We start from the raw sequence: 53,860 nt of genomic DNA, 5'->3' as shown, positions 1-53,860 counted from the left end.
ATGCGCGAGGCACCATTTCGCCATGATGCTGCCGCCGCGCGACACGATGCCGGTCATGCGCTTGGCCGCGAGGGGGACGTAGGGCAGCCGGACGCCCGCATGGATGGTGAAATAGTCGACGCCCTGTTCGGCCTGCTCGATCAGCGTGTCGGCGAAGATTTCCCAGGTCAGGTCCTCGGCGACGCCGCCGACCTTTTCGAGCGCCTGATAGATGGGGACGGTGCCGATCGGGACGGGCGAATTGCGGATGATCCATTCGCGCGTGTCGTGGATGTTGCGCCCCGTCGACAGGTCCATGACGGTGTCGGCGCCCCAGCGGATCGACCAGACCATCTTGTCGACTTCGGATGCGACGTCGGACGCGACCGCGCTGTTGCCGATATTGGCGTTGATCTTGACGAGGAAGTTGCGGCCGATCGCCATCGGCTCGCTTTCGGGGTGGTTGATGTTGCTGGGGATGATCGCGCGGCCGCGGGCGACCTCGTCGCGGACGAATTCGGGGGTGACATAATCGGGGATGCTGGCGCCGAAGCTTTCGCCGTCGCGCTTGTACTCGGCGAGGCGCGTGCGGCCGAGATTTTCGCGCTCGGCGACATATTCCATCTCGGGCGTGATGATGCCGCGGCGGGCATAGTGCATCTGGCTGACGTTCGCGCCGGGCCTGGCGCGGAGGACCTGGCGGCGGACGTTGGGGAAGGCGGGGACGCCACCTGAGCGGTCGGGGCCGAGCTGGCCGTTATCCTCGGGGCGGACTTCGCGCTGGGCGACTTCTTCGACGTCGCCGCGACCCCGGATCCAGTCGCGGCGCAGTTCGGGCAGGCCGGCGTTGATGTCGATGGTGGCGTTGGCGTCCGTATAAGGCCCGCTGGTGTCATAGACGCGGACGGGGGGTTCGCCCGAATGCGGGTCGAGGTCGATCTCGCGCATCGCGACGCGGATGCCGCTGCCGGTCTGCGCCGCGACATGGATCTTGCGGCTGCCACGAATGGGTCCGGTGGTGACGCCGATGGGGGTGGCGGCGCTCTTGTCGAGGCGGGAATCGATGTCGGCCATGTGCAGTTGCTCCATAATATCGGAGCGAAAGACGGTTTTCCGGTGCGGAATGCCGGCCCTCCCTCCGCCGGTATTACCCGGATCAGGTTCAACGGGTCGCGGCTTGTTCCGCTCTCAACCTGTGTCTGCACACAGGCTCCCCGGGGATGGAGGGGTTATAGGCGGCGGGGGGTGCGCTGTCCATGGCGGTGCCGATGCCCCGGTGGTAAGGAGCGGTGAGGGAGATATTCATGCGGATCATGGCGGCGGTCTTGGCGGGGTTGCTGGTGGCGGCGAGCCCGGCGGCGCGCGTGGACGATCTCGGCTGGCTCGCGGGCGACTGGGTGCGCGAGGACGGCGAGCGCTGGACCGAGGAAAGCTGGACGGCCCCGCGCGGCGGGGTGATGCTGGGGGTAAGCCGGTCGGGACGCGGCGAGGCGCTGCGCGAGTTCGAATTCATCCGCATCGCGGCGGGCGAGGATGGCGCGATTTCCTATATCGCGATGCCGCAGGGCGGGGCGCCGGTCGCGTTCGCGCTGGTACGGCACGACACGGCCAGCGCGACCTTCGAGAATCCGGCGCATGATTATCCGCAGCGCATCGTCTATGCCCGCGACGGCGACACGCTGACCGCGACGATCTCGGCGATCGACGGGTCGAAGCCGCGGCGCTGGACCTATCGGCGGCGCTGAACGGACGAAGGGCACCATGGCGGACAAGACGGCACGGCTCTTCGCGATCATCGACACGCTGCGCCGCCGCCGCCGACCGGTGACCGCCGAGGCGCTGGCCGAGGAGCAGGGCGTGTCGGTGCGCACCCTCTATCGCGACATCCAGACGCTGATCGCGCTCGGCGCGCCGGTCGAGGGCGAGGCGGGGGTCGGCTATGTGCTGCGGCCGGGTTTCTTCCTGCCGCCCCTGATGTTCAGTGCCGAGGAGCTGGAAGCATTGGTATTGGGCGCGCGCTGGGTCGAGGGGCGGCAGGACGGGGCGCTGTCGCGCGCGGCAGGGCTGGCGCTCGCCAAGATCGCCGCCGCGAGCCCCGACGAACTCAGGCAGCGGATCGACGAGGCGGGGCTGTGGCCGGTGAACAGCCGTTGGCGCGAAACCGACGCGCCGCTGCTCGCGACGGTGCGCGAGGCGATGCGCGCCGAGAAAGTGCTGCACATCGACTATGCCGACGAGAAGGGCACGGCGACCGAGCGGTCGATCTGGCCCGCCGCGCTCGCCTATTTCGAGGAGAAGCAGATCATCGCCGCATGGTGCCTGCTGCGGCAGGATTACCGGAGTTTCCGTATCGACCGCATCGCCGCGGCGCGGATCGGCGATGAGGGGTTCGGGCGGCGCCGCGCGGTGCTGATGGCCGACTGGTGGCGGCGAAACGGGTGGGACGACGCCTCCTGACACGATCTGTCAGGGGCAGAGGCTACATCGCTTCGGGTGAAGGGCGCGACGGGTCGCGCTGCCAGCCGGAGAATAGAAGATGCTCAAGACCCACCATGGTTCGTGCCACTGCGGCGCGGTCAAGTTCGAAGCCGACCTCGATCTCGAAGCGGGGACGGGCAAGTGCAATTGCTCGATCTGCACCAAGAAACGGAACTGGAGCGCGCAGATCAAGCCCGACGCCTTCCGCCTGCTGACCGATCCCGCGGCGCTCGCCGACTATCAGTTCGGATCGAACAGCGCGCATCATGTCTTCTGCAAGACGTGCGGCGTCTCCTCCTTCGGCCATGGCTATGTCGAGGAGATCGGTGGCGCCTATTATTCGGTCGCGATCGCATGCCTCGACGACCTCACCCCCGCCGAGATGGCGGCGCTGCCGGTGAGCCATATGGATGGCGCGGGCAATAATTGGTGGAACCCGCCGGAGGTGACCGCGCATATGTGAGGCGTGCGAGGGCGGCTTTGGGGTGGGGAGCGGGCGTTTAGTCCTCCCCACGGCTTCGCGACAGGGAGGATCTTATGGCAACACCCGGCCGAAACCTGTCGTCAACCTGTCCGCCGCGCCAAATACACCCCCACGACCATCAGCGCGATCCCCGCGACGCGTTTCGCGTCGATTGCCGAGCGGATCGCGCCGAACAGGCCGAAATGGTCGATCGTCGCGGCGCTGATCAGCTGGCCGACGAGCACGAAGAAGATCGCGTTGCCGACCCCGAATTTGGGCGCGATGAACGTCACCGCGATCGCGTAAAAGGCCATGAAGGCGCCGCCGAAATAGAAATGCGCCGGAATGCCGGACGACAACCGCACCTGCCCGAGCGTACCGGTCGCGATCGCGCCGGTGACCGCGATGAGGAGGCCGAGGCTGAAAAGGATCACCGAGGCCGCCATCGGGCTTTCGAGCCGCGCGCCGAGCCCGCCGTTCAGGGCGGCGAGGATCGGGATGCCGACCCCGGTCAGGAACATGATCGTGGCAAAGGCCGGGGCGGCGTTGTTCGCGGTCATCACTGGGTCTCCTTGGCAGCCTGTGCGGCGCGATAGCCCGGCACGGGCCATCCGCCCACTCCCCAATTGGCGGTGTCGACCTCATCGATCGCGACGACGGTGGTCGCGGGATTCTTGCCGAGGATGCGCCGGAGCAGGTCGGTGACGCCGGCGATCGGTTCGGCCTTCTGCTCGGCCGTCGCCCCCCTTCGACTGCCTTGCAGGCGCTCAGGACAGGCCTCGCGGGTGATCTTGATATCAACATAGGGCATCATGCGGCGCCCTCGGCGGGCCAGCCCGGCATGGCGGGAAAGGCGGGAAGCGCGGCGATCCGGCGGGTCCAGGCGTGGATCGCGGGCCATTGTTCAAGGTCGACACCGCCGTCGGGCGCGAGCGCGAGATAGGGGCTCGCGGCAAGGTCGGCGATGGTCAGCCGGTCGCCGACCAGCCAGTCGCGTCCCGCGAGATGCGCCTCGACCACCGGCAGGATGCGGTCGGTGACCGCGGCCGCGCGGCCCCGATCGACCGACCAGCCGAACAGGCGCTCGGCGCGAAGCAGCGCGGGGCCGTTGAAAATCTCGTTCGCTGCGTGCGACAGCCAGACCATGATCGCGCCGCGTTCCTCGGGCGTGCGCCCGTCCCAGTCGCCGGGCCGGTGCCGCGCGGCGAGATAGGCGAGGATCGCCTGGCTGTCGCGCAAGATGAAATCGCCTTCGACATAGACGGGGATCTGCGCCATCGGGTTGAGCGCAAGGAAGGCATCGGTGGTGCGCGCGGCCGCGTCGGTCGCCCGCTCGTCCCAGCCGAGCCCGAGGAAGGCGAGCGCCATCCGCACCTTGTGGGCATTGCCCGACATTTCGGACGCATAGAGGTGGATCATGTTCGGTCTCCTTTCGGGGCGGCGCGCAAGGCTGCAATTTCGGCGCGCAGCTGGTTGATTTCGGCCGCCATCGGGCGAACCGCGGCGGATATTTCGGCTTCGGTGAAACGCGGGGTGATATGCTGCGAACAATTCCATTCCCAGCCGATCACGTCGACGAAGAAGGCGCGTTCGGGCGTCGCGCGATAGCCTTCCGGCATCAGCGCGGTGACCGCGGCGGGATCGTCGGCAAGTTCGACGACCGTCGCATGGCCGACAAGCTTCAGCCGGTCGCGGTTCGGGTAATCCATCAGGAAGAGCGAGACGCGGTCGTTGCCCATCAGGTTCGCGGTGCTGATATATTGTTTGTTGCCGCGATAGTCGGCGAAACCGATGCGATTGCCCGCGATATGGCGGAGGAAGCCCGCGGGCCCGCCGCGATGCTGCATATAGGGCCAGCCGTCGGCGGTGACGCTCGCGATATAGAAGCTGTCGCGGAGCGCGATATAGCCCAGTTCCTTGGCGGTCAGCGCATCGGGGGTGCCGTCGGCGCCCGCGTCCATCTTCACATAGGCGGCGCGCGAGCCATGGCGTTCCTGCAGCGCCTTCACCGCGTCGTTGAAAAGCGTGTGTCGGTAATTTCGCGCCATCGTTCGCTCCCTTCGGAGACGATCTAGGACATTGCGCGATTGGTGATAATGAGTGAATATTGGACAAATTAATTCCGTAGACTGGAATAATCATGGACCGGCTCACCACGCTCGAAATGTTCGTCGCGGTCGCGAGCGAAGGCGGTTTCGCCGCGGCGGCGCGCAAGCTCGGCAGCTCACCGCCCGCAGTGACGCGCGGGATCGCGGCGCTCGAGGCGCGGCTGGCGACGCGGCTGTTCCACCGGTCGACGCGTGCGGTCGCACTGACCGACGCGGGCGCCGCCTTTCTGGAGCAGGCGCGGCGCATCCTCGCCGAGCTGGCGGGCGCCGAGCGCGCGTTGCGCGGCGCCGAAGCCGAACCGCGTGGGCAGCTCCATCTGACCGCGCCCGTCATGTTCGGGCGGCTGCATGTGCTGCCGGTGGTCGGCGCGCTGATGGCGCAGCACCGCGAGCTTGCCGTGCGGATGATGCTGATCGACCGCAACGTCCGCATCGTCGAGGAAGGGATCGACGTCGCGGTGCGGATCGGGCCGCTCGCCGATACGACGCTGAAGGCCAAGCGCATCGGCCGGGTGCGCCAGATGCTTGTCGCGAGCCCCGCCTATCTCGCGCGCCGCAGGGCGCCCGCGACGATCGCGGACCTGGCGGGCCATGAGCTGATCGGCACGATGGGGCCGCGCTGGACGACCGAATGGCAATTCGCATCGCGGCGCTGGCGGCTCGGCGCGCCGCCGCGCCTCGCCGTCAACAGCGTCGAAGGGGTGCTGGCGGCGGCCGAGGCGGGGCTCGGGATAGCGAATTTGCTGAGCTACCAGCTCGCCGAGGCAGTCGATGCGGGGCGGCTGATATCGTTGCTGGCTGACGAAGCGCCGCCGCCGTTGCCGGTCCATCTGCTGTTCGAGCCGTCACGCGCGGGGTTGCCCTCGGTGCGCGCGTTCGTCGCCGCGATGACGGAACGGATGCGGGAGTCGGGGTTGGATTGAGGAGGGTGAAGGGCTGTTTTGGGGTGGAGAGCGGACGGTCCTCCCCCTTGGGGGAGGGGGACCATGCGAAGCATGGTGGAGGGGCACGCGAGGTGTTTCCTGCCCTATCTGCGTCGTGCGCTCCGCCTGTGCCCCTCCACCACCTTCGGTGGTCCCCCTCCCCGTGCCGGGGAGGATCGGCAGCTTCCGACCGAAACCGGTCCTTTGCGGACCTCCAACGAAAAAGGGCGGCCCCGCCGGGACCGCCCTCGATTTCGTTCGCCTTGGCTGAAAAGCGTCAGGCCGCCTTGGGCAGCGCCGCCTTCGCCTGCGCGATGATCGCGGTGAACACGCCGCCTTCGTTCATCGCAAGGTCGGCCATGACCTTGCGGTCGAGGTCGATGCCGGCGAGCTTCACGCCGTGCATGAACTGCGAATAGGTCAGGCCTTCGGCGCGGACCGCGGCGTTGATGCGCTGGATCCACAGGGCGCGGAAGCTCCGCTTCTTAACCTTGCGGTCGCGATAGGCGTATTGGCCGGCCTTTTCGACCGCCTGCTTGGCGATGCGGATCGTATTCTTGCGACGGCCATAATAGCCCTTCGCCTGATCCAAAATCCGCTTGTGCTTGGCACGCGTGGTCGTGCCGCGTTTGATGCGTGACATCGTCTAGCGCTCCTTACTTCAGGCCGTAGGGCGCCCAGAGGCGCACATGGGCCGCGTCCGAATCGCTGAGCACGCTGGTGCCGCGGTTGGTGCGGATATATTTCGAGTTATGCGAAATCAGGCGGTGGCGCTTGCCGGCGACGCCGTGCTTCACCTTGCCCGAGGCGGTGAATTTGAAGCGTTTCTTCACACCGCTCTTGGTCTTCATCTTGGGCATTTTGGTCTCCTATGTTGTTGAGATCCGGCACCGAATCTAGAGTCCGTTTGCGTATCGGCCTGGCAGCCCTTTCAGCCAGCCGACACAATCGGAAGCGGCGCGCTTAGGTGGATTCGCCCGGAATTGCAAGCGTTGTGGGATCAGAAACTTGCGCCGTCGACCTTCTGGATATTCAGCGCGTCGAGATCGGCGCCCGGAACGCAGCGCAGGTTGACCGCCGCCATCTTCGCGCCGTCGGGGCCGGTGCCCACCGAAAAGCTCTGGCACCCGCATTCGTCGCAGAATTGATGGTCGATATTATGCTTGTTGAACTTGTACGACGTCAGCCGCTCGGCGCCGCTCTGCAGCCGGAACTGGTCGATCGGCACGAAGCTGAGCAGAAAGCCCTTGCGGCGGCAGTGCGAGCAGTTGCAGCTCATCGCCGTGTCGGGAATGTCGCCCTCGACGCTATAGGTCACCGCGCCGCAGTGACAGCTTCCTTCATAAGCCATGTCGGTTCCTCTCCTTTCCGGGGCCCCGGCCTCAATGGTGGCAGGCGAGCCCCTCGATCACATCTTCGAGCCGCGCCGGGTCGCCGAGCGCGATGACATGGCCCCCATTCTCTTTGGCGCTGTCGGCGCTGAGCGGATCGCCGTTCCAGTCGCACATGGTGCCGCCGGCGCCCTCGACGATCGGCGCGAGCGCGGCGAAGTCGTGGAGCTTGAGCCCCGCTTCGACCACCAGGTCGATATGCCCGCTCGCGAGCAGGCCATAATTATAGCAATCGCCACCGAAGACCATCCGCTTGTGCGACGTCTTCGCCGCGAGCGCCATGAAATGCTCGCCGTCATGGTCGCTGAAATACTGCGGCCCGGTCGTCGCGAGCACGGCGTCGGCGAGGTTGCGGCAGGCGCGCGCGCGCGCCGGGGCGCCGTTGAACAGGGTCGGTTGCCCCAACGCGCCGACCCAGCGTTCGCCGGCGATCGGCTGGTCGATGATGCCGAGGATCGGCCAGCCGTCCTGCAGCAGCGCGATCAGCGTGCCGAAGATCGGGCGGCCGGCCATGAAGCTGACGGTGCCGTCGATCGGGTCGAGCACCCACTGGCGCGAGGCTTCGGGGCGCTCGGCGCCATATTCCTCGCCGATGATGCCGTCGCGCGGCGCCTCGGCGTCGAGCAGGCGGCGCATCGCGGCTTCGGCGGCGCGGTCGGCCTCGGTGACGGGCGAGGCGTCGGCCTTGGCTTCGTGGACCCAGTTCGAACGAAAGAGCGGACGGATCGCTTCGCCGGCGGCGTCGGCGAGGCGGTTGGCGAGCGCGAGGTCAGAGGTGATCGACATGGCTTCGCGCTAGCCCAGTGCGGTCCGCGCCGCCAGTCCATGCAAAGCTATTACATCCCGAGCGGCCCCGATTTTATAGATTTTACAAACATGATATAAATTGTAAAATCGGCCTCATGCCGGGCGATTTTCCTCTCGATCCGATCGTCGCGACCTTCGCTCGCTACGGGCTGCGCAAGGCATCGATGGAGGATGTCGCCGCGGCGCTCGGCGTGTCGCGGCAGGCGCTTTATCTGCGCTTCGGATCGAAGGGCGCGCTGATCGACTGGGCGACCAAAGGCATGGTCGATACGTCGCTCGCCGCCGCGCTCGCCAGCATCGAGCAGCCCGCCAAGACGCTCGCCGAGCGGTTGGCCGATGCGCTCGACGCGTGGGTGGGCCGGCATATGGCGGCGCTTCATTCCTCGCCGCACGGCGCCGAAATCGTGGCGATGCTCCAGCGCGATCCACCCGACGCGGCGCGTGCGGCTGAGCGGCGGCTGGTCGCGGCGATGGCCGAAGCGATCCGGCTCAGCGGCCCCGGCTCGGCGGTGCCGCGCGCGGGGAGCATGGCGCAGGCCTTATGTTGGACGGCGCGCGGGCTGGTCCATGCGGTGCCCGATCATGCGAGCTTCCGGCGCCAGCTCGATCATATCGTCGGCGCGCTGGTCGCGCGCTGACGCATCAATCAAATAGCGAGGAGACGCTGCTTTCGTCGGCGATGCGCTTGATCGCTTCGCCGAGCAAGGGCGCGACGGTGAGCGCGCGGACCTTGTTGCTGTCGTTCACCGCGTCGGTCGGCATGATCGAATCGGTGATGACGAGTTCGGTAAGCTCGCTCGCATCGACGCGCGCGACCGCGCCGCCCGACAGCACGCCGTGGGTGCAATAGGCGACGACACCCTCGGCGCCCGCGGCCTTCAATGCGGCGGCGGCGTTGCAGAGCGTGCCCGCCGAATCGACAATGTCGTCGATCAGGATGCAGAAGCGGCCCGAGACGTCGCCGATGATGTTCATCACCTCCGATTCGCCAGCGCGCTCGCGGCGCTTGTCGACGATCGCGAGCGGGGCGTTGTCGAGGCGCTTGGCGAGCGCGCGCGCGCGGACGACGCCGCCGACGTCGGGCGACACGACCATCAGATTCTTGTCACCGAAGCGTGCCTGGATGTCGGCGCTCATCACCGGTGCGGCATAGAGATTGTCGGTCGGGATGTCGAAGAAGCCCTGGATCTGCCCCGCATGGAGGTCGATCGCGAGCACGCGGTCGGCGCCCGAGGTGGTGATGAGGTTCGCGACGAGCTTGGCCGAGATCGGGGTGCGCGGGCCGGGTTTGCGGTCCTGCCGCGCATAGCCGAAATAGGGGACGACCGCGGTGATGCGCTTCGCCGACGCGCGGCGCAGCGCGTCGTTGATGATGAGCAATTCCATCAGATTGTCGTTCGCGGGGAAATTCGTCGGCTGGACGACGAAGACGTCCTGGCCGCGGACATTCTCGTGGATCTCGACGAAGACTTCCTCGTCGGCGAAGCGGCGCACGCTGGTGTCGGTGAGCGGCAGTTCGAGATAGTCCGCGATCGCGCGGGCCAGCGGCAGGTTGCTGTTGCCGGAGATGAGTTTCATAAAGGTGCAAAGCCCTTTCGCGCGGGGTGGGATTGCGCGCCCCCTTAGCCAGCGCGGGCGCGAAGGGGAAGGGGTTAAAGCCATTGCGGCGCGTCGCGCGAGATATTGGAAAGACAGCTTTCGACCGGAAGCGGCCGCTCGATCCTCCCCATCGCGAAGCGCTGGGGAGGGGGAGTGTAGGGTTGGATTGCCGGGGGCAATCCAACCCTACACTCCGCGAAGCGGTGGTGGAGGGGTCTGGCCTTGCACCGACGCCTGACGGCGTCGACCCCTCCGTCAGCCCTGCGGGCTGCCACCTCCCCATTGCTGCGCAAAGGGGAGGATCTGGACGACAGCTCTCCACCCCAATGCCGATGCGGGTATCGGTCTTCGGTTGAAATCGCCCGACTTGCGCCTAAACCGCTGACATGACCGAAACGCTCTCCATCGTCCTTTCCCAGATGACGCAGGCGGTCGGCGACCTCGCGGCCAACGCCGATGCGATGCGTAGCGTTCGCGCCCGCCACCGCGACGCCGACCTGATCCTCTACCCCGAGTTCCAGCTGATCGGCTATCCGCCCGAAGATCTGGTGCTGAAGCCCGCGCTGGCCGAACGCGCGGCGAAGCTGCTCGCCGAACTCGCCGCCGAGACTGCCGATGGCGGTCCGGCGATGCTCGTCGGATCGGTCGAGCGCGACGGCGCCGATCTCTACAATATCGTCGCGCTGCTCGACGGGGGCGAAATCGTCGCGACGCGGCGCAAGCACGAACTGCCCAATTACGGCACCTTCGACGAGAAGCGCATCTTCGCGCCCGGCCCGCTCCCCGACATCGTCGAATGGCGCGGGGTGAAGCTCGGGCTGCCGATCTGCGAGGACGGCTGGCTGCCGACCGTGTGCCGGCATCTCACGGCGCAGGGCGCCGAATTGCTGATTTCGGTCAACGGCAGCCCCTATGAGATCGACAAGGACGAGCGGCGTTTATCGCAGGTCTTTGCGAGCCGCGTCGCCGAAACCAAGCTGCCGCTGATCTTCCTCAACCGCATCGGCGGGCAGGACGAGCTGGTGTTCGACGGCTGCTCTTTCGTGCTGAACGACGACGGGACGACCGCGCACCGGCTGACCGACTGGGGGGGCGAGGAGCGCGTCACGCGCTGGACGAATGCGGGCGACGGGCGCTGGGTCTGCGAACCCGGTGCAATCGCCGAATGGGAGGCGCATCCCGCCGACATCTATAGCGCGATGATCGTGAGCTTGCGCGACTATGTGACACGCAACCGCTTTCCCGGCGTCGTGCTCGGCCTGTCGGGAGGGATCGATTCGGCGATCTGCGCCGCGATCGCCGCCGATGCGCTCGGACCCGACAAGGTCTGGTGCGTGATGATGCCGAGCCGCTTCACCAGCGAGGAGAGCCTCGACGATGCGAAGGGCTGCGCCGAGATGATTGGATGCCGGCTCGACACCATCCCGATCGTCCCCGCGGTCGATGCGTTCGACCAGATGCTCGCGGGGAGCTTCGCCGACAAAGACGTCGACATCACCGAGGAGAATGTCCAGTCGCGCATCCGCGGCGTTACGCTGATGGCGCTCAGCAACAAATTCGGCCCGATGCTGCTGACGACGGGCAACAAGAGCGAGATGAGCGTCGGCTATGCGACCATCTATGGCGACATGGCGGGCGGCTATAATCCGCTGAAGGATGCGTACAAGATGACGGTCTTTGCGATCGCGAAATGGCGCAACGAGAATGTGCCGCGCCTGTCGCGCAACCGGGTCGCGCCGGTGATGCCCGACAATATCGTCACCAAGCCGCCGAGCGCCGAGCTGCGCCCCGACCAGAAGGACGAGGACAGCCTGCCGCCTTATGCCGACCTCGACCGCATGCTCCACATGCTCGTCGAGGAGGAAGCGAGCGTCGACGACGTCGTTGCCAAATATGGCTTCGATCGCGAGGCGGTGACGCGGATCGAGCGGCTCCTGATGCTCGCCGAATATAAGCGCCGGCAGGCGCCGCCGGGGGTCAAATTGTCGACGCGCAATTTCGGGCGCGACCGGCGCTATCCGATCACGCACGGGTTCCGCACGGGATAATCAGGGGGACGTCGAATGGGATTGCGGGGACCGAAGGCGTGGCCCGAACGCGCGGAGCAATTTATCGAGCTGCTGCGGATCACCGTCGCGATCCTGATTCTGATCCACGGCATCTATCGCCTCGCGGCGGGGCTCGTGGTGCCCTTCGGCATCTGGCTCGACAGCCTCGGCTTTCCCTATGGCTATGGCTGGGCGATGGCGGTGACGCTCTACGAGCTGGTGGGCCCGGCGCTGATGCTGACGCGCCGCTGGACCAGCCTCGCCGCGCTCGGCCATGCCTTCATCCTGACGCTCGGCATGATCCTCGTCCACCTTCCCGCGGGCTGGTTCGTCGTCGGCGGCGGGCGCAACGGAATGGAATATAGCGTCATCCTGATCGTCGCGCTGCTCGGCATCGCTTGGGCCTGGTGGCCCGCGCGGCGCAGCGCATAGCTATCGCCTCGCGGGCAAATGCGGCTATAGGCGCGCCGCATGACCGTCATCACCCGCTTCGCTCCCTCGCCGACCGGCAGCTTGCACGTCGGCAATGTCCGCACCGCGCTTCACAACTGGCTGTGGGCGCGCAAGCATGGCGGGCGCTTCCTGCTGCGCATCGACGATACCGATCTCGAGCGGTCGAAAGAGGAATATGTCGAGGGTATCCGCGCCGACCTTGCGTGGCTCGGGCTCGACATCGACGGCGAGGAACGGCAGTCGGCGCGCTTCGCGCTTTATGAGGGCGAGTTCGAGAAACTGAAGGCGGCGGGGCGGGTCTATGCCTGTTACGAGACGCCCGAAGAGCTGGACATTCGCCGCAAGGTGCTGCTTTCGCGCGGATTGCCCCCGGTTTACGAGCGCAAGCCCGAGGGCGCGCCGGTGCCCGAAGGCGTCGCGCCGCACTGGCGCTTCCGGCTCGACCATGATGCGCCGATCGAGTGGACCGACATGGTCCGCGGGCCGCAGCATTTCGAGCCGAAGACGATGTCCGATCCCGTCGTGCGCCGCGCCGACGGCAGCTGGCTCTATCTGCTGCCGAGCGTGATCGACGACATCGCGATGGGGATTACGCATGTGGTGCGCGGCGAGGATCATGTGTCGAACACCGCGGCGCAGATCCAGATGTTCGAAGCGCTTGGCGCCGCGCCGGCGGCCTTTGCCCACGAGGCTCTGCTCGTCGGGACCGAGGGCAAATTGTCGAAGCGGCTCGGCTCGCTCGGCATGGCGAGCCTCCGCGACGAAGGCATCGAGCCGATCGCGCTCGTCGCATTGCTCGCGCGGCTCGGGACGAGCGATCCGGTCGAGCCGGTGACGCATGTCGCCCCGCTGATCGAAAGCATCGACTTCGCACGCTTCGGCCGCGCGCCCGCGCGCTTCGACGAGGGCGAGCTCGCGCTGCTCAACCAGAAGATTTTGCATCACACGGACCATGCCGCGGTCGCCGATCGCCTGCCCGCCGCGATCACCGAAGCGCGCTGGAACGCGATTCGCCCGAACCTGATGACGGTGGCCGAGGCGGCTGACTGGGCGCCGGTATTCGACGGCCCCTTCGCGCCGCCGCTTGCCGAGGAGACAGACCGCGCGGTGCTCGCCGCCGCCGCCGGTGCCGTATCGGGCATCGATTGGGCGAACGACCCGTGGCATGCGCTGACCGGCGCAGCGAAGGAGGCGACGGGGGCGAAGGGCCGAGCGCTGTTCCTGCCGCTGCGCCGTGCGCTGACGGGACGCGATCATGGTCCCGACATGGCCGAGCTGCTGCCGCTGATCGACAAGAGCGAGGCGACCGCGCGGCTTTTGGCGAGATAGAGCAGCGAGCGTTAAATCAGCATCAAACGGTTCATATTGAACGCTCGGCGCTCTCGCTTATCAGCCCTTCCTGTTCTTGCTTACCGATCCGCTTGACAAGTCTAGTGATGTTATAATATCACGTCACTCTGACTTGGCCAGTTCGACGGTCAGAATGCCGCGGGGCCGGGTCGACAGGCAAGGAGAGATGCCATGACCTTGATACCCTTGATTTCGGCGATTGTGACCGCGCCCGAGGCGATGACGGCTCCGGCCCCCGCCCCGGCGATGCAGCCGCGCGGCAGCTATGGCGCCGACAGAACCCATCATCCGTTCGCGGCGCTGTTCGCAGTGGGGCTACCCGCGGCGCTCGTCGTCGCGGTGGCGCTGTCGCCGATGATCGTGGAGGACAAGCCGACGACCGTCACGCCGCCGTGGACATCAATCACGCTGCCGAAGCCCAAGCCGCCCGAGACACAGCCCGATCCCAAACCCCAAACACAGCCGCCTCAAACGCAATTTACCGCGCCGCCGAGGCCCCTGCCGCCGGTGGTGAAGGACCCGCCCGAGGCGCCGCCGCTTCCGCCCTATGTCCCGCCGGCAGGGACAGGCACCGGGCCGTCGGTTCCGCTTGATCCGCCCGTCGCGCCGACCAAGCCCAACCTCGTGCTCGCCGACATCGATCCGCGCTTCGCCGGTGCCTTCCAGCCCGAATATCCGGCGCGCGAGCAGCGCGGCGGGATCGAGGGCGTGGCGAAGGTCCGCGTGCTGATCGGCACCGACGGGCGCGTCAAGGCGGTCGAACTGATCAGCGCCGACAGCCCGGCCTTTTTCGAGGCGACGAAGCGCCGCGCGCTCGCCAAATGGCGCTTCAAGCCCGCGACGCGCGGCGGGGTGCCCGAGGAAAGCTGGAAGGTGATGACCGTCCGCTTCGAGATCAAGAACGCTTGAAGACCCAACCGACCCCTCCCGGGCGGGCGGCCGATATTGCCGCCCGCCCTTCGCTTTCGCTTGACAGAAAAGCCGAATCCCGCCAAAGGCGCCCGGATATTGGGGGCGGCGCGACGTCGCGCGGCCCTCTATGTTTTTCACACCAACGTCGGGGCCCCTAGTCCCGCGGCATCCATCGGAACTCCGGCGGATGTGCAGTTATTTCGAGGAACAGGGCCATGGCCAAGCCGACGACCGTCAAGATCAAGCTGGTGAGCACCGCCGACACGGGCTTTTTCTATGTCACGAAAAAGAACCCGCGCACGATGACCGAAAAAATGTCGGTGCGGAAATACGACCCGCGTGCGCGCAAGCATGTCGAGTTCAAGGAAGCCAAGATCAAGTGATCCATTTTCCCGTGCGCTGACGGCGCGCGGTAGGAAAATGCGCTATCCCGGCCAGTGCCGGGATCCAGGAGGGCGGCCGCGTGCCGCCCTTTTTTGCGTGCCGGGAATGGACGGCAAGCTGCCGCACCCGTCTATCGTCATCCCGGATATGCTCTCGGGGAGGGGAGGGGGCACGATGTCGAAAGGCGGCCGCCGGCCGCCTTTCTGTTCTCAGTGCGCGCGATGTTCGCCCTTCACCCAGCGCACCGTACCCGACGAAGCCCGCATCACGACGGTCTCGGTGGTCATCACCCCGTCGCGGCGGCGCTTGACGCCGCGCAGCAGCGACCCGTCGGTGACCCCCGTCGCGGCGAAGATCACGTCGCCCTTGGCGAGATCCTCGAGGTCATAGACGCGGTCGAGATCCTCGATGCCCCATTTCTTCGCGCGCTTGCGCTCGTCGTCGTTGCGGAAGAGGAGGCGGCCCTTGAACTGGCCGCCGACGCAGCGCAGCGCCGCCGCGGCGAGCACGCCCTCGGGCGCGCCGCCCGACCCCATATAGATGTCGATATTGGTTTCGGGGTTGGTCGTCGCGATCACCCCCGCCACGTCGCCGTCGGGGATCAGCGCGACGCCGCAGCCGATCGCGCGCAGTTCGGCGATGATCGCCTCGTGGCGCGGGCGGTCGAGCACGCAGACGATGATCTGTTCGGGCTTGCAGCCCTTTTCGCGCGCGACCGCCTCGACATTCTCGCGCACGCTGTTGTCGAAATTGACGACATCGGGCGAATAGCCCGCGCCGACCGCGAGCTTGTCCATATAGACGTCGGGGGCGTTGAGCAGGCAGCCTTCCTCGGCGATCGCGAGCACCGCGAGCGCGTTCGGACCGGCCTTGGCGGTGATCGTCGTGCCTTCGAGCGGGTCGACCGCGATGTCGATCTTCGGACCCTTGCCGGGCGCGTTGCCGACCTTCTCGCCGATATAGAGCATCGGCGCCTCGTCGCGCTCGCCCTCGCCGATGACGATCGTGCCGTCCATATAGAGCGTGTTGAACGCGGTGCGCATCGCCTCGACCGCGGCGGCGTCGGCGGCTTTCTCGTCGCCGCGGCCGATCAGCTTCGCGGCGGCGATCGCCGCGGCTTCGGTGACGCGCACCATTTCGAGCACGAGCACCCGGTCGAGGTTGCTGCCGCTATCCGTCATCTTTCGCACTCTCCGTCTTTACTTGCTGCGCCGCGTCGGCATGGTGGGCGCCATATGGTCGCCCGCGCCACTTGTCGAGAACGCTTCGCCCGATTCGGTGCCGCTTTCGCCCTGAGCTGTGTCGTCACGATGACGTTGGCGGTGCCGGCCGCGGCGCAGGTGCAGGGGCCGCCCGCCCCGCCGCCGCCGCGCGACGCCGAAAGTGCCGCGGCCAATGCGAAGGAGTTGGTCGATCCGATCCGGCGCTGCAAACCCGCCGAAGATGGATCGATCAACGTGTGCGGCACCGACACCGAACGCCACCGCCTGACCCCCGAATTGCGCGCGATCGCGAACGAGGGGCGCGAGGCGCCGCCCAAGCTTCCGCGCGCCGAGGCGCGGGCGATGACGCTCGACAAGCTGCCCTATAACTGGATCTCGATCGGCGGCCGGATGAAGCCGGGCCCCGAATATAATGCGCTCTATGAAATGGCGAAGGAGCGCACCGACCCCGAGACGGGCGATCCGCCGCCCGCCGAAGAGGAACCTTAAAGCGCGAGGATCGGCATGTGCATCGGCGCGCCGACGACATGGTCCGAAGCGCCGAGCACGTCTAGCGCGGCGTGGATCGCGCTGGCCGGGCCTTCGTGGGTGACGAGCACGATCACGACGCCGTCGCCGTCCTCGCTGCCGCGCTGGATCAGGCTTTCGATCGAGACGCCGGCGTCGCGCATCGCCGTCGCGATCTCGGCGAGCACGCCGATGCGGTCCTCGACGATCAGGCGGACATAATGTTTGCCGACGCGTGCGCCGGCATCGGCAGCGGGCGCCGCATCGAGCGCGTCGACGGGCATCGCGAAAGCGGGGCCATATTCGTCGCGCGCGATATCGATGATGTCGGCGACGATGGCGGACGCGGTCGGCCCCGCGCCCGCGCCCGCGCCTTCGAAGAAGAGCCGGCCGACGAAATTGCCTTCGGCAACCACGGCATTGAGCGCGCCGGGGACATAGGCGAGCGGGTGGTCGGCGGGGACGAGGCACGGCTGGACATGCTGATAGAGCCCGCCACCATTCTCCCTGTCGCGCTCGGCCATACCGATCAGGCGGACGCGGTGGCCGAGCGCTTCGGCCTCGCGAATGTCGGCGGCGATCAGGCCGCGAATGCCGTCGGCGGTGACCGCGCCGATGTCGAGCTGCGTCCCGAAACAGAGCGCGGCGAGGATCGACAATTTGTGCGCGGCGTCGATCCCGTCGACGTCGAAGGTGGGATCGGCCTCGGCATAACCCTCGGCCTGTGCGGCGGCGAGCGCGTCGGCAAAGCTTGCGCCGTTCCGTTCCATTTGCGTCAGGATATAATTGCAGGTGCCGTTGAGGATGCCATAGACGCGCGCGATCTCGTTCGCCGACGCGCCCTCGCGGATCGCCTTGATGACGGGAATACCGCCCGCGACCGCGGCTTCATATTTGAGCGGCGTGTCCTTTTGTTCGGCCAGCCGGGCGAGATCGAGCCCGTGATGCGCGATCATCGCCTTGTTGGCGGTGACGAGCGCCTTGCCCGCTCCAAGCGCGTGGCGCGCGAGCGTCAGCGCCGATCCGTCGGCGCCGCCGATCATCTCGACGACGACATCGACATCGTCCGCCGCGACGATCGCGTCCATATCGTCTTCCCAGCGATAGCGGGACAGGTCGACGCCGCGATCCTTGTGCCGGTCGCGCGCCGATACCGCGACGATTTCGATCGGGCGGCCCGCGCGGCGCGCGATCAGCTCGCGGTTCGCCTCGAGCAGCCGGACGACGCCGCCGCCGACGACGCCGATCCCCGCGAGCGCGACGCGTAGCGGCGGGCGGGGGGCGGTCGGGGCGGAATAGGGCGACATGCGGGACTCCGTAGAAAGGACGGAGCCTCGCCCCGTTATCGCGAGCGCCCTATCGGCTTTTGCGCGCGAAACAAGGAAGCTTTTCTGTTTCCGCTGCGGGAAAAACATGCGGCACCGGCCCGCTCCTCCTCCCGGCCTCCCCGACGATAGTAACCTAGGGAGGCCGGGAGGGGGAGCGGGCCGGTGCCGCCTTTGCCGTCAGGCGAAAAACTCCATCAATCGACCGGCGGCTTGCGCGTGCGCGTGCAGTCGCCGAGCGCGCCGAGGATGACGCCATAGTCCGCCGCCGCCTTGCGCCGGTCCCCGGGCGGGGTCCCCGCGAGCTTGTTCAGCGGCAGCTGGCGCGGCAGGCCGCAGGCGAGACGGTACCAGGCGAGCGTATCGCGCGCGGGCACCGCCGCGGACCCATCGACGATCTCGCCGAACGCCGCCGCCCAGCGCCGCGACCCGTCGGCGGCGGTGAGCACGGTGAGCGACACCGGGTCTCCGGTTTCGGTGTTCAGGAACAATTGCGTCTCGCCCTCGCCGGGAAGCGTGCCCGGGACGTGGAAGCCGTTGGCGATGCCGGTGATCGCGGGCGGGGCGCCGGGTTTGACCAGCTCGGTCAGGATCGCGCGCAATTGCGCTTCGGTGGCGGGATCCCACGGCAGCTGGGCGTCGGGGGCGATCAGGCGGACGCTGCCGGTGCTGTTCGTGCCTGCCGCCGAACCCGCGACGGGTCCGGCGAAGAGCAGGACCGGCTGCTTCCGCTTGAGCTTCGGCGGCTTGCCGCGCGTATCGACCGGCAGGTCGACGAGATAGGAGATTCGCGACGCGAGCGGGCCGCTGCCGCGAATCAGGCTGACGACGTCGGCTTCGACGTAGAATCGGACATGACCCGCCGCGACTCCGGGCGCGCGCTCGGGTTTCAGATCGGTCGCGTCGCGGATGCGCGCGTGCAGGACGATCGGTGCCGCGGTCGCCAGATCGGCGATGTCGGCATAGGTGTAGGGACTCGCCGCCGCGGCGCCCGCTGGCGCCTGCATTGCGGAAACGCTTGGGATTCCAAAGCTCAAGGTCAATATGCCGGCGATGGCGGCCGGGTGAGGGAGGCGCATGGTCGATCTACTTTCCATCATCTGTGACACCGGTATCGGCGCCTGAATCCCCATCATGGGACATGGCACATTAACCGCTGATAAAGGGTTTGCGAATGTGCCGCCACCGCGATAGGACGGGCCGCGAAGCGTCCGGCGAAAACATAATAAGCCGGATGTAGCGCCGTCGGGTCTGTGAAAACGCATCGGAAATCATCCGGGCATTTGGCAACCGTCCCGAGGGTTGGGAATTGGTGTCAGGATGATCTAGCAAGGAGCGTCGTCCCTGAATGGCTTATGGTGATAATGTCGACCCTAAAAACAGGGTAGTGGCGATTGTCTTGGTTGGTCTGTTTACGGCAGTTCTGGGCTATGGCCTGGTCAACGGCTTGAATATCAGCATCGTCAAGAAGATCGCCGAAAAATTGGATGTGGTGGACGTCGAAGAGCCGCCGCCGCCGGAGGAGCCGCCGCCGCCGCCGCCGCCGGACAACAAGCTGCCGCCGCCGCCGCCGGTCGTGACGCCGCCGTCGCCGATTCCGCCGCCGGTGACGACCAATACGGTCCAGTCGGTGCCGAAGGCGCCGCCGACGCCGCCGCCGCCGGTCTTCACGCCGCCGGCTCCCCCCGCGCCCCCGGCGCCCGACCTCAGTCAGGCCGGTTCGCCGCGTGGCAACCCGGGCCGCTGGGCGACGAACGACGACTATCCGGCGCGCGCCATGCGTGAAGAACGCGAAGGCACGACGGGTTTCCGCGTGACCTATAATGTCGAGGGCCGCGTGACCTCGTGCGACGTCACGTCGTCGAGCGGGCACGCCGATCTCGATGCCGAAACCTGCAAGCTTATCCAGCGCCGTGGCCGGTTCAATCCGGGCAAGGACCGCGCGGGTAATCCCACGGGCGGTACCTATAGCAACCGTATCCGTTGGCAGATTCCGCGCTGATCGGCGCCGGACCACCGTTTTCGATTTTGAATATTTTGAGAGGGAATTTCCTATATGTTTAATCTGATCGCAAATGCCGCCGCTGCGGCGCCGGCTGCCGCTCACGACGCAGGCATGAGCCTGATGCCCGCATCGATGTGCGTGAAGGAAGAAGGCCAGAACCCCTACGGTCTCGTCCCCGCGCTCTGCGAAGGCGGCATCGTGTCGCAGGTCACCTTCCTCGTCCTGCTGATCATGTTCATCGGCACGCTCTACATCCTGTTCACCAAGCTGTTCGAACAGAACAAGGTGATCAACCAGGGCAAGGCGGTCGACGCCAACTTCTGGCGCGCGCCGACGCTCGCCGACGGCGCGTCGAAGCTCGAAAAGAACAGCGCCTATCGTCAGGTCGTCGAAGACGGTCTGCGCGCCAACGAAGAGCATAACAAGCTGACCGACCCCGTCGAAGCCCACGACTGGATGCACGGCACGCTCGAGCGTTCGCAGAACCACATCAACTCGAAGCTCAATTCGGGCCTCGCCTTCCTCGCGACCGTGGGTTCGACCGCGCCGTTCGTCGGCCTGTTCGGTACCGTTATCGGTATTCTTCGCGCGCTCGTGAAGATCGGTGCGTCGGGTCAGGCGTCGATCGACACCGTCGCCGGTCCGGTCGGTGAAGCGCTCATCATGACCGCCATCGGTCTGATCGTGGCGGTTCCCGCGGTGCTCGCGTTCAACTGGCTGCAGAGCCGCAACAAGGCGATCGCCCGCCGTCTGTCGACCTTCTCGAACGACGTGCTCGGCTCGATCATGTCGAACGGCCAGGTGAAGCCGGCGTCGCTTGCTCCGGCAAAGGCCGCCGCTCCGGCCGCCGCGCCGAAGAAGGCCTGATTGGTTCCTGGATCCCCGCCTTGTCGCCGCGTGGCGACGGGCGGGGTCCGCTGGACAAGGGCGCAGCGCCGGTGGCGCGACGACCCTCAGGTCCATGACAGTAATTTTGTGACAGGATGCTAATCCTATGGCGATGAGTGTAGGCGACAGTGGCGGTGAAGACGCCCCGATGTCCGAAATCAACACGACCCCGCTCGTGGACATCATGCTTGTGTTGCTCATCATCTTCCTCATCACGGTTCCCGTGGTGCTGGAGACGGTGAACCTCAAGCTGCCCGACGTGGTCTTCGAGCCGACGACGACGAAGCCTGAAAATGTGCTGCTGTCGATCCGTTCGGCCGACACCGACGGCGATGGCGAGCCCAATGCCGACAGCAGCGCGTGCGAAGTCTATTGGGGCCAGACCCCGGTCGATTCGCGGCAGTTGCTCGAACGCGGGCAGCAAAAGCTCGAAAAGCTGCTCGAAGATATCGGCGGGCCTCAGAACATCACCGAAGAGAACTTCCCCGAAGTGCATATCCGCGGCGACGTGAACACGCCGTACCAGTGCATCGGCGGCGTGATCTATACGATGCAATATGCCGGCTTCCAGAAGATCGGGTTCATTTCCGAACCGGCTCCTGGCTCGGGCACGGTGGGTCGCCTCTAAGGCGGCCTTCCGTTTAGGAATGAAGGAATAATCGCATGTCCATGGCAGTTGGAGACCGGGACGAAAATGAACCGATGATGGACATGAACACGACGCCGCTTATCGACGTCATGCTCGTGCTCCTCATCATGTTCATCATCACCATCCCGGTCCAGACCCACGCGGTGAAGATCGACCTGCCGGTCCCGACCGACAGCCAGAGCAATGTCGACCCCGAGAAGAACAAGGTGATGATCGACCCCGCGGGGACGATCACCTGGAACGGAACGCCGGTCGACCTCGCGCAGCTGGCGCAATATCTGGAACAGACCAAGGCGCTGCCGGTCGAACCCGAACTGCAGGTTCAGCCCGACCCCTATGCGCGCTATATCGTCGTCGACAATGTCATGGCGGTGATCAAGCGCAGCGGCGTCGGCAAGCTCGGCTTCGTCGGCAACGAACAATATGCACGCGTCTTCTGATTTCTGATCGGAAGCCGTCAGGCAAAAATGGATGGGGCCGCGAAGCAATTCGCGGCCCTTTTCCTTGGTTGGTACGGAGCGACTGCTTTCGGCCGGTTGCTGCCATTGAGAGAAGAAAGCCGCTCCCCTGAAGGAGAGGGGCCAAATTGCCGCAACGGCAGCTCCCCACCCCCAAAGCGGGACGAAATCCCTCCCGCACCGGGGAGGTCCATCCGGGCTCAATAACCGAGCGTCGCCTCGAGGAACCAGATGCGCTGCTGCGTTTCGTCGGCCCAGCCGTCGACCAACCCGCTGGTCGCGATGTCGCCATCGGCTTCGGCGGTTGCCTTCACCTCCTTGAGCTGGCCGAGCAGCAGCTTGTTGTCGTCGGCCAGCCTGCGGATCATCGTCTCGGCATCGGCATCCGCGCTGTCGTCGTCGCGGATCGACGCGCGGCGGCCGATATCGCCGATCGAACGCAGCGTCGGCGCGCCATTCTTGCGCACGCGCTCGGCGATCAGGTCGGTCGTCGCGAAAATCTGCGCCGCCTGTTCGTCGAACAGCAGGTGCAGCTCGCGAAAGCGCGGGCCCTGAACGTGCCAGTGATAATTTTTGGTCTTGAGATAGAGGGCGAAGCTGTCGGCGAGCAGCGCGTTGAGCGCGTCGGCGACGGCGGGAGCATTGTTGTTCTTCTCGGACATGGGAGCATCCTTTCTGTTGCCCCGCCGATATAGCGAAGCCACGGGAGGTTTTCCCATTGAAGCTTCGGATGAGCATCATCGACAAAAACGATGAAACTCACGCTAATCGATCGATCATCCGATCAGCCCGAAGGCGCCGAGCGCGGTGCGCAGGCCCCAGATCACCAGGATCGCCGCCGCCGCCCAGCGCAGGCCGCGCGCCGCGCGCCGCTCGGCTAGCGCGGGGCCGAATGCCAAAAACGGCAGCATCGACAGCGTCCAGCCGACGAGCCCGCCCGCCGCCGCCCATTGTCCTGCGCCGCTGGTCGCGGCGAGCGCCGCGATCAGGAAGTGGCTGCGGTCGCCGAACTGGTTCGCGAGCATCCGTCCCGCGAACAGCGCCGTCGGCGCGTCGCCGTCTCCTTCCTCACGAGCGGGCTTCATCGGCCACAATAGCGCCACCGCGGCCGACAGCATCGCGAGCGCGACGAGCAGGGCGGCGACGCCCTGACCGATCATCCGGTTCGCGATCGCCCCGGCGATCGCGGCGACGATCGCGTTGACGATGAAAGCGCCGAAAGCGATGCCGACGGTGGCGCGCCGGTCGCTGCGCGCGCTGACCAGCCGCGACAGCGCGATTCCGCTGCGCCCGTCGGCATTGGCGAGCAGCACCGCCACCAGCGCGAGCATGATTGCGTCCATGACGTCGGATCTGGATCGTCAGGCGTGCGGGGTCAATGCCCGAGCCGGCTCGCCACCGATGCCAGCCACGCCTCGGGCGCGGCGGCCGGCATCGGTCCGCGCGGCGCCTGCGCGGCGTCGCTCATCGCGTCGAGATAGGTCAGGATCGCGGCGCGATAGCCGCCGCCCGCCACCGCCGATTCGAGCCGGCTCGCCAGCGTTTCGACCGCGGCGAAGCCGTTGTCGCGCGCGAGGCAGCGAATATCGTCGATCCCCTGCACGATCTGCGCCAGCGCGCAATTCGGCAAGGCTTCGGCCAGCGCGCCGATCTGGCCGGTGATCCGGTTCTGTATGTCGAGATATGGGTCGGTCTGGTTTCGCATCGTCCACCCCCTGTCGTCGGGGAAAGATGCGCTTTTTTGGTTAACGCGCGGTTAGCGGTGCCCCATTAGCGGTGGCCCAAGGGTCCGCCCTGTCCCTGCTTGCAGCGATACATGTCGCGGTCGGCCGCCGCCAAAATGTCCGATTCGTTCATTCCGGTCTGGAGCATCGCGACCCCGAAACAGGCCGACAGGGCGATCTCGTGCCCGTCATAATGCGCGGGCGCCGCGGTCAGCACGTCGCACAGCCGCGTGACCTGCGCGCGCGCGCCGTCCTCGCTCGACTGATCGAGGATCAGGCCGAATTCGTCGCCACCGATGCGCGCCGCGACGTCGGTCGCGCGGATCGAGCCCGCGAGCCGCTTGGCGATTTCCATCAGCGCGAAGTCGCCCGCGGCATGGCCGAAATTGTCGTTGATATATTTGAGCTGGTTGACGTCGATGAACACGACCGCGGCGCGCTCGGCGTGTCGTTCGAAGCGCGCCATGCGGTGATGGATCGCAGTCAGGAAATAGCGGCGGTTGAACAGCGGGGTCAGCGTGTCGCGCTCGGACACGCGTTCGAGCTCGGCGACGGCGATCTTCAATACGCGGTTTTCGCGGCGCAAGGCGTCGCGTTCCCGGCGTATTTCACGCAGCTGGTCCTCGATGGAGTCAACGGGTACGGCGGCGAACTGGTCGACCGCGATCCGTGCCCCCCCTATGCTATCCATGCCTTGTCCCCGGCGCGCCCTACCCCTCCGCCTGCCCGATGCTGGCGGATGATGCGGCAACCCTAGCCGCGACTTGATACCAATCGGTAAACGCGCCCGACATCAATTGCACGACGTTGCCCGCACGAAGCGCAACCGCTAGGGGGAAGGCGGCGGCGATTCATGCCGCCGCAGGAGGGACAGGGTGATGGGCGACAACGCACCGCAAGTCGGTGTCATCATGGGCAGCCAGTCGGACTGGCCGACGATGGCGCACGCGGTCCAGATCCTCGAGGAATTCGGCATCGCGCACGAGGTGCAGATCGTCTCGGCGCACCGCACTCCCGATCGCCTCGTCGCCTATGCCAAAAGTGCGGCGGAGCGCGGCCTGAAGGCGATCATCGCGGGCGCGGGCGGCGCAGCGCACCTGCCCGGCATGGTCGCGTCGATGACGCGCGTTCCCGTGCTCGGCGTACCCGTCCAGTCGGCGGTGCTGAGCGGCGTCGACAGCCTTTATTCGATCGTCCAGATGCCCGGCGGCATTCCGGTGGCGACCTTCGCGATCGGCAAGGCGGGCGCGACCAACGCCGGGCTCTTCGCCGCGGCGTTGCTCGCGAACGAGGATGCGGGCCTAGCGGACAAGCTGGACGGCTGGCGCGAGGCGCAGACGAACAGCGTCGCCCCCGTTCCCGTTCGCGAAGGCTAGGACCCCAACTTGCTACCTCCCGGTTCGACGATCGGCATCCTCGGCGGCGGCCAGCTCGGCCGGATGCTCGGCCTCGCGGCGGCGCAGCTCGGCTACAAGGTCCATATCTACGCCCCCGACGCCGAAAGCGTCGCGGCCGAAGTGACCGCGCACCACAGCCAGGCGGCGTGGGACGACGAACCGCGCCTCGCGGCCTTTGCCGCCGCGTGCGACGCGGTGACCTATGAATTCGAAAATGTGCCGGTCGACACGGTGCGCTTCCTGTCGGGGCATGTCGCGGTGCGCCCCGGCGCGGCGGGGCTCGAAATCGCGCAGGACCGCCTCGCCGAAAAGACTTTCGTCGCCGGGCTCGGCGGCCGCCCCGCGCCCTTCGCCGCGGTTGCCGACCGTGCCGCGCTCGATACGGCGCTCGAACAAGTCGGCGCGCCCGCGATCCTCAAGACGGTGCGCATGGGCTATGATGGCAAGGGGCAGGCGCGCATCTTGACGCCCGCCGACGCCGACGCGGCATGGGACGGCATCGGCCGCCACGCGGCGGTGCTCGAAGGTTTCGTCACCTTCGCACATGAATTTTCGGTGATCCTCGTGCGCGGCATCGACGGCGAGGTGCGCTTCTGGGACTCGCCGGTCAACGTCCATGAGGGCGGCATCCTCGCCACATCGAGCCTGCCGCCGCCGCAAATCGTCCTGGATCAGCAGGACGAAGCGCGCGCGTTGATGGCGAAAATCGCCGAGGAGCTCGACTATGTCGGCGTGCTCACCGGCGAGTTTTTTGCGACGGATGATGGCCCCGTGTTCAACGAGATGGCGCCGCGCGTCCACAACAGCGGCCACTGGACGATGGAGGGCGCGGTCGCGAGCCAGTTCGAAAATCACATCCGCGCGATCGCGGGTCTGCCGCTCGGCAGCACCGCGACGCGGGCGCTGCCCGTCACGATGCGCAACCTGATCGGCGCCGGCATCGCGGATATCCCCGCGCTGCTCGCCGACGAAAATTGCCACGTCCATCATTACAGCAAGACCGAGGTGCGCGAGGGGCGCAAACTTGGCCACGCCACATGGGTTGGAGCCTCTCCCGCATGAATCGCCCCGAGATTACGCTAATCCTCGCCCGCGCGGCCAATGGCGTGATCGGCGCCGGCGGCAAGATGGCGTGGCACCTGCCCGCCGACCTTCGCCGCTTCAAGCAGCTCACCATGGGCCGCCCGATGATCATGGGGCGCAAGACCTTCGACAGCCTGCCTGCGATTCTCGAAGGCCGCCGCCACATCGTCATCACGCGCGATCCCGAATGGCAGGACGAAGGCGCCGAGCCGGTCGGCACGATCGAGGAGGCGCTGAGGCTTGCCAACGCGCCGCATGTGATGGTGATCGGCGGCGCCGAAATCTACCGGCTTTTCCTTCCGCTCGCCGACCGCATCGAGCTGACCGAGGTCGCGCTCGAACCGAAAGGCGACGCGAGCATCGATTACCCCCCCGCCGCAGACTGGCGCGAGACGGCGCGCGAGGACCATCCGGCCGACGAGGCAGGCCGTCCGGCCTACAGTTTCGTCACGCTGACAAGGAAATAGGCATGCGTCGCTGGCTGATCGGCATATTGCTCGTTGTTGCGCTCGCGGCGCTCGCCTTCTTCGCGCTTGCCCCCGGGATGATCGAGCGCAGCACGAACCAGATCGACGGCAAGCCGCTGCCGACGGTCAGCGAACGCGCCAAGGCCCTGCACCGGACGCTGACGATCGTCGACCTGCACAGCGATACGTTGCTGTGGAAGCGCAGCATCCTCGACCGCGCGACACGCGGCCATATGGACCTGCCGCGGCTCGAGGACGGCAATGTCGCGCTGCAAATCCTCGCCAGCACGACCAAGTCGCCCAAGGGGCAGAATTACGACGCGAATAGCGGGGACACCGACAATATAACCAGCCTCGTGATCGCGCAGCTCCAGCCAATCCGCACCTGGAACTCGCTGCTCGAACGCTCGCTGTGGCACGCCGAAAAGCTCCACCGCGCCGTCGCCGATTCGGCGGGCGAGCTGCGCGCGGTCGATGCGCCCGAGGATATCGACACGTTGCTCGCCGCGCGCGGCGGCAATGCGCTGCCCGTCGGCGCGATGCTCAGCATTGAGGGGCTGCACGTCCTCGAAGGCAGGCTCGCCAACTTGGACAAGCTCTACGCCGCCGGCTTCCGCATGGCAGGGCTCACCCATTTCTTCGACAACGACCTCGCGGGGTCGATGCACGGACTGAAAAAGGGCGGGCTCACGCCCCTCGGCCGGCAGGTCGTCGAAACGATGGAGGCGAAGGGCATGATCGTCGACATCGCGCATTGCTCGGCCGCCTGCGTCGCCGACATCCTCGCAATAGCGCACCGCCCGGTGGTGTCGAGCCACGGCGGGGTGCAGGCGACGTGCAAGGTCAACCGCAACCTTTCCGACGAGCAGATCAGGGGCGTCGCCGCGACCGGCGGGCTGATCGGCATCGGCTATTGGGACGCCGCGGTCTGCGACACCTCGCCCGCGAGCATCGCGAAAGCGATGAAGCATGTCCGCGATCTCGTCGGCGTCCGGCATGTCGCGCTCGGCAGCGATTATGACGGCGCCACCACGGTGCGCTTCGACACGTCGAAGCTCGTTCAGGTCACGCAGGCGCTGATCGACGCGGGCTTTTCCGACGACGAAATCCGCGCCGTCATGGGCGGCAACGCGGTCCGCGTGCTCAAGGCGGGGCTTGTTCCGCAGACTCCGCCTACGCCATGACCCCTACCTCAAAAACCGTTTGCCCTGAGCTTGTCGAAGGGCCGTTCTTTCTTTCAACCTCGAAAGAAGAAAGAACGGTGCTTCGACAAGCTCAGCACAAACGGAGAGAGGTGGGCTTGTGATCCGCCTCGACGGCCACCAGCGCATCGAGGGGGCCTTGCGCGGCGGGGTGATTGCGCTCGGCAATTTCGACGGCTTTCACGCCGGGCATCAGGCGGTCGTCGGCCGCGCGGTCCATCATGCGAAGGACGAGGGACTTCCCGCGATCGTCGCGACCTTCGACCCGCATCCGGTGCGCTTCTTCAAACCCGACGTCCCGCCCTTTCGCCTGACGACGCTCGACCAAAGGCAGGAACAGTTCGCCGCCGCGGGCGCCGATGCGATGCTCGTCCTCCCCTTCGACGCCGCGCTCGCGGGCACGACGGCAGAGGATTTCATCACCGGGCTTTTGCTCGATCGCTATGGCGCCGCGGGGGTCGTCACCGGCGCCGACTTCGTCTTCGGCAAGGGCCGCGGCGGCAATGTCGTCACGCTCGCCGACCATGCGCGCCGCCTCGGCTTCTTCACCGAAATGGTTGCGCCGGTCGACGATGCGGTGGAAGTCATTTCGTCGAGCCGCATTCGCGAGGCGCTGCAGGGGGGCGACTGCGAAACCGCGACGCGCCTGCTCACGCGTCCCTTCACGGTGCGCGGCACCGTCCAGCACGGCGACAAGAACGGCCGCCTGCTCGGTTTCCCGACCGCAAATATCGAAATGGGGCAATATCTGCGCCCGCGCTACGGCATCTACGCCGTCACCGGCCGGCTTGCCGACGGACGCATGCTGAAGGGCGCCGCGAACCTCGGCATCCGTCCGAGCTTCGACCCGCCGAAGGAGTTGCTCGAACCGCATTTCTTCGACTTCGCCGAGGATCTCTATGGGCAGGAAATCGACGTCGCCTTCCATGCCTTCATCCGGCCCGAGGCGAAGTTCGACAGCATGGACGCGTTGATGGCGCAGATCGCGGCCGATTGCGACGCGGCGAAAGCGCGGCTCGAGGACGTGTGATTTTGTTCGTCACCCCGGACTTGATCCGGGGTCCATGCAGCGAGGCTGGGATGGATTCCGGATCAAGTCCGGAATGACGAATGGGCGGGAGTCACGTCTTGCGCCCATAAGCTTTGCTCCCGCCCGAATCTGCGCTAAGCGCCGCGCACCATGACCGATACGCCCGCAACCGAGCAGCGCGACTACCGCGACACCGTCTTCCTGCCCAAGACCGACTTCCCGATGAAGGCCGGCCTGCCGCAGAAGGAACCGCTGATTCTGGCGAAATGGCTCGAGGGCGATCTCGAGGGGCAGATTCGCGCGTCGCGCAAGGGCCGCGACCAGTTCATCCTCCATGACGGCCCGCCCTATGCCAATGGCGACATGCACATCGGCCATGCACTCAACCATATCCTCAAGGACATGGTCGTCCGCACCCAGACGCTGAAGGGCAAGGATTCGCCCTATGTGCCCGGCTGGGACTGCCACGGCCTGCCGATCGAGTGGAAGGTCGAGGAGCAGTATCGCAAGAAAAAGCTCAACAAGGACGAGGTTCCGGTCGAGGAATTCCGCGCCGAGTGCCGCGCCTATGCGCAGCACTGGGTCGACACCCAAAGGGAACAACTGAAGCGCCTCGGCATCGGCGGCGACTGGGACCATCCGTATCTGACGATGGATTATGCGGCCGAGGCCACCATCGTGCGCGAACTGCTCAAATTCGCCGCGAACGACATGCTCTATCGCGGCGCCAAGCCGGTGATGTGGTCGCCGGTCGAAAAGACCGCGCTCGCCGAGGCCGAGGTCGAATATGAGGATATCGTCTCGACCCAGATCGACGTCGCGTTCGAGATCACGGAGAGCCCGATCGCCGAACTGGTCGGCGCTTATGCGGTGATCTGGACGACGACGCCGTGGACGATCCCGGTCAACCAGGCTTTGGCCTATGGGCCGGAGATCGAATATCGGCTGGTCGTCGCGCACGGCAAACGGTGCCTCGTAGCCGAAGAACTGTATCAGGCATTCCTCGTGCGTTGCGGACAATCACCCTCCCTTTCAGAAATTCTGGGTGAGGTGCCCGAACAACCCCGCTCCTACGCGGTCGAAGGGCCAGTTGAGGAAGTTGGCACTATTAAAGGCTCCGACCTCGCAGGCACCATCGCGCGCCACCCGATGCACGCGCTCGGCGGCTTCTTCGCGCGTCCGCGCCCTTTCCTCGCGGGCAATTTCGTCACCACCGACAGCGGCACCGGGCTCGTCCATATGTCGCCCGACCATGGCGAGGATGATTTCGACCTGTGCAAGGCGAACGGGCTCGACCCTGTGTTCGCGGTCGAGGGCGACGGCAAATATCGCGAAGACTGGGGCTGGCTCGGCGGCCAGGGATCCGTGATCAACCCCAAGTTCAACGCCCCCGACGGCCCGATCTGCACCGACCTTCGCGACGCCGGCGCGCTGCTCGCCGCCAGTGCCGACTATAAGCACAGCTACCCCCACAGCTGGCGCTCGAAAGCCAAGGTCATCTATCGCTGCACCCCGCAATGGTTCGTGCCGATGGACAAGGTCATGACCCACATCGAGCCCAAGGCGCCGCGCGAGCAGCGCTGGGAAAGCGAAGGCGGCGCGATCAACCCGGCCGAGGAAGGCCTGTGCGACGCCCCGACCTTGCGGCAGGCCGCGATGCACGCGATCGACCGCACCCGCTTCGTCCCCGAAAAGGGCCGAAACCGCATCGGCAGCATGGTCAAGGACCGCCCCGACTGGGTGCTCAGCCGCCAGCGCGCGTGGGGCGTGCCGATCACGCTGTTCGTCGACCGCAAGACCGGGCAATATCTGAACGACCCGCTCGTCAACGACCGCATCGTCGCGGCGGTGCGCGAGGGTGGCGTCGATGCATGGTCGGACGCGCGCGCGCAGGAATATCTCGGCGACGCGTACAACGCCGCCGATTACGAGCGCATCACCGACATTCTCGACGTCTGGTTCGATTCGGGCTGCACCCACGCCTTCGTACTGGAGAGCGGCAAATGGCCCGCGCTCGTCCGCCACGACGGCGGCACCCACAGCGCCGACCTCTATCTCGAGGGCAGCGACCAGCATCGCGGCTGGTTCCAGTCGTCGCTGCTGGAAAGCTGCGGCACGCGCGGACAGGCGCCGTACAAGGCGGTGCTGACGCACGGCTTCACGATGGACGCCAAGGGCTTCAAAATGTCGAAGTCGCTCGGCAACACGATCAGCCCGATCGACCTGATGCGCGACTATGGCGCCGACATCCTCCGCCTCTGGGCGCTGAGCGTGGACTTCACCGAGGATCACCGCATCGGCAAGGAAATCCTTGCCGGCGTCGCCGACCAATATCGCAAGCTGCGCAACAGCTTCCGCTATCTTTTGGGCGCACTCGACGGCTTTACCGAAGAGGAACGCATCACCGACGTCGCGGCGATGCCCGAGCTCGAACGCTACATGCTCAGCCTGCTCGCCGATCTCGATGCGAAGATGGCCCGCGCGGTCGATGACTTCGACTATAACAGCTACACGCGCCTGCTCGCCGATTTCTGCAACGAGGACCTGTCGGCCTTCTATTTCGACATCCGCAAGGACGTCCTCTACTGCGACCTCGGCCCCGCCGCGCCGCTCGGCACCGACACGCGCCGTGCCTATCGCAGCGTGCTCGACATCCTTTTCCACGCCCTGATCCGCTACGCCGCGCCGGTGCTGGTGTTCACCAGCGAAGAGGTGTGGGGGACGCGCTATCCGGAAGCGGGCAGCGTGCATCTGCTCGAATGGCCAGTGCTTCCTACCCTTCCTGAAGAGGATGCTGGCGCGAAGGATTTGGATGGCGCCAACTATATCGAACAAAAATGGGGGCGAGTCCGGGCCGCCCGTGCGCAGGTTACGGAAGCGATTGAGCCGCTGCGGCGCGAAAAGATCGTACGCTCAAGCCTAGAGGCGGAAGTCGTATTAGGTGGGGACACTCCAGTTGCCGCCGGTGATCATAGCGATATCGAGCTGGCCGAAATCTTTATCAGCGGGACCGTTCGCCAAGATCAAAGCATCGAAGGCATTGCGGTCACCCCCACCACCAACCACAAATGCGGCCGCTGCTGGCGCCACTTGCCCGAGGTCGAAACCGACGGCAGCTTGTGCAATCGCTGCGACACGGTATTGACCTCGGCATGAGCAGCACACGTTCGCCCTATCTGCGCTTCGGTCTGATTTTCGCCGCGGTCGCCTTCATCCTCGACCAGATCACCAAGTGGGTCGTGACCGTCCCGCTGTCGCTCGAACCCAAGGGGCAGATCGAGCTCACCAGCTTTTTCAACCTGACCTGGGCCGAAAACTGCGGCATTTCGCTGTCGATGTTCGCGAGCTGCACCGACACGACGCGCTGGACGCTCGTCGCGGTGACCGGGATCGTCGCCGCCGCGGTCGCCTTCTGGATGACGCGCGAACAGGCAAAGGGCGATGTGATCGCGCTCGCGATGATCCTCGGCGGCGCGCTCGGCAATATCGTCGACCGCGTGCGCTTCGGCTATGTCGTCGACTTCGCCGACCTGCATTTCGGCGATTTCCGCCCCTTCATGATCTTCAACGTCGCCGATGCGTGCATCACGCTCGGCGTGCTTTTGCTGGTTGCGCGCGCGCTGCTCTTGGGCGAAAAGGCCCCAGCCGCGGACGCCACGCCGTCCGCCGAGTAAACGGGGCGCATAGGAGTTTTTTGACGTGAACCGGACCACCGCCATCCTGGCAGCCTCGATATTTGCCATCACCCTGTCGGCCTGCGGGTCGAACAGCCTGTTCAGCCGCGACCGCCCCGACGAGATGATGGTGTCGCGTCAGGCGCCGCTCGTCGTGCCGCCCGATTTCGCGCTGACCCCGCCCGCGCCGGGCACCGCACGCCCCGGCGGCGAATCGACCGCCGAACAGACGCTGCGCGCGCTCTTCGGCGGCGCCGCGCCGCGCAGCGCGAGCGAGACGCAGATCATCGGCGCCGCCGACGGCCAGCGCGCCGACCCCGGCATCCGCAGCGCAGTCGGCAGCCCCGGCACGCAGGTCGTCGACAAGGGCCTTGTCGTCCGCGACATCCTCGCCGCCCCCGAAGGCGACGGCCGCGACGCGCAGGCGGCGATTCCGGGCGCGTAAGGCGTTCAACCCAACTTCGTCATCCCGGATCAAGTCGGGGATGACGGCGGGGAATCTATCCTCCCTGTCGCGCAGCGATGGGGAGGGGGAGCGAGCGGGGTAAAAGCAACGCGCGGGGCGCGTTGCTTCCCGCGAGGCGCCGCATGCGAAGGTGGAGGGGCGGCAACCTCGCGCCATGGCCCCTCCGTCAGCGCTGCGCCGAAGGCGCAGTTTATCCTGAGCGCCTGCAAGGCAGTCGAAGGGCGCTGCCACCTCCCCATGCCTGCGGCACAGGGAGGATCAACGGCGCCTTCCGGTCGAACCCGACCTCAGATCGACATGTCTCCATCGCCCATCGCCTCTCCTGCGCGCGGCAGCCATATATCTCCCCACGCCTTGATCGCGTCATAGGTGGGGCGCAGGGCCTCGCCCGCGGGCGTGAGGCGGTACAGCGCGCGCTTGCCCTCGGGCGGCACGCGTTCGAGGACCCCGGCCGCGACCATCCAGCCGAGCCGCGAGGTCAGCGCGGCGCGCGAAATGTCGAGCCGGCCGAGGAAATCCTCGAAGCGATCGATCCCCAGAAACGCTTCGCGCAGGATCAGCAGCACCCAGCGGTCGCCGAGCAGCCGCGACGCGCGGCCGACGGCGCAGGGCGAACGCGAGGGCACATAGTCCTTCATAAGTCTGGATTTAAGACTTGACGCCATGCGGCGCAACCGGCGATAAAGTCTGCGTTACAGACTAATAGGATGCTCTCCCATGCGCGGCCACCGATTCGCCAATAACGACGAAGCCGTCGCCTATATGAAAAGCGTCGCGGTCGACGCCTCGGGCTTCACCGCCTTCCTCGGCGTCGAACCGCTGCGCTGCTTCGATGGCGAGTCCGAATTGCTGCTCGCGCTGCGCCCCGACATGACCCAGCATCACGGCTATGCGCATGGCGCGATCGTCGGGCTGATGGCCGACAATGCCTGCGCCTGGGCGGCGTCGAGCGTGATCGGCGACGTCGTCACCGGCAGCTATACGATCAACTTCCTCGCCCCCGCGCAAGGCAGCCGGCTGCGCGCGAAGGGCAGCGTGGTCAAGGCGGGCAAGCGGCAGGCGATCGTGCGCGCCGACGTCTGGGCCGAAAGCGACGGCGAAGAACCGCGCCGCTGCGCGATCGCGCAGGCGACGATCGTCCCGGTCGGCTAGCTGAACAAACTCGACAGCAGGAGCATCGCGGCGAGGCTCTCGGCCATCGCGCGCGACGCGTGGCCGAACGCTTTGAGCCGCCCGCATTTCAGATGCTGGTTGAACCAGGCGGTCTGCAAAAAACCGAACCACAGCAGCTCGTCGAGCGATTGCAGGAGGTTGAAGAAGTTCATGCGGCGACGTCCGCGACTGGCGACGCCGGCCCATTGGAAAGCCAGCGCGCGAAATTACGGACCGTCGTCGGCTGGCTCTGGTCCCAATTCGTCCAGCGCCGCCATTCGAGCCCCCGGCCGTCGCAATAATGCTCGAGCCAGTCCTGCGGCCCCTCATCGTCGATCGGCAGGTCCTTCAGGAAATCGTCGTCGGGATGCGGGGTCAGGCCATCCTGCCAATAGGACCATTCGGACAGCCACTCGTCCCAGAGAAACTCCGCTACGTCGCGCTCGCAATCGCCGGCCAGCATGGCAAGGAACTGCTCGCGCCCGACATTCTCGCGCCGAGCCGCCAGCGCAACCGCATGTCGTTTCCATTTTCGGGCCGTGAATGCCCACAGCAGCGGATATAGCCCGACGCAACCGGCGGCGAACCACCAGCCGTTCAAGCCCGCGCGCCCGCCTCTTCGACACCGGCGCTGTTGTGGCGCAGCGCCTTCAGCACCGTGTCGACGATCTGCGGCGCGTTGAGCCCCGCCGCGTCATATTGCAGCTCGGGCTTGTCCTGATCCTGAAACACGTCGGGCAGGCGCATCGTGCGCAGCTTCAGCCCCGCGTCGATCAGTCCCTCGTCGCTCGCGAGCGTCAGCACATGCGCGCCGAGCCCGCCGATGCTGCCTTCCTCGATCGTCACGCAAACCTCATGGGCGGCGAGCGTCTTGCGGATCAGCTCCTCGTCGAGCGGCTTCGCGAAGCGCAGGTCGATCACGCTCGTCGACAGACCCCGCGCTTCGAGCGTGTCGGCGGCTTTCAGCGCCTCGGCGAGCCGGGTGCCGAGCGAGAAGATCGCGACGGTCTTGCCGCCGCGCACGACGCGCCCCTTGCCGATTTCGAGCTTCTCGGGAACCTCGGGCAGCGCCACGCCCGTGCCGTTGCCGCGCGGATAGCGGAAGGCGATCGGGCCGGCGTCATATTCGGCCGCGGTATAGGTCATATGGACCAGCTCGGCCTCGTCGGCCGCCGCCATCACCACCATGTTCGGAAGCGTCGCCAGATAAGTGACGTCGAACGAGCCCGCGTGCGTCGAGCCGTCGGCGCCGACGAGTCCCGCGCGGTCGATCGCGAAGCGCACCGGCAGATTCTGGATCGCCACATCATGCACGACCTGATCATAGGCGCGCTGGAGGAAGGTCGAATAAATCGCCGCGAACGGACGCATCCCCTGCGCCGCGAGCCCCGCGGCGAAGGTCACCGCATGCTGTTCGGCGATGCCGACGTCGAAGCTGCGCTCGGGATGCGCCTTCGCGAATTTGTCGACGCCGGTCCCCGAAGGCATCGCCGCGGTAATCGCGACGATGCGCTTGTCGCTCTCGGCGAGCTTGGCGAGCGTTTCGCCGAAGACATTCTGATAGGCGGGCGGCCCCGGCGGCGCCTTCGCCTGCTCGCCGGTGATCACGTCGAATTTCTGGACGCCATGATATTTGTCGGCGGCGGCCTCGGCGGGGGCATAGCCCTTGCCCTTCTTGGTCACCGCGTGGATCAGCACCGGGCCATGTTCGCTGTCGCGGACATTTTCGAGCACGGGGATCAGATGCTCGAGATTATGCCCGTCGATCGGACCGACATAATAAAAGCCGAGCTCCTCGAAGAGCGTGCCGCCCATCGCCATGCCGCGCGCGAACTCGTCGGTCTTTTTCGCCGCCTTGTGCAGCGGCTCGGGCAGTTTGCGCGCAAAGCGCCGCGCGATCTCGCGCAGCTCGACGAAGGGCCGCGACGACACCAGCTTCGCCAGATAGGCCGAGAGTCCTCCAACGGGCGGCGCGATCGACATGTCATTGTCGTTCAGGATGACGATCAGCCGGTTGCCCGCCTGCTTGGCATTGTTCATCGCCTCATAGGCCATGCCCGCCGACATCGACCCGTCGCCGATCACCGCGATCGCGCGCCCGGGGGCGCCGGTCAGCTTGTTGGCGACCGCGAAGCCCAATGCTGCGCTGATCGAGGTCGAGCTGTGCGCCGCGCCGAACGGATCATATTCGCTTTCGCTGCGCTTGGTGAAACCCGACAGCCCGCCGCCGGTCCGCAATGTCCGGATGCGGTCGCGGCGCCCGGTGATGATCTTGTGCGGATAGCATTGGTGGCCGACATCCCACACGATCTTGTCGCGCGGCGTGTCGAACACATAATGGAGCGCGGTCGTCAGCTCGACGACGCCGAGCCCCGAGCCAAGGTGCCCGCCCGTCGTGCCGACCGCCGAGATCATCTCGGCGCGCAGCTCGTCGGCGAACTGGCGGAGGTCTTCGGGCTTCAGCTTGCGGAGGTCGGCGGGGACATCCACCGTGTCGAGCAGCGGCGTATGCGGACGGTCGGTCATCGCGCCGTCATAAAGGGTACCGCTGAGAGTGTCGAACGAAAAGCCAATCTTATCCCCTCCCGCCTGCGGGAGCGGCAGCGAGACTTGCGAGCTTGCTCGCTAGTCGCAGCGGGGAGGGGTAGCGATGCGACAAGCCCCGACCCCTCCCGCAAGTGGAGGGGGGTCAATCGCCTTCCTCGCGCCGTTTGGCGGCATCGACCTGCGCATAGAGTCCGCGCACCATCAGGTCGGTGAACACCAGCATCACCCCGACCATGCCGAGAAACAGCGCGACCGCGACGGCGGGCAGCGGCCCGATCGTCTCGACCCCCTCCTTCTTCATCACCGCCGCCAGCAGCGCCGCCGCTGCCATGAAGCCATAGCCGATCAGGCGCGGAATCCGGCTCATGCGCACGAAACCCGGGCGCGCCCAAGGGAACCAATGGCGCTGCGGGCGCATATGAAAGCGGCGAAGGAGCGTCGTGACATGAAAGCCACATGCGGCGAAATGCGTCCCTCCGCAAGACGAAGCCGTTGCAAAGGCGCGTCATTTACTTACACCCCCGTAAAGAGGGGTATAGACAAGAAAATATAGGCGGATGTTTATGCCCAATTTGACCGTGTTGTTCCGCTTGGCCCGTCCGGCCCGATCGCTCCCTCCGCTTGCTGTCTTTATCCTCGCCGGTTTAGCCGCGCCCGCCGCCGCCGAGGATGCCGCGCTTCCCTATGACCTGCCGGCCAGCGCCGACACGACGCTCGCCACCGGCGAGGACGAACAGGCGGCCTATTTCCAGAACACCGAGATCGACGAGAATATCCTGCTGCCCCCCGCGCGGCCGCAGGACGACGACCCCGAACGCAAATGGTCGCGCGACTATTTCGCGGTCGCCGTGGGCGTTTTGAACACGCCGAAATATAGTGGCTCGGACGATCGCCGCACCTTGCCCGCCTTTTATTTTCGCGGGCGGGTAAGCGGCTTTTCCTTTTCGACGCGCGGCACCAATCTCGTGGTCGACCTGATCCGCCAGCGGCGGGGGCAAAAGACCGATTTCAAATTCGGCCCGACGATCAGCCTGCGCGGCGACCGTAGCGGCAAGATCGACGATCCGCAGGTCGCGGCGCTCGGCAAGCGCAAGGTCGCGGTCGAACTCGGGCTGTTCGCCGGGGTTACCCAGACCGGCGTGCTCACCAGCAAATATGACCAGATCGGTTTCCGCATGTCGGCGTCGAAGGATGTTTCGGGGCGCCACGGCAGCTGGACCGCCTCGCCGACGATCGATTACGGCACGCCGCTGTCGAAACGCGCCTATATCGGCGTTTCGGCGTCGGTGAATTTCTATGGCAAGGGCTTCGGCCGCTATTATTACGACATCGACGCCGAAGACAGCGCCGCGAGCGGGCTTCCCGTCTATGACGGCGCGGGGCGCAAGGCGACCGCGGGCAAATATACGCTCGGCATCGCGGGCGCCTATTCGCTGTCGGGCGATTTGCGAAAGGGGTTCACGCTGATCGGCGGTGCGCAATATGGCCGCATCGCCTCGCGCTTCGCGAAATCGCCGATCGTGGCGGACGTCGGCAGCGCCGACCAGTGGCTCTTCGGTGGGGGGCTCGCGTATCAATTCTGAACGGCTATCGGCCGGCTTCGGACATCATTCCCCCGCAACGTGAGGGCGCCTTCGGGCTTATGTCGAAGCCAGTACCGTCTTCTTCTTCGCCGTCCGCTTCGCGGGCTTCGGCCGCCTGAACCAGAAGGTCCACACCGCAAGGCTGCCGAGCAGCGTCAGCGATACGCCCGAGATCGTCAAGATGATGCGCCACATCCAGCCGCCGACCTTCGAGGCGTGGATGGGGAAGGCCTTGTTGAATGCCTGCGCGCCGCTCGGCAGCGCGAGCGCGTCGCGCGCGCCCAGCATCTTGCCCGTCGCGGCGTCGAAGGCGAGCGTCGTGCGCCCGTTGGGCAGCCATTCGGCGGGCTGCTTCATGCGCAGGCCGATCGGGTCGCCCGCCTTGCGCGGCAGGCTGAGGATCCGGAACTCGGCGTCGGGGAAACGGCGGCGCGCTTCGGTCAGCATGGCCGTGTAGTCGGGCTTTTCGGCGAGCGGGCCGCTTTCATATTTCGGCGGCTCCATGGCCTTCGCGGCCGCGGCGGGCGAGCCGAAGGGCGCGATCATCACCATCGCGAACGGGCGGAAAATCATCATCGTGCCGGTGACGATCGAGATCAGCAACAAGGGCGCGACGATGATGCCGAGGTCGCGGTGGTGCATCACGACCGCGGGGCGGCTCATCCGCTTGGGCCATAGGCGGAGCTGGAAGGTCCCCCGCGTGCGCCACCACAGGATCGCGCCGCTGATCACGAAGAAGAGCCCGGCCAGTCCCGCGATGCCGATCACCCATTCGCCATTGTCGCCTGCGAACAGATGGTGGTGGAAATCGAAGATCCAGAGCTCGGGGCGTTCCCACTGGCTCGCCCAGCGCGCCGCGATTTCGCCCGACTGGCGCGCGTAGGCGCCCGCGCCTTCCTCGAAACGCAATTGATGCAATCCGAAGCGCTCGTCGGCATAGATGATGCCCTGCGCGCCCGGCATCGCCATCAGCTTTTCGGTGGCCGCCGCGACCGTAGCAAGGTCGCCGCGCAGCGGATCGCCCGTCCCCGGCACGCCGATCCACAGATGCTCGTAGAGCAGGATCGTGCCCGACAGGCCGAGCAGCGCGAGCACGAGGCCGATCAGGCCCCCCGTCCAGCGATGCAGCGTGTCGAGCAGTTTCATCATCAGAAGCGGTAATCCCAGCCGAGCGTGAAGGTGCGCCCGCGTCCGGCGAAATTGAAGAAATTGTCGGTCGGCCGCTGGGTGTCGCTCGCGTAGCTGATATATTGCTTGTCGAACAGATTCTGCACCGCGAGGCTCACGCCGCCGAGGCTCGTCTGATAGCGGACGATGGCGTCGGTGAGATTATAGCCTCCGAAGTCGTTGCGCGGGTCGCGCCCGGCGCCGCGGAAGGTGCGTGCGAGGTAGAATTGCGTCTGCACCCGCGCCGAGACCGGGCCGCCGGCATAGGCTGCGGCGAGGTTGAGCCGGTCGGGCGAGATGTTCGCGCCGTCGAGGTCGGTATCGACGGTGCCGTCCTCGTCATCGTCGAACCGGCCGTTCAGATGCGCATAACCCGCCGACAGCGTCAGCCCGTCGATCGGCATTCTGACCGCGAGGTTGATTTCGATCCCCTCGATCTCGACGCGCTGGCGGACGACGTCGAAAATCCCGTCGGGCCGCGCGATCAGCAGCTGGCCTTCCTTGCTCGTCGACCAGAAATAGGTCGCGCTGGCGTCGAGCGGGCCGCGCTTCACCTCGACCCCGATCTCGCGATTGTTCGAAACGATCGGACGAATGTTCAGGAAATCGTCGATGTCGACGCCGGTCGCCTTCACTGCGCGCGTGATGCGGCCGACGTCGGGCGCGGTATAGCCTTCGGCATAGCTTGCGTAGACGCGGATGCCCTTGACCGGCTCGACGATCGCGCCGCCGTTCAGCAGCACATCGTCGAACGAGGGGCTGCCGCCCGCGACGGCGACGCCGCCATAGGAGGCGAGCCCGCACGGCCGCGTCGGCACCGCCGGCGGCGCGGGGCAGGCGACAAAGGTGGTTGCCGCCAGCGTGCGATAATCGTCGATCTTGATCTTCACATTCTCGTAGCGCGCACCGCCCGCGAGGCGCACGAGGCCGTCCGCGAGCTTCAGATTGGCTTGGCCGAAGGGCGCGAAGCTGCGGAATTTCGTCGGCGGAACCCACGCGCGACCGGTCGCGATCAACCGCTGTTCGGTTTCGTCCCACAGCGCGTCGAAGCCGGCGACGAGCGTCAGCGCCTCGAAGCCCGGGACCGCGCGCTCATAGCTAATCTTGCCGCCGAATTTGCGACTGCGATTCTGCGACTGGTCGAGCAATGTGCCGACCGGCGCGATCGCGGGGTCCTGGAAACTGGCGATCGGATTGGGTTCGCCGCCGAAGGTGTCGCGGCTGCGGTTCCAGAAGATCTGGCTGACGAAATTACCGCCGCCAAGGTCGGTGTCGGTCAGCGACAACGCGACGCTTTCGGTCCGATTGGTCGCCGGAACGCCCGGCGGTGTGCCGGGTTCGGCACTTGTCGGCAGGCCGGCCGCCTTGTTGCCCGCGACGGGGGCATAATCGCCGTCGCCCTCGAGCTCGAAACGGCTCGCGATCAGGTCGAGCCGCATCGTGTCGGTCACCGCATAGCCGAAGCGGCCAAAGAGCGAGAGCGCCTTCGAATCCATCGTCTCGCCCTGCGTCAGGTTGATGCCGACCGGCCGGCCCTCGCCGTCGCGGAACAGGCCGCGCAGCTCATAGGCCGCGCCGACCGAGGCGTCGAAGCGTCCGGCCTTGTACTGGATCAGGCCCGCGGCCTTGCCGCCCATGCCGGCGTCCGAAAATTCATTGTCGGCCGTCGCCTGCAGCAGCGCGCGGCCCGATACGCCCTCTTCGGTCGGCGCGCCGACGGTGACCTGGTTGACGATGCCGCCGGTGCCGCCGATCCCCTGCAACGCGTTCGATCCGAAGAGGACTTCGACCCGATCGACGAAGAAGCCGTCGATGGTGAAACCGTCGCGGCTGCCGTCGCGCAGCGGGGTCGACTGCGGGATGCCGTTGATCGCATAGAGCGGCGAACGACCGCGCAGTGTCTCGCCCGCGCCCGACAGTTTCTGACGCGTCGGCGAGAAGCTGGGAGTCAGCGTTGCGACCGCATCGGTCACCGAACCCGAAATCGCGATCTGCTGGTCGAGCGTCTCCTTGTCGATCACCTCGATCGTCAGCGGCAGCGCGTTCGGCGGCAGGATCGTGCGCGCGGCGGTGACGACGATCGCGTCTTCGCTCCCGGCCGTGTCGGCGGGCGCGGCGTCCTGCGCGAAGGCGGTCGAGGAAAGCGCCGTGCAGGCAAGCGCGGCGAGAGCGAATTTGCGATTCATCATGAACTCCTGTTTCGGAGCGCCCGCTAGTGCGACACATTCTCAAAAGCAAGCGATTTTGGTGGGGGCGGGCAAGCGGGGGTTGGTTATTTGCTCAGGATCCTCCCTGCGGCGAAGCCGTGGGGTGGGGACCGCCGAAGGCGGTGGAAGGGGCCGCGACGGTGCGCCATTGGTCCCTCCGTCAGCGGCTGTGCCGTTGCCACCTCCCCATGCCTGCAGCCAGGGAGGATCGCCTGATCACCCCGAGGGGTGACGCGGCGCATCAAACCCCGCTATCACCCGGCTCATGCGGGAAAAGGAACTGCGCTTCGCCCTGATTTGCTACGGCGGCATCAGCCTTGCCGTTTACATGCACGGCATCACCAAGGAGATATGGCGGCTTGCGGCAGCGTCGCGCGCCTTTCATGAGGAGGCGCCCCCTTCGGGCGCCTGCGGCGTCTATCACGACTTGCTCGCGGACATCGCCGAAAAGAGCGGGGTCAAGCTCCGCGTCCTTGCCGATATCGTCGCCGGAGCGAGCGCGGGCGGGATCAACGGCATTTTCCTGGCGCGGGCGCTCGCCACCGGCCAGTCGCTCGATCCGCTCACCGGGCTGTGGCTCGACGGCGCCGATGTCGACCGGCTGCTCGATCCCGACGCGCGCGCGCTGTCGGCGGCGACGAAATTCTGGGCGGTGCCGATCGCGGGATGGGCGATGAAACGGCGCGGCAACGTCATCGACCGCACGGTGGGCGAAGCCGCGCAGGACGAGGTGCGCGCCAAGCTGTCGCGTTTCGTGCGCGCGCGCTGGTTCGAACCGCCCTTTGGCGGCGCGATCTTCTCGAACTTGCTGCTCGACGCGTTCGACGCGATGGATGCGGCACCCAAGGGGCCGCCGCTCGTTCCCGCCGGACAGCCCGTCGACCTGTTCGTGTCGGTGACCGATTTTGCCGGGCACAGCGCGCCCTTGTCGCTCAACAGCCCGCCGCGCGTCACCGAGCAGGAGCACCGGCTGATCATGCGGTTCCGCGAGGACCGCCGCACCGGAAAGCGCCTCGACGATGTCCCCGCGCTCACCGCCGCGGCGCGCGCGACGGCGAGCTTTCCGGGCGCCTTTCCACCCTTCACGCTCCGCGAACTCGACCGGGTGCTCGAGAAGCGCGGGATCGACTGGCCGGGGCGCGACGCCTTCATCGCTCGGCAGCTTCCGGCGAGCGGCGAGGCCGATCCCGCCGACCGCGTGCTCATCGACGGATCGGTGCTCGCCAACGCGCCCTTTCGTCCCGCGATCGCCGCGCTCAAGCAGCGGCCGGCGCGGCGCGAGATCGACCGGCGCTTCGTCTATATCGACCCCAAGCCCGATTATCGCTCGATCAGCTTCGGCAAGCCGGGCGAGGTCGCCGAAGGCGAAGCGCCGAAGCTGCCGGGTTTCCTCTCGACGATCCTCGGCGCGCTGTCGGAGATTCCGCGCGAGCAGCCGATCCGCGACAACGTCGAGGCGATCGAGGGCATGTCGCGGCGGATCCGCCGCATGCAGCGCATCGTCGATGCGATGAAGGTCGAGGTCGAGGAACAGGTCGCGGCGCTGTTCGGTACGACCTTTTTCCTCGACACGCCGACGCCCGTCCGGCTCCGGAAATGGCGCGCGAAGGCACAGGACCAGGCGGCGGCGCGCGCGGGCTTTGCCTTTGCGCCCTATGGTCATCTCAAATTATCGGCGGTGGTCGAGGAATTGGTGACGCTGGTCGACCGGCTCGCCCCGGCCGAGGGCGACATCCATCGCCGCAACCGGCGCGACGCGATGTGGGACGAGGTCCGCGCGCGCGGGCTCGACCGCATTTCGGGCAAGCGCGGGTCGGGCGCGAGCGACGATGCTGTCACTTTCTTTCGCAGCCACGACCTCGGCTTTCGCGTGCGGCGGCTTCGTTTCCTCGCGCGCGAACTCGACCGCGTGGTCGAGGCGAAGCGCGACACGCGCGATCCGGCGTGCGACGCGATGCGCGATGCCATCTACACCGCGCTCGGCCTCTATCTTGAACGCGAGGGCGACAATTGGTTCGCCGATCTCGATATATCGCCCGAAGCCGGACGGGGCGAGTGGATCGACGCGATCGGCGAACGGCGCGACCTGATCGGCGCCGATGCCGAAGCCGACGCGCTGATGGCCGAGGCGCTGGCGCTCTTGCCCAAGGATGACCGGCGGACGCTGCTGCTCGCCTATCTCGGCTATCCCTTTTACGACATCGCGACCCTGCCGCTGTTGCAAGGGGAGGGGTTCGACGAGTTCGACCCGATCAAGATCGACCGCATCTCGCCGTCGGACGCGACCGCGATCCGCACCGGCGGCGCCGCGGCGATGCTCAAGGGGGTCGAGTTCAACAGCTTCGGCGCCTTCTTCAGCCGCGCCTACCGCGAGAATGATTATCTGTGGGGGCGGCTCCACGGCGCCGACCGGCTCATCGACATCGTTGCGTCGAGCGTGACCGGCGACGGCGCGCTGGCGGCGGACGAGTTGAAAGCGATCAAGCGCCGCGCGTTCCACGCGATATTGGACGAAGAGGAAGAGCGCCTGCCCAAGGTAAAGGCTTTGATCGACGAGCTGAGGGGTGAGATTGGGTGACGAAGACCTTCTCCCCTTGGGGGAGAAGGATAGGTAGCCTTGCCGCGAAGCGGCTAGGCGGACTTGGATGAGGGGTTGCGAGCCAAAGGCTCGCAACCCCTAGCCAGCAAGCTGGCAAGTCTGCGCATCCCTCTCCCGCAAGGGGAGAGGGATGAAACGGATCAATCCGTCAAATCGTCCCACATTTCCTTGATGCGCCCGAAAAAGCCCTGGCTCGCCGGGCATTCCTCGCCGGTCTCGGTCTCGCGGAATTCGCACAGCAGTTCCTTCTGCCGCGCGGTGAGTCTGGTCGGCGTCTCGACGTCGATCTGGACGACGAGGTCGCCGTGGCCGCGGCCATTGAGCACCGGCATGCCCGCGCCGCGCTGGCGGAGCTGCTTGCCCGACTGGATGCCCGCGGGAATATTGATGTCGTGCTTCTTGCCGTCGAGGCCGGGAATGGTGATTTCGCCGCCCAATGCCGCGGTCGTGAAGCTGATCGGCGCGCGCGTGAACAGTGTCGTGCCTTCGCGTTCGAAGACCTTGTGCCGCGCCATGTGGAGAAAAATGTAGAGATCGCCCGGCGCGGCGCCGCGCGCGCCGCTCTCGCCCTCGCCCGACAGGCGGATGCGTGTGCCCTCGTCGACCCCGGCGGGGATGTTGACGGTCAGCGTCTTGCGCCGGTCGACACGGCCTTCGCCATGGCACGTATTGCAGGGATCGGCGATCACCTCGCCCGCGCCCTGACAGGTCGGGCAGGTGCGCTCGACCATGAAGAAGCCCTGCTGCGCGCGCACCTTGCCGTGGCCGGCGCAGGTCGTGCAGCGGTTGGTCGAGGTGCCGGGCTTCGCGCCCGATCCGTCGCACGTCTCGCAGCGCGCGGCGACGTCGACCTGAATCTCGCGTGTGATGCCCGAAAAGGCATCTTCGAGCCGGATTTCCATGTCATAGCGCAGGTCGGCGCCGCGCGCGGGGCCGCGCTGCTGGCGTCCGCCGCCGAACGCCGATCCGAAGATCGATTCGAAAATATCGCCGATATCGCCGAAATCGGCGCCGTTGCCGCCGCCGAAACCGCCCGCGCCGCCGTTGACTCCGGCCTTGCCGAAGCGATCATAGGCCGCGCGCTTCTGCGGGTCCTTCAGGCAGTCATAGGCTTCGCTGATCGCCTTGAAGCGCGCTTCGCTGTCGCCGCAGCCCGGATTCTTGTCGGGGTGATATTTCATCGCGAGCTTGCGGTAGCTCGCCTTCAGAGCCGCATCGTCGGCGGTGCGCTCGACTTCCAGCAGTTCGTAATAATCGACGTCGAGTGACATAGGTCAAAAGGCCCCCTCAACTCCGCCGCACCCATGGGGCGCGGCGGAGAGAGTTTCATTCTTACTTCTTGTCGTCTTCGACTTCCGAGAATTCGGCATCGACGACATCTTCGTCACTCTTCGCCGTATCGGCTTCGTCGGCGCCGGGGGACGCGGCCGACTGCTGCTCCTTCTCGTAGATCGCCTGGCCGAGCTTCATCGCAACCTGCGCGAGCGCGCCGGCCTTTTCGGTCATCGCGGCGGCGTCGCCGCCCTCGATCGCCGTCTTGGTTTCGGCGATCGCGGCTTCGATCTCGGACTTGAGGCCCGCATCGACCTTGTCGCCATGTTCGGCGATCTGACGTTCGGTCGAGTGAACGAGGCTTTCGGCGTTGTTCTTCGCCTCGGCCGCCTCGCGGCGCGCCTTGTCCTCTTCGGCGAACTGCTCGGCGTCCTTGACCATCTGGTCGATGTCCGCGTCGCTGAGACCGCCCGATGCCTGGATCTTGATCTGCTGTTCCTTGCCGGTGCCCTTGTCCTTGGCGTGGACCGACACGATGCCGTTGGCGTCGATGTCGAAGGTCACCTCGATCTGCGGCACGCCGCGCGGTGCGGGCGGAATGCCGACGAGGTCGAACTGGCCGAGCAGCTTGTTGTCCGCCGCCATTTCGCGCTCGCCCTGGAACACGCGGATCGTCACCGCCGATTGATTGTCGTCGGCGGTCGAATAGACTTGGCTCTTCTTGGTCGGGATCGTCGTGTTGCGGTCGATCATCTTTGTCATGATGCCGCCCAGCGTCTCGATGCCGAGGCTCAGCGGGGTCACGTCGAGCAGCAGCACATCCTTGACGTCGCCCTGCAGCACGCCCGCCTGGATCGCGGCGCCGATCGCGACGACTTCGTCGGGGTTGACGCCGGTGTGCGGCTCCTTGCCGAAGAAATCCTTCACGACTTCGCGGACGCGCGGCATGCGCGTCATGCCGCCGACCAGCACGACTTCGTCGATCTCGCTCGCCGACACGCCCGCGTCCTTGATCGCCTTCTTGCACGGCTCGAGCGTGCGCTTGATCAGCTCTTCGACAAGGCGTTCGAGGTCCGAACGCGTGATCGTCTTGACAAGGTGCTTCGGTCCGTTGGCGTCGGCGGTGATGAAGGGCAGGTTGACCTCGGTCGTCGCGGCCGACGACAGTTCGATCTTCGCCTTTTCGGCGGCTTCCTTCAGGCGCTGGAGCGCGAGCTTGTCGCCGCGGAGATCAATGCCTTCGTCCTTCTTGAAGCCGTCGGCGAGATATTCGACGATCTTGCTGTCGAAATCCTCGCCGCCGAGGAAGGTGTCGCCATTGGTCGACTTCACCTCGAACACGCCGTCGCCGACTTCGAGGATCGAGATGTCGAAGGTGCCGCCGCCCAGGTCATAGACCGCGATCGTCTTGTTCTCGGTCTTGTCGAGGCCATAGGCGAGCGCTGCCGCGGTCGGCTCGTTGATGATGCGCAGCACTTCGAGACCCGCGATCTTGCCCGCGTCCTTGGTCGCCTGACGCTGCGCGTCGTTGAAGTAAGCGGGAACGGTGATCACCGCCTGCTCGACCTTTTCGCCCAGATAGGCTTCGGCGGTTTCCTTCATCTTCTGGAGGATGAAGGCGCTGATCTGCGACGGCGAATAATCCTCGCCGCCGGCCTTGACCCACGCGTCGCCATTGGCGCCCTTGACGATCGAATAGGGGACGAGCTCCATGTCCTTCTTGGTCATGGGATCGTCGAAGCGGCGGCCGATCAGGCGCTTCACCGCAAAGATGGTATTTTCGGGGTTGGTGACGGCCTGGCGCTTCGCCGGCTGGCCGATCAGGCGCTCGCCATCCTTCGCGAAGGCGACGATCGACGGGGTCGTGCGCGTGCCTTCGACATTTTCGATAACCTTGGGTTTCCCGCCTTCCATCACCGCGACACAGCTGTTCGTGGTGCCGAGGTCGATCCCGATCACTTTGGCCATTGGTATTACGTCCTTGTTGCTTCTTCCGGCGCCCTGAAAAGGCACGCCGTCCTGTTGATCCCTTGGGGGTTACATGGGCGCGATATAGGTGCGCTAATCCTTGGCACAAGGGCTTTGACGGCTTATCGAGGGTGCGAATTGTCGCGCTTTTACGGAGTCCTCCCAAAATGAAACCCTTCGCACTTGCCGCTCTCGCCGCCGCCGCGCTCAGCCTGACCGGCTGCGGTGAAAATCTGGGTGCGGGGCAGCCGCTCAATGTGGTGAGCGGCCATATCGTGATGGGGGCGACGGCGGACCGCCCGGCGGTCGGCTATTTCCGCGTCGAAGGCGGGCCGCGCGACGTCGAGCTGGTCGCGGTGACCAGCGACCTCGCGCAGCGGGTCGAGATGCACGAAAGCGTGCGCGAGAATGGAATGACGACGATGAAGCCGCTGCTCCGCGCGCCGGTCCCCGCCAAGGGCGAGCTGGTGTTCAAGCAGGGCGGCAAGCATCTGATGATCTGGGGCATCAACGGCGCCGCGGTGCGCGCGGGCAAGCTGCCGATGGCGTTCGTCTTCACCAACAACAATAACGAACGCATCCTCTTCGATATGGTGATCAAGCCCGCCGAAGGCGCCGCCGACGCGGCCGATCATGGCGCGATGGACCATGGTTCGATCGAGAAGGGCGCCGAAACGGCCGTCCCCGACGCCGCGAAGAAATAAGCATCGGTGCCGCGTCCGTCGCGACCGCTGACGACCGGCGAGATCGCGCTCGCCCGGACGGTGTTCGGCGAAGCGATCGCCTATGACCGCGTGCGCGTGAACCATCATAAATGGATATTCTTCCAGCCGCGCCATATCGTGATGGCGCCGATGGGCAGCCTGCACTTCAATCCGCACGGCGACCTCTATTGCGAGGATTTCAGCGCGGCGTCGCAGCGGCTCCAGGGGCTGTTCATCCATGAAATGACGCATGTCTGGCAGGCGCAGACGCGCGGGCGCTGGTATCTGGTGCTGATGCGCCACCCGTTCGCGACCTACAGCTACAGTCTCAAACCCGGCTGGCTCCTCGAACGCTACGGGCTCGAACAACAGGCCGAGATCGTGCGGCATTACTGGCTGCTGACGCAGGGCATGGTGGTCGGCGGTGCGCCGGGCGTGGAGGCCTATCGCGCGATCCTGCCCGGGTCGTGGAACACGGTGTGACGTCTTGATTCGACCGATTGCGGACATGGAGAGAAGAAAGCCCCTCCCCTTCAGGGGAGGGGTTGGGGTGGGGGCCATCGGCCTTGCGCAAGGCCGATGGACCCCACCCCACTACGACTAGGCAGCAAGCTGCCAAGTCTTCGTTGCCCCTCCCCTGAAGGGGAGGGGCTTGATGGATCGCAATGGCAGTTCACCACCCCAAAGCGGCACCCGTGCCGTTCCCCAATTATCGGCTAGCCAAGCCCCCGGCGTTCGTCCTATGTTCCCGGCATGGATGAACTCTCGCTCGTCGTCGCCCTTGTTGCCCTCGCCATCGGCGCGCTGATCGGCTGGCTTTTCGCCGGCCGGCAATCGGGCGGGCTCAAGGCCGAGCGCGACGGGTTGGCGGAACGGTTCAAGAGCGCGGTGACCGACCTCGCGGCCGAGGCCGAGGCGCGCAAGGCGGCCGATATCCGGCTCGCGGCATTGCTCAGTGAACAAAAGGCGCGCGACGCCGCGCACGATGCGCAGATCGCGCAATTGAAGGACGCGCAGGCGGCGCTCACCGCGCAGTTCCGCGAAGTGGGGCAGACGATGCTCGGCGAAGCGCAAAAGGCGTTTCTCGAGCGCGCCGATGCGCGTTTCCGGCAGAGCGAGGAGAGCGCGGGACAGAATCTGAAGGCGCTGCTGTCGCCCGTCCACGAGCGGCTCGCCAAATATGAGGAAGCCGTCGGCAAGGTCGAGGCCGAGCGCCGCGACGCGTTCGGGCTGCTCCACGGCCAGATCGCCGCGATGCGTGAGGGCACCGAACGCGTGTCGAGCGAGGCGGCGAAGCTCGTCAACGCGCTCCGCAATGCACCCAAGGCGCGCGGGCGCTGGGGCGAGCAGCAGCTCAGGAACGTGCTTGAAAGCTGCGGGCTTTCCGAACATGCCGATTTCCAGACCGAGGTCAGCGTCCAGGATGGCGACGGCGGACGGCTGCGTCCCGACGTCGTCGTCAAGGTCCCCGGCGGGCAAAACCTCGTCATCGACGCTAAAGTCTCGCTCAACGCCTATCAGGACGCCTTCGGCGCGGTCGACGAAAGCGAGAAGGCCACGCATCTCGCCGCGCATGCCGCGGCGATGCGCGCGCACGTCAACACGCTCGGCGCCAAAAGCTATTGGAACCAGTTCGACGACACGCCGGACTTCGTCGTGATGTTCGTCCCCGGCGAACATTTCCTCGTCGCCGCGCTCGATCAGGATCACGAGCTTTGGGATTATGCGTTCGAGCGCAAGGTGCTGCTCGCGACGCCGACGAACCTCATCGCGATCGCGCGCACCGTCGCGGCGGTGTGGCGGCAGGAAAAGCTCGCGGGCCAAGCGCGCGAGATCGCGGCGCTGGGCAAGGAGCTCTATGCGCGCATGTCGGTGATGGGTTCGCACATCGCGCGCGTCGGCAAGAATCTCGATCAGGCGACGGGCGCCTATAACGCCTTCGTCGGCAGTTTCGAAAGCCAGGTGTTGACGCAGGCGAAGCGGTTCGAGGCGCTCGACGTCGAGACCGGCGGCAAGGAAATTCCCGCGCTTCCCGTCGCCGAACAGGCGGCGCGTCCGCTCGCTAAGCTGGCGCCCGCGCCCGCGGCGGTCAACGACGCGGGCGAGTAGCGAGCCTATCCCACTCCCGTTCGCCCTGAGCTTGTCGAAGGGCCGTTCTTCTCTTCGGCCCAGAAAGAAGAACGGTGCTTCGACAAGCTCAGCACGAACGGGGTTTGATGGACGCGCGTCTTGAAGCTCAAATCACCCGCTTCAACACCGCCGTCTGCCCGTCGCTCCCCGTCAGGATCAGCGTCCCATCGGTCGGGAAGGCCAGGCTTACCGGACCGCGCATCAGCGCGAAGAAGGCGCTTTCCTGCGTCATGCCCGCGCCGGGACACGCCATCTTGGTCGCCATCAGCGGCCCCGCGGTCAGCGTGCGGTCGGCAAGCGAATAGCCGCCCGAGAAGCGGTTGCAGCCCGCGCTGCCGCTCAGCCGGTCGGCATCGAAGGCGAGCGCGGTCGGGCGGTCGGCCGCGACGGGCACCCCGCCGATCGACACGAAGGTCCAGTTGGTGCCCGCCAGCTCGGTCGGCGGCAAGATTCCGCCGCCGCAGCCTTTCACCGTCTTGCCGTCGGCGACGACGGTCACCGTGTCGCGATAGCGGCGGTCGCTCATCCCGTCGCTGCATTCGCCGCGCGCGATCTCGACCTTCAGCCGGTCGGTCACATATTCTTCGCCGTCCGTGACGGCGCGCGCGCCGGGGTTCGGCACCATGATCTTGGTCTCGCCATAATCGCCGTCGTAATTGAGCCGCGACGGCGTGATCTCGAGCGTCCATCCGGGTTCGGTGCCGAGCGCCATATAGGCGGCGGGCGGTTCGCCGGGGCCGCGCGGCATGTCGGCCGCGGGTGCGCAGGCGGCGAGGGCGGCAAAGACGGGCAGGGCAATCAGAAGCGGGGTGCGGATCATCGAACGGACCTTTCCTCGTCGTCATCCCGGTCCTTCGACAAGCTCAGGAGATCCGGGATCCATTCGGCGTCTGCTTATCGGCCGAAGGAAGAATGGATGCTGAATCGAGTTCAGCATGGCGAAGGTTACAGAAAACTCCGATGGAAAACTATCGCCGCCGCTGGTTCAGCACCTCATAGGCCATCACGGCGGTCGCGACCGCGGCGTTCAAACTGTCGGCCTTGCCCAGCATCGGCATCTTGACCCGCACGTCGGCGGCGGCGGCATATTCGGGCGGCAGCCCCTGCGATTCATTGCCGGTGAGGATGAAGGTCGGCGCGGCATAGCGCACTGCCTGATAATCCTCGGTGTCGCCGCCGAGCCAGGTCGCGACGAGCTGGCCCGGCCCCTGGCGCAGCCAGGGGAGGAATTCCTCCCAGCGCGCGACCACCAGCTTTTGCGTGAAGATCGCCCCCATGCTCGCGCGCACCGCCTCGACCGCATAGGGATCGGTGCTGTCATCGAGCAGGATCAGCCCGCCCGCGCCGACCGCGTCGCCGGTGCGCAGCATCGTGCCGAGATTGCCGGGGTCGCGGAGGCGCTCGGCGACGAGCCAGATCGGCGCCGCGTCGCGGTCGAGATCGGCGAGCGCGGTTTCGGGCTCGGCATAGATGCCGACGACCGTCTGCGGATTATCCTTGCCCGACAATTTGGAAAGGATCGCCGGCGTTGTGTCGATCACCTCGCCCCCCGCCGCCAAGGTTGCGTCGGCCAGCGCCTTCGCCAGCGGATGCGCCGCTCCCTCGGGGCCGAGGAACAGCCATAAAGGCAATATTCCCGCCTCACGCGCCTCGGTCGCGATGCGCAGCCCTTCGGCGAGGAACAGCCGCTCGGCGCGGCGATGGCGCTTCTCGCGCAGCAGCCGCATCCGCTTGACCAGCGGATTGGAGAGGCTTTCGATTGTGCTGCGGCGATGGGTCAACGCTAATCCTTAAGGCAGGACCCCGCATCCCCGAGCGAAGACGAGGGGCTCGTTCGAGCGTAGCGAGAACCGCCACGTTGCTGCCTCGACTTCGCTCGGCATGGCCCCTCGTCTTCGCTCGGGGATGCGAGGAAGAATATCAATCCTCGCCGAAGCTGTCCTTGACCAGCCCGACCAGCTTGAGCAGCGCCGCGTCGGCGCCGTCGCCCTTCGTATGGATGGTGATCGAATCGCCCTTCGCGGCGCCGAGCATCATCAGTCCCATGATCGATGTGCCGTTGACGCGGCTGCCGCCCTTTTCGACCTCGACCGACACGCTTTCGGGCAGGCGGCTGACGAAGGTCACGAATTTGGCGCTGGCGCGCGCGTGCAGCCCGCGCTGATTGGTGATTTCGACCGTCTCGCTATTTTCGTTCAAGGGCCTACTCCCAGCATTTCCGACGCGACCGAAATATATTTCTGGCCGGCTTCCTTCGCCGCGATCACCGCGGCGCGAAGTTCCATCGTCTTGCGGGCGCTTTCGAGGCGGATCAGCATCGGCAGGTTGACGCCGGCGATCACTTCGGTGCGCCCCGCTTCGAGCAGGCTGATCGCGAGGTTCGATGGCGTGCCGCCGAACAGGTCGGTCAGCATCACGACGCCGCGGCCCTCGTCGACCTTGCGAATCGCGTCGGCGATTTCCTTGCGGCGCATTTCCATATTGTCGTTGGGGCCGATGCACACGGTCGCGATCGCCCTTTGCGGACCGACGACATGCTCCATCGCGCGCACCATTTCCTCGGCGAGACGGCCGTGGGTGACGAGCACCATTCCCAAGAGCGGCAGAGCCTTGTCGTTACCCATGCAGTCGTCGACCCTTATATGTTGCCGCCGGTTACGGGAGAAGCGGGCGGGGGCCTGCCCTCAAGCCCATCTTGCGGGGCGGAGTCAAGATTGCGGTGGGTCAACGCTGGCTCATAACCGGACTCGCGCAGCGTTTGAGCCACCCGCGCCGCGACATGGACCGACCGGTGCCGCCCGCCGGTGCAGCCAAAGGCAATAGTGACATAGCTTTTGCCCTCGGCGCGGTAGCGCGGCAGCAATGTCAGGATCAGCCGCTCGATCTGCGACACGCTGTCCTCATAGGCCGGATCGGCGATCACATAGGCGGCGACGTCGGCGTCGAGCCCGGTGCCGGGCTTGAGCTTCGGGTCCCAATGCGGGTTGCGCAGATAGCGCATGTCGAACACCAGGTCGGCGTTGCGCGGCAGGCCGCGCGCGAAGCCGAAGCTCAGGATGTTGAGCACCGGTTCGCCGTCGTTCGCGGCGGCGAAGCGCTGGCGGATTTCCTGCTGCAAATCGTTGCTGCTGTAATTGGTCGTGTCGACGACATGCTCGGCCCAGCGGCGGAGCGGCTCCATCATCTCGCGCTCGCGCGCGATCCCGTCGGCGGCGGGGCGGTCCTCGGCCATCGGGTGGCGCCGCCGCGTTTCGGAAAAGCGGCGCTCGAGCTCGGCGCCGGCGCAGTCGAGGAACAAAGTCTGGATGTCGCGGCGGCCGCTTTCGCGCAATTCCTTGATCCGCCGGACGAGCAAGGCGGGGCGGGAGCCGCGGCTGCGGCTGTCGATCCCGATCGCGAGCGGGGGCCCCCCGCCTCGCCGGGCTTGGCAGGGGCGTCGATTAGCGTTTCGAGCAAGGCTAGGGGGAAGTTGTCGACCACCTCCCCCCCCCGAACCCCCGGCCACCTGTGGCACGGGACCTTGCCCCCGCCCCACACG

The 53,860-nt window shown here is 66.3% G+C and carries 59 protein-coding genes, 1 pseudogene and 1 riboswitch (1 of these 61 cut by a window edge); of the genes and pseudogenes, 29 read left to right on the top strand and 31 right to left on the bottom strand.

The genetic code is table 11. The features are described 5' to 3' along the window. A protein-coding gene (gene thiC / locus FG95_RS09325; RefSeq protein WP_037555457.1) for a phosphomethylpyrimidine synthase ThiC crosses the window boundary here: on the bottom strand, positions 1–1,053 show its 5' portion. Its footprint begins 840 nt before the window's first position; 1,053 of the gene's 1,893 nt are visible here — the first part of the coding sequence; the start codon lies at positions 1,051–1,053; the stop codon falls past the left edge of the window. A 42-nt stretch (positions 1,054–1,095) separates the two neighbouring features. Continuing rightward, positions 1,096–1,206, bottom strand: a riboswitch (TPP riboswitch). A gap of 77 nt (positions 1,207–1,283) precedes the next feature. Between thiC and FG95_RS09320 the strand changes: the two genes are divergently transcribed. The 3 genes from FG95_RS09320 (at position 1,284) to FG95_RS09310 (ending at position 2,920) form a co-directional block, all read left to right on the top strand. Further along, the gene (locus FG95_RS09320) at positions 1,284–1,724 is read left to right on the top strand and encodes a DUF6265 family protein (RefSeq protein ID WP_052182250.1); all 441 of its coding nucleotides are present in this window, start codon (positions 1,284–1,286) and stop codon (positions 1,722–1,724) included. 16 nt (positions 1,725–1,740) lie between these two features. Further along, positions 1,741–2,436 (top strand): helix-turn-helix transcriptional regulator, encoded by a 696-nt coding sequence (locus FG95_RS09315; protein ID WP_037555456.1) that lies wholly within the window; start codon positions 1,741–1,743, stop codon positions 2,434–2,436. Between the two features lie 79 nt (positions 2,437–2,515). Further along, positions 2,516–2,920, top strand: a complete 405-nt coding sequence (locus FG95_RS09310) for a GFA family protein (RefSeq protein ID WP_037555455.1) — start codon at positions 2,516–2,518, stop codon at positions 2,918–2,920. Between the two features lie 101 nt (positions 2,921–3,021). Here FG95_RS09310 and FG95_RS09305 read toward each other — a convergent pair whose 3' ends face one another. The 4 genes from FG95_RS09305 to FG95_RS09290 are packed head-to-tail and all read right to left on the bottom strand — an operon-like array spanning position 3,022 to position 4,968. Next, positions 3,022–3,480, bottom strand: a complete 459-nt coding sequence (locus FG95_RS09305; protein ID WP_037555454.1) for a DMT family transporter — start codon at positions 3,478–3,480, stop codon at positions 3,022–3,024. Beyond that, positions 3,480–3,734 carry a tautomerase family protein gene (locus tag FG95_RS09300; protein ID WP_313911580.1) on the bottom strand — a complete coding sequence of 85 codons (255 nt, stop codon included), beginning with the start codon at positions 3,732–3,734 and terminating at the stop codon, positions 3,480–3,482. The genes FG95_RS09305 and FG95_RS09300 overlap by 1 nt, the downstream gene beginning before the upstream one ends. Then, positions 3,731–4,339: a glutathione S-transferase family protein gene (locus FG95_RS09295; RefSeq protein ID WP_037555453.1), complete on the bottom strand. Its 609-nt coding sequence runs from the start codon at positions 4,337–4,339 to the stop codon at positions 3,731–3,733. The genes FG95_RS09300 and FG95_RS09295 overlap by 4 nt, the downstream gene beginning before the upstream one ends. Beyond that, positions 4,336–4,968: a pyridoxamine 5'-phosphate oxidase family protein gene (locus tag FG95_RS09290; protein WP_037555452.1), complete on the bottom strand. Its 633-nt coding sequence runs from the start codon at positions 4,966–4,968 to the stop codon at positions 4,336–4,338. The genes FG95_RS09295 and FG95_RS09290 overlap by 4 nt, the downstream gene beginning before the upstream one ends. A 92-nt stretch (positions 4,969–5,060) precedes the next feature. Between FG95_RS09290 and FG95_RS09285 the strand changes: the two genes are divergently transcribed. Beyond that, positions 5,061–5,951 carry a LysR family transcriptional regulator gene (locus FG95_RS09285; protein WP_037555451.1) on the top strand — a complete coding sequence of 297 codons (891 nt, stop codon included), beginning with the start codon at positions 5,061–5,063 and terminating at the stop codon, positions 5,949–5,951. 277 nt (positions 5,952–6,228) lie between these two features. Here the strand turns inward: FG95_RS09285 and rplT are convergent, their stop codons facing one another. From rplT to hisN, 4 genes are all read right to left on the bottom strand, one after another. Continuing rightward, positions 6,229–6,594: a 50S ribosomal protein L20 gene (gene rplT / locus FG95_RS09280; protein ID WP_037555450.1), complete on the bottom strand. Its 366-nt coding sequence runs from the start codon at positions 6,592–6,594 to the stop codon at positions 6,229–6,231. Between the two features lie 13 nt (positions 6,595–6,607). Next, positions 6,608–6,811: a 50S ribosomal protein L35 gene (gene rpmI / locus FG95_RS09275; protein ID WP_037555449.1), complete on the bottom strand. Its 204-nt coding sequence runs from the start codon at positions 6,809–6,811 to the stop codon at positions 6,608–6,610. A gap of 140 nt (positions 6,812–6,951) precedes the next feature. After that, positions 6,952–7,302 (bottom strand): GFA family protein, encoded by a 351-nt coding sequence (locus FG95_RS09270; protein WP_037555448.1) that lies wholly within the window; start codon positions 7,300–7,302, stop codon positions 6,952–6,954. A 31-nt stretch (positions 7,303–7,333) separates the two neighbouring features. Then, positions 7,334–8,128 (bottom strand): histidinol-phosphatase, encoded by a 795-nt coding sequence (gene hisN / locus FG95_RS09265; protein WP_037555447.1) that lies wholly within the window; start codon positions 8,126–8,128, stop codon positions 7,334–7,336. A gap of 116 nt (positions 8,129–8,244) precedes the next feature. On the opposite strand from hisN, the gene FG95_RS19860 reads away from it, so the two are divergent. Continuing rightward, positions 8,245–8,787: a TetR/AcrR family transcriptional regulator gene (locus FG95_RS19860; protein ID WP_052182249.1), complete on the top strand. Its 543-nt coding sequence runs from the start codon at positions 8,245–8,247 to the stop codon at positions 8,785–8,787. Between the two features lie 4 nt (positions 8,788–8,791). Here the strand turns inward: FG95_RS19860 and FG95_RS09255 are convergent, their stop codons facing one another. Next, positions 8,792–9,727, bottom strand: a complete 936-nt coding sequence (locus FG95_RS09255) for a ribose-phosphate pyrophosphokinase (protein WP_037555446.1) — start codon at positions 9,725–9,727, stop codon at positions 8,792–8,794. 407 nt (positions 9,728–10,134) lie between these two features. Between FG95_RS09255 and FG95_RS09250 the strand changes: the two genes are divergently transcribed. The 5 genes from FG95_RS09250 to rpmG all read left to right on the top strand — a co-directional run bounded on the left by FG95_RS09250 (position 10,135) and on the right by rpmG (position 14,894). Then, the gene (locus FG95_RS09250) at positions 10,135–11,796 is read left to right on the top strand and encodes an NAD+ synthase (protein WP_037555445.1); all 1,662 of its coding nucleotides are present in this window, start codon (positions 10,135–10,137) and stop codon (positions 11,794–11,796) included. 15 nt (positions 11,797–11,811) lie between these two features. Beyond that, complete coding sequence (locus tag FG95_RS09245; RefSeq protein WP_052182248.1) at positions 11,812–12,228, top strand: DoxX family protein; 417 nt, start codon at positions 11,812–11,814, stop codon at positions 12,226–12,228. A 39-nt stretch (positions 12,229–12,267) separates the two neighbouring features. Continuing rightward, on the top strand, positions 12,268–13,578 hold the full coding sequence (locus tag FG95_RS09240) for a glutamate--tRNA ligase (protein WP_037555444.1): 1,311 nt from the start codon (positions 12,268–12,270) through the stop codon (positions 13,576–13,578). 192 nt (positions 13,579–13,770) lie between these two features. Further along, positions 13,771–14,508: an energy transducer TonB gene (locus tag FG95_RS09235; protein ID WP_037555443.1), complete on the top strand. Its 738-nt coding sequence runs from the start codon at positions 13,771–13,773 to the stop codon at positions 14,506–14,508. A gap of 218 nt (positions 14,509–14,726) precedes the next feature. After that, positions 14,727–14,894 (top strand): 50S ribosomal protein L33, encoded by a 168-nt coding sequence (gene rpmG / locus FG95_RS09230; protein WP_003042331.1) that lies wholly within the window; start codon positions 14,727–14,729, stop codon positions 14,892–14,894. A gap of 210 nt (positions 14,895–15,104) precedes the next feature. Here the strand turns inward: rpmG and glpX are convergent, their stop codons facing one another. After that, positions 15,105–16,076 carry a class II fructose-bisphosphatase gene (gene glpX / locus FG95_RS09225; RefSeq protein WP_037555442.1) on the bottom strand — a complete coding sequence of 324 codons (972 nt, stop codon included), beginning with the start codon at positions 16,074–16,076 and terminating at the stop codon, positions 15,105–15,107. A gap of 129 nt (positions 16,077–16,205) precedes the next feature. Here glpX and FG95_RS09220 point away from each other — a divergent pair, with 129 nt between their 5' ends. After that, entirely contained in the window at positions 16,206–16,607 is a 402-nt protein-coding gene (locus FG95_RS09220) for a hypothetical protein (RefSeq protein WP_235211517.1), read from the top strand. Here the strand turns inward: FG95_RS09220 and FG95_RS09215 are convergent. Both FG95_RS09215 and FG95_RS09210 read right to left on the bottom strand, forming a co-directional pair. Further along, positions 16,604–17,932: a homoserine dehydrogenase gene (locus tag FG95_RS09215; RefSeq protein ID WP_052182247.1), complete on the bottom strand. Its 1,329-nt coding sequence runs from the start codon at positions 17,930–17,932 to the stop codon at positions 16,604–16,606. The two genes, FG95_RS09220 and FG95_RS09215, sit on opposite strands and share 4 nt — an antisense overlap. Before the next feature lie 215 nt (positions 17,933–18,147). Next, positions 18,148–18,957 (bottom strand): hypothetical protein, encoded by an 810-nt coding sequence (locus tag FG95_RS09210; RefSeq protein ID WP_235211516.1) that lies wholly within the window; start codon positions 18,955–18,957, stop codon positions 18,148–18,150. Between the two features lie 341 nt (positions 18,958–19,298). Here FG95_RS09210 and FG95_RS09205 point away from each other — a divergent pair, with 341 nt between their 5' ends. The 4 genes from FG95_RS09205 to FG95_RS09190 all read left to right on the top strand — a co-directional run bounded on the left by FG95_RS09205 (position 19,299) and on the right by FG95_RS09190 (position 21,932). Next, positions 19,299–19,952 carry an energy transducer TonB gene (locus FG95_RS09205; RefSeq protein WP_037555440.1) on the top strand — a complete coding sequence of 218 codons (654 nt, stop codon included), beginning with the start codon at positions 19,299–19,301 and terminating at the stop codon, positions 19,950–19,952. Positions 19,953–20,006: 54 nt separating this feature from the next. Then, positions 20,007–20,822, top strand: a complete 816-nt coding sequence (locus FG95_RS09200; RefSeq protein ID WP_235211515.1) for a MotA/TolQ/ExbB proton channel family protein — start codon at positions 20,007–20,009, stop codon at positions 20,820–20,822. Between the two features lie 127 nt (positions 20,823–20,949). Further along, the gene (locus FG95_RS09195; RefSeq protein ID WP_037555439.1) at positions 20,950–21,471 is read left to right on the top strand and encodes an ExbD/TolR family protein; all 522 of its coding nucleotides are present in this window, start codon (positions 20,950–20,952) and stop codon (positions 21,469–21,471) included. A gap of 35 nt (positions 21,472–21,506) precedes the next feature. Next, positions 21,507–21,932 carry an ExbD/TolR family protein gene (locus FG95_RS09190; RefSeq protein WP_037555438.1) on the top strand — a complete coding sequence of 142 codons (426 nt, stop codon included), beginning with the start codon at positions 21,507–21,509 and terminating at the stop codon, positions 21,930–21,932. Between the two features lie 218 nt (positions 21,933–22,150). Here the strand turns inward: FG95_RS09190 and FG95_RS09185 are convergent, their stop codons facing one another. From FG95_RS09185 to FG95_RS09170, 4 genes are all read right to left on the bottom strand, one after another. Further along, on the bottom strand, positions 22,151–22,612 hold the full coding sequence (locus tag FG95_RS09185) for a Dps family protein (RefSeq protein ID WP_037555437.1): 462 nt from the start codon (positions 22,610–22,612) through the stop codon (positions 22,151–22,153). Between the two features lie 114 nt (positions 22,613–22,726). Beyond that, on the bottom strand, positions 22,727–23,293 hold the full coding sequence (locus FG95_RS09180; protein WP_037555436.1) for a TMEM165/GDT1 family protein: 567 nt from the start codon (positions 23,291–23,293) through the stop codon (positions 22,727–22,729). Between the two features lie 32 nt (positions 23,294–23,325). After that, positions 23,326–23,655, bottom strand: coding sequence for a hypothetical protein (locus FG95_RS09175; protein WP_037555435.1), 330 nt, complete (start codon positions 23,653–23,655; stop codon positions 23,326–23,328). A gap of 65 nt (positions 23,656–23,720) precedes the next feature. Next, entirely contained in the window at positions 23,721–24,365 is a 645-nt protein-coding gene (locus FG95_RS09170; protein ID WP_037555434.1) for a GGDEF domain-containing protein, read from the bottom strand. Positions 24,366–24,552: 187 nt separating this feature from the next. On the opposite strand from FG95_RS09170, the gene purE reads away from it, so the two are divergent. The 8 genes from purE to FG95_RS09130 all read left to right on the top strand — a co-directional run bounded on the left by purE (position 24,553) and on the right by FG95_RS09130 (position 32,972). Beyond that, a complete protein-coding gene (purE, locus tag FG95_RS09165) occupies positions 24,553–25,050 on the top strand; it encodes a 5-(carboxyamino)imidazole ribonucleotide mutase (protein ID WP_037555433.1) in 498 nt (165 codons plus the stop codon). Positions 25,051–25,059: 9 nt separating this feature from the next. Then, entirely contained in the window at positions 25,060–26,133 is a 1,074-nt protein-coding gene (locus FG95_RS09160) for a 5-(carboxyamino)imidazole ribonucleotide synthase (RefSeq protein WP_037555432.1), read from the top strand. Further along, complete coding sequence (locus tag FG95_RS09155) at positions 26,130–26,621, top strand: dihydrofolate reductase (RefSeq protein WP_037555431.1); 492 nt, start codon at positions 26,130–26,132, stop codon at positions 26,619–26,621. The genes FG95_RS09160 and FG95_RS09155 overlap by 4 nt, the downstream gene beginning before the upstream one ends. 2 nt (positions 26,622–26,623) lie before the next feature. Then, positions 26,624–27,805 carry a dipeptidase gene (locus FG95_RS09150; protein ID WP_037555430.1) on the top strand — a complete coding sequence of 394 codons (1,182 nt, stop codon included), beginning with the start codon at positions 26,624–26,626 and terminating at the stop codon, positions 27,803–27,805. Between the two features lie 118 nt (positions 27,806–27,923). Further along, complete coding sequence (locus FG95_RS09145) at positions 27,924–28,853, top strand: bifunctional riboflavin kinase/FAD synthetase (RefSeq protein WP_052182246.1); 930 nt, start codon at positions 27,924–27,926, stop codon at positions 28,851–28,853. A gap of 150 nt (positions 28,854–29,003) precedes the next feature. Next, positions 29,004–32,009: an isoleucine--tRNA ligase gene (ileS, locus tag FG95_RS09140; protein WP_037555429.1), complete on the top strand. Its 3,006-nt coding sequence runs from the start codon at positions 29,004–29,006 to the stop codon at positions 32,007–32,009. Next, positions 32,006–32,527 (top strand): signal peptidase II, encoded by a 522-nt coding sequence (gene lspA, locus FG95_RS09135; RefSeq protein WP_037555428.1) that lies wholly within the window; start codon positions 32,006–32,008, stop codon positions 32,525–32,527. The genes ileS and lspA overlap by 4 nt, the downstream gene beginning before the upstream one ends. 25 nt (positions 32,528–32,552) lie before the next feature. After that, positions 32,553–32,972, top strand: a complete 420-nt coding sequence (locus FG95_RS09130) for a DUF3035 domain-containing protein (protein ID WP_037555427.1) — start codon at positions 32,553–32,555, stop codon at positions 32,970–32,972. Between the two features lie 308 nt (positions 32,973–33,280). On the opposite strand, the gene FG95_RS09125 is transcribed toward FG95_RS09130, so the two are convergent. Then, positions 33,281–33,631: a winged helix-turn-helix transcriptional regulator gene (locus FG95_RS09125; protein WP_052182245.1), complete on the bottom strand. Its 351-nt coding sequence runs from the start codon at positions 33,629–33,631 to the stop codon at positions 33,281–33,283. Positions 33,632–33,710: 79 nt separating this feature from the next. Here FG95_RS09125 and FG95_RS09120 point away from each other — a divergent pair, with 79 nt between their 5' ends. Next, positions 33,711–34,145, top strand: coding sequence for a PaaI family thioesterase (locus FG95_RS09120; protein WP_037555426.1), 435 nt, complete (start codon positions 33,711–33,713; stop codon positions 34,143–34,145). Here the strand turns inward: FG95_RS09120 and FG95_RS20745 are convergent. From FG95_RS20745 to FG95_RS09105, 4 genes are all read right to left on the bottom strand, one after another. Then, on the bottom strand, positions 34,142–34,318 hold the full coding sequence (locus tag FG95_RS20745) for a hypothetical protein (RefSeq protein WP_161786546.1): 177 nt from the start codon (positions 34,316–34,318) through the stop codon (positions 34,142–34,144). The two genes, FG95_RS09120 and FG95_RS20745, sit on opposite strands and share 4 nt — an antisense overlap. Beyond that, positions 34,315–34,746, bottom strand: coding sequence for a hypothetical protein (locus FG95_RS09115; RefSeq protein ID WP_037555425.1), 432 nt, complete (start codon positions 34,744–34,746; stop codon positions 34,315–34,317). The genes FG95_RS20745 and FG95_RS09115 overlap by 4 nt, the downstream gene beginning before the upstream one ends. Then, positions 34,743–36,671 (bottom strand): 1-deoxy-D-xylulose-5-phosphate synthase, encoded by a 1,929-nt coding sequence (dxs, locus tag FG95_RS09110; RefSeq protein ID WP_037555424.1) that lies wholly within the window; start codon positions 36,669–36,671, stop codon positions 34,743–34,745. The genes FG95_RS09115 and dxs overlap by 4 nt, the downstream gene beginning before the upstream one ends. A gap of 163 nt (positions 36,672–36,834) precedes the next feature. Beyond that, the gene (locus FG95_RS09105) at positions 36,835–37,059 is read right to left on the bottom strand and encodes a hypothetical protein (RefSeq protein ID WP_152567612.1); all 225 of its coding nucleotides are present in this window, start codon (positions 37,057–37,059) and stop codon (positions 36,835–36,837) included. Positions 37,060–37,255: 196 nt separating this feature from the next. Here FG95_RS09105 and FG95_RS09100 point away from each other — a divergent pair, with 196 nt between their 5' ends. Continuing rightward, positions 37,256–38,275 (top strand): MipA/OmpV family protein, encoded by a 1,020-nt coding sequence (locus tag FG95_RS09100; protein ID WP_161786545.1) that lies wholly within the window; start codon positions 37,256–37,258, stop codon positions 38,273–38,275. A 57-nt stretch (positions 38,276–38,332) separates the two neighbouring features. Here the strand turns inward: FG95_RS09100 and FG95_RS09095 are convergent, their stop codons facing one another. Next, a complete protein-coding gene (locus tag FG95_RS09095; RefSeq protein WP_037555464.1) occupies positions 38,333–39,421 on the bottom strand; it encodes a PepSY-associated TM helix domain-containing protein in 1,089 nt (362 codons plus the stop codon). Between the two features lie 2 nt (positions 39,422–39,423). Continuing rightward, the gene (locus FG95_RS09090) at positions 39,424–41,628 is read right to left on the bottom strand and encodes a TonB-dependent receptor (RefSeq protein WP_037555463.1); all 2,205 of its coding nucleotides are present in this window, start codon (positions 41,626–41,628) and stop codon (positions 39,424–39,426) included. Positions 41,629–41,914: 286 nt separating this feature from the next. Between FG95_RS09090 and FG95_RS09085 the strand changes: the two genes are divergently transcribed. Then, positions 41,915–44,227 carry a patatin-like protein gene (locus tag FG95_RS09085; RefSeq protein WP_037555422.1) on the top strand — a complete coding sequence of 771 codons (2,313 nt, stop codon included), beginning with the start codon at positions 41,915–41,917 and terminating at the stop codon, positions 44,225–44,227. A gap of 161 nt (positions 44,228–44,388) precedes the next feature. On the opposite strand, the gene dnaJ is transcribed toward FG95_RS09085, so the two are convergent. Next, positions 44,389–45,519 (bottom strand): molecular chaperone DnaJ, encoded by a 1,131-nt coding sequence (gene dnaJ, locus FG95_RS09080; protein WP_037555421.1) that lies wholly within the window; start codon positions 45,517–45,519, stop codon positions 44,389–44,391. A 61-nt stretch (positions 45,520–45,580) separates the two neighbouring features. After that, complete coding sequence (gene dnaK / locus FG95_RS09075; protein ID WP_037555420.1) at positions 45,581–47,488, bottom strand: molecular chaperone DnaK; 1,908 nt, start codon at positions 47,486–47,488, stop codon at positions 45,581–45,583. Positions 47,489–47,655: 167 nt separating this feature from the next. On the opposite strand from dnaK, the gene FG95_RS09070 reads away from it, so the two are divergent. From FG95_RS09070 to FG95_RS09060, 3 genes are all read left to right on the top strand, one after another. Continuing rightward, entirely contained in the window at positions 47,656–48,192 is a 537-nt protein-coding gene (locus FG95_RS09070) for a copper chaperone PCu(A)C (RefSeq protein WP_037555419.1), read from the top strand. 6 nt (positions 48,193–48,198) lie between these two features. After that, positions 48,199–48,675, top strand: coding sequence for a hypothetical protein (locus FG95_RS09065; RefSeq protein ID WP_037555418.1), 477 nt, complete (start codon positions 48,199–48,201; stop codon positions 48,673–48,675). 270 nt (positions 48,676–48,945) lie between these two features. Continuing rightward, positions 48,946–50,301 carry a DNA recombination protein RmuC gene (locus FG95_RS09060; protein ID WP_037555417.1) on the top strand — a complete coding sequence of 452 codons (1,356 nt, stop codon included), beginning with the start codon at positions 48,946–48,948 and terminating at the stop codon, positions 50,299–50,301. 127 nt (positions 50,302–50,428) lie between these two features. Here the strand turns inward: FG95_RS09060 and FG95_RS09055 are convergent, their stop codons facing one another. The 5 genes and pseudogenes from FG95_RS09055 to rapZ all read right to left on the bottom strand — a co-directional run bounded on the left by FG95_RS09055 (position 50,429) and on the right by rapZ (position 53,859). Beyond that, positions 50,429–51,142 (bottom strand): META domain-containing protein, encoded by a 714-nt coding sequence (locus FG95_RS09055; protein WP_037555416.1) that lies wholly within the window; start codon positions 51,140–51,142, stop codon positions 50,429–50,431. A gap of 148 nt (positions 51,143–51,290) precedes the next feature. Beyond that, positions 51,291–52,103 (bottom strand): TrmH family RNA methyltransferase, encoded by an 813-nt coding sequence (locus FG95_RS09050; protein WP_037555415.1) that lies wholly within the window; start codon positions 52,101–52,103, stop codon positions 51,291–51,293. A gap of 139 nt (positions 52,104–52,242) precedes the next feature. Continuing rightward, on the bottom strand, positions 52,243–52,521 hold the full coding sequence (locus FG95_RS09045) for an HPr family phosphocarrier protein (protein ID WP_037555414.1): 279 nt from the start codon (positions 52,519–52,521) through the stop codon (positions 52,243–52,245). Continuing rightward, positions 52,518–52,946 carry a PTS sugar transporter subunit IIA gene (locus FG95_RS09040; protein ID WP_037555413.1) on the bottom strand — a complete coding sequence of 143 codons (429 nt, stop codon included), beginning with the start codon at positions 52,944–52,946 and terminating at the stop codon, positions 52,518–52,520. The genes FG95_RS09045 and FG95_RS09040 overlap by 4 nt, the downstream gene beginning before the upstream one ends. 14 nt (positions 52,947–52,960) lie before the next feature. Then, a pseudogene (gene rapZ / locus FG95_RS09035) lies at positions 52,961–53,859 on the bottom strand (RNase adapter RapZ). Position 53,860 lies beyond the last annotated feature (1 nt).

It is taken from the genome of Sphingopyxis sp. LC363 (genome assembly GCF_000756385.1).
Classification (GTDB): domain Bacteria; phylum Pseudomonadota; class Alphaproteobacteria; order Sphingomonadales; family Sphingomonadaceae; genus Sphingopyxis.
This window is presented reverse-complemented; position numbering and strand designations above follow the sequence as displayed.

What these genes read in the sequence shown, in the direction of transcription:
- FG95_RS09235 (WP_037555443.1), top strand. Translation starts at nt 13,771, where the DNA reads ATGACCTTGATACCCTTGATTTCGGCGATTGTGACCGCGCCCGAGGCG.
- glpX (WP_037555442.1), bottom strand. Translation starts at nt 16,076, where the DNA reads ATGACGGATAGCGGCAGCAACCTCGACCGGGTGCTCGTGCTCGAAATG.
- FG95_RS09315 (WP_037555456.1), top strand. Translation starts at nt 1,741, where the DNA reads ATGGCGGACAAGACGGCACGGCTCTTCGCGATCATCGACACGCTGCGC.
- rpmI (WP_037555449.1), bottom strand. Translation starts at nt 6,811, where the DNA reads ATGCCCAAGATGAAGACCAAGAGCGGTGTGAAGAAACGCTTCAAATTC.
- FG95_RS09175 (WP_037555435.1), bottom strand. Translation starts at nt 23,655, where the DNA reads ATGCGAAACCAGACCGACCCATATCTCGACATACAGAACCGGATCACC.
- ileS (WP_037555429.1), top strand. Translation starts at nt 29,004, where the DNA reads ATGACCGATACGCCCGCAACCGAGCAGCGCGACTACCGCGACACCGTC.
- FG95_RS09285 (WP_037555451.1), top strand. Translation starts at nt 5,061, where the DNA reads ATGGACCGGCTCACCACGCTCGAAATGTTCGTCGCGGTCGCGAGCGAA.
- FG95_RS09270 (WP_037555448.1), bottom strand. Translation starts at nt 7,302, where the DNA reads ATGGCTTATGAAGGAAGCTGTCACTGCGGCGCGGTGACCTATAGCGTC.
- FG95_RS09150 (WP_037555430.1), top strand. Translation starts at nt 26,624, where the DNA reads ATGCGTCGCTGGCTGATCGGCATATTGCTCGTTGTTGCGCTCGCGGCG.
- FG95_RS09200 (WP_235211515.1), top strand. Translation starts at nt 20,007, where the DNA reads ATGTTTAATCTGATCGCAAATGCCGCCGCTGCGGCGCCGGCTGCCGCT.
- FG95_RS09305 (WP_037555454.1), bottom strand. Translation starts at nt 3,480, where the DNA reads ATGACCGCGAACAACGCCGCCCCGGCCTTTGCCACGATCATGTTCCTG.
- hisN (WP_037555447.1), bottom strand. Translation starts at nt 8,128, where the DNA reads ATGTCGATCACCTCTGACCTCGCGCTCGCCAACCGCCTCGCCGACGCC.
- dxs (WP_037555424.1), bottom strand. Translation starts at nt 36,671, where the DNA reads ATGACCGACCGTCCGCATACGCCGCTGCTCGACACGGTGGATGTCCCC.
- FG95_RS09220 (WP_235211517.1), top strand. Translation starts at nt 16,206, where the DNA reads ATGACGTTGGCGGTGCCGGCCGCGGCGCAGGTGCAGGGGCCGCCCGCC.
- FG95_RS09060 (WP_037555417.1), top strand. Translation starts at nt 48,946, where the DNA reads ATGGATGAACTCTCGCTCGTCGTCGCCCTTGTTGCCCTCGCCATCGGC.
- FG95_RS09085 (WP_037555422.1), top strand. Translation starts at nt 41,915, where the DNA reads ATGCGGGAAAAGGAACTGCGCTTCGCCCTGATTTGCTACGGCGGCATC.
- FG95_RS09105 (WP_152567612.1), bottom strand. Translation starts at nt 37,059, where the DNA reads ATGAGCCGGATTCCGCGCCTGATCGGCTATGGCTTCATGGCAGCGGCG.
- FG95_RS09185 (WP_037555437.1), bottom strand. Translation starts at nt 22,612, where the DNA reads ATGTCCGAGAAGAACAACAATGCTCCCGCCGTCGCCGACGCGCTCAAC.
- FG95_RS09090 (WP_037555463.1), bottom strand. Translation starts at nt 41,628, where the DNA reads ATGAATCGCAAATTCGCTCTCGCCGCGCTTGCCTGCACGGCGCTTTCC.
- FG95_RS09195 (WP_037555439.1), top strand. Translation starts at nt 20,950, where the DNA reads ATGGCGATGAGTGTAGGCGACAGTGGCGGTGAAGACGCCCCGATGTCC.
- FG95_RS09190 (WP_037555438.1), top strand. Translation starts at nt 21,507, where the DNA reads ATGTCCATGGCAGTTGGAGACCGGGACGAAAATGAACCGATGATGGAC.
- dnaJ (WP_037555421.1), bottom strand. Translation starts at nt 45,519, where the DNA reads ATGTCACTCGACGTCGATTATTACGAACTGCTGGAAGTCGAGCGCACC.
- FG95_RS09125 (WP_052182245.1), bottom strand. Translation starts at nt 33,631, where the DNA reads ATGAAGGACTATGTGCCCTCGCGTTCGCCCTGCGCCGTCGGCCGCGCG.
- purE (WP_037555433.1), top strand. Translation starts at nt 24,553, where the DNA reads ATGGGCGACAACGCACCGCAAGTCGGTGTCATCATGGGCAGCCAGTCG.
- FG95_RS09070 (WP_037555419.1), top strand. Translation starts at nt 47,656, where the DNA reads ATGAAACCCTTCGCACTTGCCGCTCTCGCCGCCGCCGCGCTCAGCCTG.
- FG95_RS09040 (WP_037555413.1), bottom strand. Translation starts at nt 52,946, where the DNA reads ATGGGTAACGACAAGGCTCTGCCGCTCTTGGGAATGGTGCTCGTCACC.
- FG95_RS09155 (WP_037555431.1), top strand. Translation starts at nt 26,130, where the DNA reads ATGAATCGCCCCGAGATTACGCTAATCCTCGCCCGCGCGGCCAATGGC.
- FG95_RS09120 (WP_037555426.1), top strand. Translation starts at nt 33,711, where the DNA reads ATGCGCGGCCACCGATTCGCCAATAACGACGAAGCCGTCGCCTATATG.
- FG95_RS09205 (WP_037555440.1), top strand. Translation starts at nt 19,299, where the DNA reads ATGGCTTATGGTGATAATGTCGACCCTAAAAACAGGGTAGTGGCGATT.
- FG95_RS09100 (WP_161786545.1), top strand. Translation starts at nt 37,256, where the DNA reads ATGCCCAATTTGACCGTGTTGTTCCGCTTGGCCCGTCCGGCCCGATCG.
- FG95_RS09240 (WP_037555444.1), top strand. Translation starts at nt 12,268, where the DNA reads ATGACCGTCATCACCCGCTTCGCTCCCTCGCCGACCGGCAGCTTGCAC.
- FG95_RS09250 (WP_037555445.1), top strand. Translation starts at nt 10,135, where the DNA reads ATGACCGAAACGCTCTCCATCGTCCTTTCCCAGATGACGCAGGCGGTC.
- FG95_RS19860 (WP_052182249.1), top strand. Translation starts at nt 8,245, where the DNA reads ATGCCGGGCGATTTTCCTCTCGATCCGATCGTCGCGACCTTCGCTCGC.
- FG95_RS09295 (WP_037555453.1), bottom strand. Translation starts at nt 4,339, where the DNA reads ATGATCCACCTCTATGCGTCCGAAATGTCGGGCAATGCCCACAAGGTG.
- FG95_RS09245 (WP_052182248.1), top strand. Translation starts at nt 11,812, where the DNA reads ATGGGATTGCGGGGACCGAAGGCGTGGCCCGAACGCGCGGAGCAATTT.
- FG95_RS09170 (WP_037555434.1), bottom strand. Translation starts at nt 24,365, where the DNA reads ATGGATAGCATAGGGGGGGCACGGATCGCGGTCGACCAGTTCGCCGCC.
- FG95_RS09095 (WP_037555464.1), bottom strand. Translation starts at nt 39,421, where the DNA reads ATGAAACTGCTCGACACGCTGCATCGCTGGACGGGGGGCCTGATCGGC.
- FG95_RS09055 (WP_037555416.1), bottom strand. Translation starts at nt 51,142, where the DNA reads ATGATCCGCACCCCGCTTCTGATTGCCCTGCCCGTCTTTGCCGCCCTC.
- dnaK (WP_037555420.1), bottom strand. Translation starts at nt 47,488, where the DNA reads ATGGCCAAAGTGATCGGGATCGACCTCGGCACCACGAACAGCTGTGTC.
- lspA (WP_037555428.1), top strand. Translation starts at nt 32,006, where the DNA reads ATGAGCAGCACACGTTCGCCCTATCTGCGCTTCGGTCTGATTTTCGCC.
- FG95_RS20745 (WP_161786546.1), bottom strand. Translation starts at nt 34,318, where the DNA reads ATGAACTTCTTCAACCTCCTGCAATCGCTCGACGAGCTGCTGTGGTTC.
- FG95_RS09215 (WP_052182247.1), bottom strand. Translation starts at nt 17,932, where the DNA reads ATGTCGCCCTATTCCGCCCCGACCGCCCCCCGCCCGCCGCTACGCGTC.
- FG95_RS09180 (WP_037555436.1), bottom strand. Translation starts at nt 23,293, where the DNA reads ATGGACGCAATCATGCTCGCGCTGGTGGCGGTGCTGCTCGCCAATGCC.
- rplT (WP_037555450.1), bottom strand. Translation starts at nt 6,594, where the DNA reads ATGTCACGCATCAAACGCGGCACGACCACGCGTGCCAAGCACAAGCGG.
- FG95_RS09210 (WP_235211516.1), bottom strand. Translation starts at nt 18,957, where the DNA reads ATGCAGGCGCCAGCGGGCGCCGCGGCGGCGAGTCCCTACACCTATGCC.
- FG95_RS09255 (WP_037555446.1), bottom strand. Translation starts at nt 9,727, where the DNA reads ATGAAACTCATCTCCGGCAACAGCAACCTGCCGCTGGCCCGCGCGATC.
- FG95_RS09320 (WP_052182250.1), top strand. Translation starts at nt 1,284, where the DNA reads ATGCGGATCATGGCGGCGGTCTTGGCGGGGTTGCTGGTGGCGGCGAGC.
- rpmG (WP_003042331.1), top strand. Translation starts at nt 14,727, where the DNA reads ATGGCCAAGCCGACGACCGTCAAGATCAAGCTGGTGAGCACCGCCGAC.
- FG95_RS09290 (WP_037555452.1), bottom strand. Translation starts at nt 4,968, where the DNA reads ATGGCGCGAAATTACCGACACACGCTTTTCAACGACGCGGTGAAGGCG.
- FG95_RS09300 (WP_313911580.1), bottom strand. Translation starts at nt 3,734, where the DNA reads ATGATGCCCTATGTTGATATCAAGATCACCCGCGAGGCCTGTCCTGAG.
- FG95_RS09310 (WP_037555455.1), top strand. Translation starts at nt 2,516, where the DNA reads ATGCTCAAGACCCACCATGGTTCGTGCCACTGCGGCGCGGTCAAGTTC.